Source organism: Bradyrhizobium sp. KZN70725 (assembly GCF_055264925.1).
The window spans coordinates 109490-166148 of record NZ_JBUYWT010000013.1 but is presented as its reverse complement, the minus strand read 5'-3'; the positions used below and the strand labels follow the sequence as shown (position 1 = coordinate 166148).

Here is a 56659-nt window from a genome sequence, read left to right as displayed (position 1 = left end):
CGCATCGCCTCGAAATTCGCGGTGCCCTCGCCATAGGGCGCGCCCATCTTGAAGCCACTGGTGTGCAGGAGGTTCGCGGTCGAGGCCAGCACGTCCGCGACCGAGTGGCGCAGGTCGACATGGCCGTCGCCGTCGAAATCGACGCCATACTTGATGTAGGACGACGGCAAGAATTGCGTCTGGCCGATCTCGCCGGCATAGGCGCCGATCATGTCGTTGAGACGGAGATCGCCGCGCTGCACGATCTTGAGCGCGGCGAGCAGCTCGCCCTGGAACAGGTCGGTGCGGCGGCAATCATGCGCCAGCGTCGCGAGCACGCGGAACACCGGCAGCTTGCCCATGTCGCCCTTGCCGAAATCGGTCTCGAGCCCCCAGATCGCGACCAGGATCTGGCGCGGCACGCCATACTGCTGCTCGATCTTCGAAAGCAGCGCGGCGTGCCGCTGCAGCATCGCGCGGCCGCCATTGATGCGCCCGGGCCCGACCCGGGTTGCGACATACTGCTCGAAGGTCTTGTTGAAGGTGTAGCGCTGCCGGCGGTCGAAGGCGAGCACCCCGCCATCCTGCTGCACGCCGCCGAGCGCCGCGGAGATCACGTCCTGCTGGATGCCGGCGCTCGCCGCCTCCTGCGAGAACGACTGGACGAAGGTCGGAAAACTGCCGCCGCAGCGCGCGGCGTAGGAGGGGGTGGCAAGCAGCAAGGCGCCGAACACAACCGCCAAACGACACCTGAGCATGCAAAAATCCCCCTGCTTCGATTGGCCGATCATGCCATGGAGCAAACGAGGCAGTCAAAGTGTCGGCACGACGCTCCATCCACCGCTGCCGCAGCTACGCGCCTCAATCCATGTTCGCACGGTGAATGACCACGCGCATCCATCAACCGATCGGCACGTAGCTGAAGCTCAATCCCTGAGCTGGCGCTCCAGGTCCACAAAATCGATCTCCGCCCAGCGCTCGGAAATCCTGCCGTCCTGAATCCGCCAGAACGTCATGCCGCGGAATTCGACGTGGCGGCCGGTTGGCTGAATGCCGCGCCACGGGCTGCGGTGCCGGCCACGCCAGACGAAGCGGCCGGCGACGATGTCGCGCTCGGCCACCAGGCATTCCGCCACCGCCGACAGGTCGGCGAAGGTCTCGTGCATCGCGGCCGAATGCGCGATCACGTCCTCGGCGCTCAGCCGCTTGCCCACCGCATGGTCGAAGAAGTCGGGCGCCAACTGCGCGCGGATCGCCTCGGGATCGTGGCGGTTGGTCACGGCGTCGTAATGCGCGAGCACGAGCGCCTTGTTGGCGTCGATTGTGGCGTGGGACATCGGCGTCGGTTCTCGAAGGAAAGGTTGTAGAAAGAGAGAGATGCGCCTCATACGCGAATCGGACGGGATGGCGCAAGTGACGATGGTCAGAACAAGCTCAACTTTCGGCCGTCGTTCGTTTGCGCGACGATACGAAAGACCGCTGCCGGAAAAGTGCGCTGGCGCGCGAGGCTCCACCGCCAGCCATTCCCTCACCTCTGCCCTCGCCTCTGCGCGAACGGCGGGCCGGCCGGCCGGCGGTAACATCGTCCGTTGGCTTGACTGCCGGTGGCATGCAAGCAGCGGTGCCCGGGCGAGCGACGCACCGCACGGCAGCATTTGAGGATGCGACGCATGAACGCCGAAGCCGCCGGCCGCGACCAAGAAGCACAGGCCGGACAAGCTGCTTCCGCCGGCAGGCGGCCGGTTGCGCTGTCTTGTTCATGCAAAGCCGCGCCGCTAAAGCCAGGCACGCCGGCTGCAACGCCGCCGTCATTTGGGGATGCCATCCGATGACGCGTTTGGGGATGAGGATGTGCTGCCGATGACGATCGCCTTGGGCTTCCCCTTGGGTTTCGCACGCGCGCGCAGGGCTGCCGCATCGATCGGTGTCGTGCTCGCGCTCGGCGCTGTTTTGAGCACAGCGATCGGCACCGCCGCCGCGCAGAACGCCCCCGCCAAGCGCGCGCCGGCGCAAGGCGCCGGCAGCACGCAGACGATCGCCGCGCAAATGAAGAACGCCATCGCGCTGACGCGCGGCGGCAAGTTCGACGCGGGCTATGCACAGCTGCTTGCAGCACTGGATGCCGCCGACAAGCTCGACGACGCCCAATTCGTCATGGAGCAGTATTTCGACGCGACCACGACGCTGCGCGCGGTCAAGCGCGACGATCTCGCCGAAAAACTGTTCGTGCGCGCGTTCCAGAGCAAGGCGGCGGCGCAACGGCCGCCCGGCAATGCCGACGTGCTGCTGATGTACGCGATCCTGCTGTCCGACCACGCCAGGATCGCCGAAGCCGTTCCGCTCTACATGAAGGCGATCGCGGCGTTCAACGCCTATTGGGGCGAAGGCTCCGAGGAATCGCTGATCGCGAGCGACAAGCTCGCGGTCGCGCTGTCCGCCAACGGCTCGGCGGCGTCGGCGACCAATTTGGGCCGGCACAATTTCGAGCGCGCGGAGAAGGCGCTGGGGCCCGACCATCGCACCACCTGGAAGCTCGCCAACAATTATGCCGACATGCTGCGCGAGATCGGCGCGCCGGCGAAGGCGCTCGAGCTCGATCTGTTCGCGATCGAGAAGCGCGCCAGACATTATGGCGAGAACCATCTCAACACGCTGGTGACGGTCAACAACGCCGGCCAGGATTTCCTCAATCTCGGCCGCTTCGACGACGCCCGCCGCTACTTCCGCCGCCACCGAGCGATCGCGGCCGCGATGGCGCCGAAGGATCCGAGCTTTGCCGGACAGGCCGACGGCTGGCTGTTCTACACCGACATGCTCGCCGCCGGCGATGCCGCGATCGCGCCGGCCGATCTGGGGCGGCTGGAGGCGATCGTCGCCAATGAGGCGAATTATGCGGATTTCCTGCGCATCAAATCCGCGGTGCTGGCTGCCGGCCAACGCGAGCAGCGCCGCGAGCGGGACAAGGGGATGCGGCTGCGCGAGACCGCGCTGGCGATCTCGACCCGCGCCTTCACCGCGCAGCATCCGATCAGCTTCGAGATCAAGCTCGGCATCGCGACCGCCCTGATCGCTGATGATCCGAGCCGCGCGGTGCAGGCCTTCGCCGCGCTTGACCGCGAGATGTTCGACTGGATGAAGCGCGAGGTCGGCACATCGGGCGATCGCGCCGTCGCCGAAGCGATCCGCGCCCATGCCGACCATCTCTTGTTCGCGTTCGGCCGCTTCGCCACCGGCGCCGGCTCCGCCGTGGCGCAGCCGGCCTTTGCCGCCGCCGTGCTGCGCTGGAAGACGCTCGGCGGCGCCGACGCCACGGCGCTGCGCCAGCTCGAGCCGGAGGTCGCCGGCAAGGACGAGGAGACCGCGACGCTGCTGCGGACGGCGCTCCGGCTCAACGGCGAGAAACAGGAGCTGTTCTCGTCGGGCAATATCGACGACTGGGCGAGGTCGGTGTGGGGGCGGCAGGACGCCGCCGAGAAGGCGCTGCAGAAGCGGCTCGATGCGATCGGTGCGAAGCGACCGCAAGACCCGATCCGTCCGTCACAGCTGCTCGCGGCGCAGGAAGCCGTCGTCAACTATTTCATCACCCGGCAATGGAAGGCGGATCGCCAGGCGAAAGACCCGTTGGCGGCGACCGTGCTCTACGCCATCGTCGAGACCGCAACGAGCGAGCCGCGCGTGGTCGATCTCGGCGATCCCGGCCGGATGGTCGACACCGGCGCGCGCACCGAGATCGCGCGGCTGCGCGCGACGCGGGCCGCTGCGCCGGATCCCGACACGCACGCGCCCGACGTCAAGGGCCGCTTCCAGAACCTCCGGGCGCGGCTGTTCGCGCCGCTGGAGCCGCTGCTGAAGGACAAGACCACGCTCTATGTCGTGCCGGACGGCTTCCTGTTCGCCGTGCCGTTCGCGCTGCTGCCCGGCAGTGGCGGCGGCCTGCTGGAGGACAAGTTCACGATCCGGATGCTGACCAGCCCCGATGCGCTGATCGCGATCCATGCGCGCGAGACGCTCGATCAGCGGGGCGCGATGCTGCTCGCCGGCGGCATCGAATACGGCGATCCGGGGCCGATGCCGCTGCCCGCGACCCGGACCGAGATCGAGGCGATCGCAAAACTCGCCCGCACCCGCGGCGCGCCGGTCGAGATGCTGACCGGACGCGGCGTCAGCGAAGGCACGCTGCGCGCGGCGATCGGCAAGGCGCGCATCGCGCATCTGGCGACGCACGGCTTCTATCGCGACGGCACGGCGTCGGGCCTCGATACGCTGTGGCAGAGCGGCATCGTGCTGTCCGGCGCCGGCGACAGCCGATTTCCGCTGCGCGACGAGAACGACGGCTATCTCTATGCCTTCGAATTGATGGACTGGGACCTGTCCGGGCTCGACTTGCTGGTGCTGTCGGCCTGCGAGACCGGCCGCGGCGACGAGAGCTTCGTCAGCGGCCTGCGCGGCCTGCCGACCGCGCTCGGCATCGCCGGCGCGCGGCGGGCACTGCTGACGTTGTGGCCGGTCGCCGACCAGGGCACCGCGAATTTCACCGTGCGGTTCTACGAGCACCTCGCGGAGGGCCTGACCTATTCCGATGCGCTGCGCCAGACGAGGCGCGATGCGCGCGACGGCAAGGTCGCGGGCGCGGGCGACGCCAGCGTGTGGGCGGCGTTCGTGCTGTTCGAGGGCTGAGCCGTATATGTCGTTGATGTGACCGGACGGGCACCGCGAGCGCATGCCGGGCCGAACTGCGCCCGGCGTTGCGCAAGGGCCGCACGCAACCCGATCGCGCAGGGCAGGTCGGCGCAGGGCAGACCGGCGGCGATTTGCTTTGACAGCGGCGCCCCGATCGAGGACAAGCCGCGCATGCCGAAAAAACCCGGGACCAATCCCAAAGGCGAATTCGCCTTCTTCAACGTCTTCTATGAAGACGGCTCGCAGCGCTCCAACCGCCGCGTGCCGTCGGAGCTCATTGGCGGGCTCGACGGCGACGAGCCGGTGCGTGCCTTCCTGCGCGAGCAGGACCGCGAGATCGCCGAAAAGGGCGGCCGCCCGCCGCTCGAGATCAAGTCCATCGAGCGCGTCGGCGCGAAGAAGAAGTAGCGGCGTCCACACAACTCTATCCACGTCATTGCGAGCGCAGCGAAGCAATCTCCTCGCAATGACGTCGGAGACGGATCAAAATGAAAACGGCGGGCCCAGGCCCGCCGTTGTTGTCTCGATGGATTGCCGGGTCGAGTCCGGCAATGACAATCGGAAATATTAGTTGTCCAGGAAGCTCCGCAGCTTCCGCGACCGCGACGGGTGCTTCAGCTTGCGCAGCGCCTTGGCTTCGATCTGGCGGATGCGCTCGCGGGTGACCGAGAACTGCTGGCCGACTTCTTCCAGCGTGTGGTCGGTGTTCATGCCGATGCCGAAGCGCATGCGCAGCACGCGCTCCTCGCGCGGGGTGAGCGAGGCCAGCACGCGCGTCGTGGTCTCGCGCAGGTTGGACTGGATCGCGGCGTCGATCGGCAGGATCGCGTTCTTGTCCTCGATGAAATCGCCGAGATGCGAATCCTCTTCATCGCCCACAGGCGTTTCGAGCGACAGCGGCTCCTTGGCGATCTTGAGGACCTTGCGCACCTTCTCGAGCGGCATGCCGAGCTTCTCGGCGAGTTCTTCCGGGGTCGGCTCGCGGCCGATCTCGTTCAGCATCTGGCGCGAGGTGCGGACGATCTTGTTGATCGTCTCGATCATGTGCACGGGAATGCGGATGGTGCGGGCCTGGTCGGCGATCGAGCGGGTGATCGCCTGCCGGATCCACCAGGTGGCGTAGGTCGAGAACTTGTAGCCGCGGCGATATTCGAACTTATCGACCGCCTTCATCAGGCCGATATTGCCTTCCTGGATCAGGTCGAGGAATTGCAGGCCGCGGTTGGTGTACTTCTTGGCGATCGAGATCACGAGCCGGAGGTTGGCTTCCACCATCTCCTTCTTGGCCTGACGGGCCTCGCGCTCGCCCTTCTGCACGCCGTGCACGATCTTGCGGAATTCGCCGATCTCGAGCCCGGTGAGCGCCGCCAGCGACTGGATCTCGTGGCGCAGGTCCTTGATGCGGTCCTTCTCGTGATGGACGAAGTTCTTCCAGCCCTTGGCCGACAGCTTGGAGACGCGGTTGAGCCAGCGGGGGTCGAGCTCGGAGCCCTGGTAGTTGCGCAGGAAGTCCTCGCGCGCGACGCCGTGGCTGTCGCCGAGGCGCAGCAGGCGGCCCTCGAACGAGACCAGCTTCTTGTTGATGTCGTAGAGCTGCTCGACCAGCGAATCGATGCGGGCCTGGTTGAGGCGCAGCGACTTCACCTCGACGATGATCTCGTCCTTCAGCTTCTTGTACTTGCGCTCCTGCGAGGGCGACAGCGACTCGCTCTGCAGCTGGTTGGCGATGTCCTGCTCCTGCAGGCGGCGCAGCTTCTTGTACTCGGACGCGATCTTGTCGAAGGTCTCGACCACCTTCGGCTTCAGCTCGGCCTCGATGGCGGCGAGCGACATCTGGTTCTCGAACTCGTCGTCGTCCATGTCGCCTTCGGCGGCGGCCTCGGCGGGATCCTTCTCCTCGGTGGCGGCTTCGCCACCGGCGGGCGCGGCGCGGAACGGGGTCGGCGACGGCGGCGCTGCCGGCGGCGCGACATGGGCCGGCGCACCGGCCTGCGCGTCGCCGCCATTGCCCTCAGCGGCGGCACCCTCGGCGCCGTTGTTGCCGATCAGGTTCGGATTGATGCCGCCCTTGGACTCGGGGCCGGCATAGGTGGCTTCGAGATCGATGATGTCGCGGAGGAAGATCTTCCCTTCGTTGAGCTCATCGCGCCAGATGATGATGGCCTGGAAGGTCAGCGGGCTTTCGCAGAGGCCCGCGATCATCGCCTCGCGGCCGGCCTCGATGCGTTTTGCAATCGCGATTTCGCCTTCGCGGGAGAGCAGCTCGACGGTGCCCATCTCGCGCAGATACATGCGCACGGGATCGTCGGTGCGCTCGCCGGGCTCCGACTTCTTGACCTCGGTGACGGCCTTCTGCGTGACCTCGACGAGTTCGTTATCGGTCTCGTCGTCGCCGTCGTCCTTCTCGTCCTCGCCCTCGCTGTCGTCGGCCTCGGTGACGTTGATGCCCATGTCTGACAGCATCGACATGATGTCTTCGATCTGTTCGGGCGACGTCGTATCGGAGGGCAGCACTTCGTTGAGCTGATCGAAGGTCACGAAGCCGCGCTTCTTGGCCTGCTTGATCATCTTCTTCACCGCGGCATCCGACAGGTCGAGCAACGGCGACGGCGCGTCAGCGGCATCCTTCTCAGGAGCATCCGCTGCCTTGTCGTCTTTTTCCTTGTCCTTAACCTGCAGCGTCTTTGCCTTGGTGGCCATTCACTAAGCTCCCGAAACGCGGTCATGCAAAATGGCGCCACGCACGCGCATCCGCACGAAATCTAGATTTACTCTCTCGACGCACAAAGGGCGGCGCAATATCTCGCCACCCCTGTCATCCGTCTCGACGGTTTCCAATCTGCAATAGCCCGTCGCGTCTTCCGTAAAAGTGGATACCGGTTTTACGATCGGAAGACGCGACAGATCTAGATCTGACGCATTTTCTGACGGCGAACCGGGAACCACTTCGCCTGAAAATGCTACGGTAGCTATTAAGTTTCGCTTAACCCTGTTTTTGCAGCCAAACCATGGATTTGGCGAGTCTTTTTGCGGGTGCGGCCAGCGCCGTCCGCAGCATTTTTGTTATCAGACATTACGCTGGAACCGGCCCGATAATTCGCCGAACCCTTCAATCAGGGCTTCGGTCCCGTCGGCTTCTGCCATCCGGGCCTGGATATCCTGCAACCATGCCAGATTGGCCTCGCTGGAGTCTTCAGCCAAAGCCGCTTCCGCATCTTTTCTTTCCCTAAGTAAGGCGTGGGTTTTCTGATGCAAGGCAACGAGTTGACGCCAGGTTGATAAAACATCCTCGCGCGCCGCGCCGATCTGCGCGCCCCACACCGCCTGGGTTGTGATCGCCCGCTCAACCCTTTGAAGAATCAAGGATAATCCGCCCGCTTCGAGGTCGGCCCGCATCTTCTCGGCCTGCTCCTCGGCGTCGGGGGAATGGTGATGGTCGTGGGCAAAGGCGGCGATGATGGCGGCCCTGAGCTTGTGGGCCTCGGGATGGGCGAGCTCCAGCGCCGCCACCTCCTCGAGATGGTCGTGCAGCAGCCAAGGGTGGTTGATCAGCGACTGCAGGATCAGGGCCTCGCGGCGCGAGATCGCGCTGCGCTGGCCGCGCATGATCGGGCTGTTGGCCAATTGGGGGCTGGCGGCCTGATAGGGACCCCGTGAAATCCCGGGGGTGGCACCGAACCGGCCGCCCTGCGGGCCTCCCTGTCGGCCGTTTTGGGCAGGTCCCCGGGGGACAAACTGGCGGGGTGATTCGCCGCCGCGGCCGCCGCCGAAATTGCCCCTTCCGTAGCCGCCGCGGCCATAACCGCCGCGTCCGCCCTCGGGCGCAAAATTGCGCTGCAGCCGCTCCTGCAGGTCCTGCCGGTAATAGCGGCGCACCACCTCGTCACGGATGCCATTGGTGAGCTCGCCGATCCGCGCCTCCAGCGCGGCGCGGCGCTCGGGCGTATCGAAATTGCCGCCCTCGATCTCGCGCGACCAGATCATTTCGGCGAGCGGACGCGCGGCCGAGATCACGTCCTCGATCGCGCCGCGGCCGCCGGAGCGGGCGAGATCGTCGGGGTCCTGCCCTTCCGGCAGCAGCGCAATCCGCAGGCTCTTGCCCGGCTTGAGCTGCGGCAATGCAAGGTCGGCAGCACGATAAGCCGCCTTCTGTCCGGCGCGGTCGCCGTCGAAGCAGAGGATCGGCTCGTCGACCATCTTCCAGAGCAGGCCGAGCTGGTTCTCGGTCAGCGCGGTGCCAAGCGGCGCGACGGCGCCGGGAAAGCCCGACGTGACCATGGCGATGACGTCGACATAGCCCTCGACGACGATCAGTTGCGCGCCGTCATGCGCGGCCTGCCGCGCGGTGAACAGATTGTAGAGATTGTCGCCCTTGTGAAACAGCGTGGTTTCCGGCGAGTTCAGGTACTTTGCCGGAACGTCCTTTTCGAGCGCACGCCCGCCGAATGCGATGACGCGGCCGCGGGCATCCGTGATCGGGAACATGACGCGGTCGCGGAAGCGATCGAACGGCACCGGCTTGTCCTCGCCGGACACCAGAAGCCCGGCCTCTACCATGTCGTCGCTGGAGATACCTAGTGCGCCGAGATGCTCCTTCAGCGCGAAGCGATCCGGCGGCGCATAGCCCATCCGGAACTGGAGCTGGGTCGCCGGCGAGATGGCGCGGTCGGCAAGATAGCCGCGCGCCTTGGCGCCGCCCCGCGAAGCCAGCGTGTCGGCGAAGAACTTGGTCGCCAGTTCCATCACGTCGTGCAGGGTGCGGCGGTGCTGCTCGTGTCGCGCGGCATCGGGCGTCACCGCCGGCAGCGGGACACCCGCCATCGCGGCGAGACGTTCCACCGCCTCGGGGAAAGTCACGCCCTCGGTCTTCATCAGGAAGTCGAAGATGTTGCCATTCAGCCCGGACGAGAAGTCGAACCAGGCCTGCTTCTGGTCGTTGACGAAGAACGACGGCGTCTTTTCCTGCTGGAACGGCGACAGCCCCTTCCACTCCCGGCCGGCCTTCTTGAGCTTGACGCGCCTGCCCACGACTTCCGAGACCGGAAGCCGGGCGCGCAGCTCATCGAGGAATTCGGGCGTGAAACGCATCAGTCAGGATTTTGGGCTCGGGCGGCGAATCGCGGACAACCGGTTAGCCATATAGCGGCACGGCCCGCCATGCCGAACAATGTGGGGCTTTTCCGGGCTATTCACAGGTCTGGCCCGTCGCGGCTCCGTCGAGCGGGTTACCCCCAAATCCACGGTGGAGAGCCTGTGCGGCAAGCTTGCCCCCTCCCCGCTTCCGGGATTGGATAGGCCATGTTCACGACATTCAGAGGCGGACAGAGCGGCGGCTGGCAGGTCACGTCCATCACGCGGGTGAAGGGCGAGACGCTGCCGAAGGTCGCGGCGTTGTCGATCGTTGCGAGCGAATCGATCGCGCTGCCGCTGCTGCCGGCGCAGACCTCCTGGCGGCTAGCCGGCGTCGCCAGCCATCTGCGCTACACCGAGAAGGAGGAGCGCGAGAAGCTCTTGGCCGTGCAGGCCGGGCTCGGCCGCAGCGAGGCAACGCACGCGGCGCTGATCCCGATCCGGAAATCCGCGGCGTGGTGGGAGCTCACGCAGGAGGAGCGCCGCAAGATCTTCGAGGACAAGTCGCACCACATCGAAGGCACCCTGAAATTCCTCCCCGCAATCGCCCGCCAGCTGTTTCATTCGCGCGACCTCGGCATGCCCTTCGACTTCCTGACCTGGTTCGAATTCGCCCCCGACCACGTCACCTTGTTCGACGAACTGGTCGGCATGCTGCGCGCGACCGAGGAATGGAGCTATGTCGAGCGCGAGGTCGACATCCGCGTGGTGCGGGAGGATTGACTTCTCTTTCGTGGTGGCCGGCACAGCCGTCAGAATGACGGCGTCGCTTCCGCTCGCCTATGACCCGGCAATCCATCAAGAGAATGACTATTGCGAAGTGAGATGGATGCCCGGGTCAAGCCCGCGCATGACGAAACATGCGGTACGTCCGAGCGCTAATGCTCGAGGAATTTTCCTGACGCGATCCGCGGCAGCTCGGTGACCGGCCAGTTGTAGAGATAGGTCCACGCCTCGCTCACATTGCCGTCGGCGAGCGTGACGGCAAGCATCTCGCGGACATATTCGGTCGGCGGCGGAAAGCCTTCGCCGCAGGCTTCGTACATGTCGAATTCACGCAGCATGGCCTCACGCTCCCGCAAGCGGAACAGCTCACCATGCACGATGTCCGCCGGATCGTCCGACACCACGAGGCCCGGATAATGCTTCACCAGATAGAGCCGGCCGCGGCACTGCGCCGGCCCGAGGAATTCGGCATTGCCCGCGAGCAGCTTCGCCATCGGATGGTCGAAGCCGCGCATCAGCGTGCCGTAGACGAAAAGAATATCGGAGGTCATAGGTTCAGTTGTCATTCCGGGATGGTCCGAAGGACCAGACCCGGAATCTCGAGATTCCGGGTCTGGTGCCAACGCACCATCCCGGAATGACAGAAAATCCCGGGGGACGCTAGGCCGCCGCCACCTCGTCCGTCACCACGACGAACTTCGTCAGCGTCATGCGGCCGAAGCTCGTGGTGAGGGCGACGTCGGCGGCGTCGCGGCCGGTCGCCATCAGGATGCGGCCGATCCGCGGCGTGTTGTGGCGGGCATCGAAGGTGTACCACTGGCCCGACAGATAGACCTCGAACCAGCCGGAGAAATCCATCGGCGCCGGGTCCGGCGGCACGCCGATGTCGCCGAGATAGCCGGTGCAGTAGCGTGCCGGAATGCCCATGCAGCGGCAGAAGGTGAGCGCCAGATGCGCGAAGTCGCGGCAGACGCCGGCGCGGCTTTCATAGACGTCGTGCGCCGACTTCATGTGATGGGCGTGCTGATAGCCGAACGTCACGTGGTGGTGCACGAAATCGGTGATCGCCTGCACCCGCGCCCAGCCCTGCGGTGTGTTGCCGAACAGCGACCAGGCGACATCGGTCAGCTTGTCGGTCTCGCAATAGCGGCTCGGCATCAGATAGAGCAGCATGTCGTCCGGCAATTGCTCGACCGGCAGCTGCTGTCCAGCCGGATTGACGATGTCAGGCAGTCCGGAATCGCGCACCAGCGCGCTGCCGCGGAAGGTGACGCCACCGCTGGGGGCAACGAGCCGCCCGCAGACATTGCCAAAGCCGTCGCGATAGAGGCCGATCGGCACGTCCGGTTCGGTCGAAAGGCGCTCCGTGCCGACGATGTCAGCGTAGCGCGACGGATGGATCGACAGCATGATCACCATCGGGGTCGGCTGCGCCGCCGTGTAGGTGATCTCGAAGCCGACCTTGATCTGCATCGTCAGGCCGTCTCCTGCTCCGCGTTCTCGCCGACCGAGACCACCTTGATGTCGACATCCATGCCGAGAAAGGCGTCCGCCGCGCCGAGATAGACGCCGTGCAGCGGGATCGCCTGGCGCGGGTCGCGCGCCACCGCGACGCGGATCAGATCGCGCGTGCCAACGATGCCGTTGGTCGGATCGAACTCGATCCAGCCCGCGCTCGGCAGATAGACCTGCACCCAGGCATGGGTCGAGCCGCCGCCGACATAGCCGTGCGCGCTGCCGGGCGGCATGGCGAGATAGCCGGAGACGAAGCGCGCGGCGACGCCGAGCCGGCGCAGCGCCTCGATCATGAACAGCGCATAGTCGCGGCAGGTGCCGGACTGCGTGCGCAGCGTGTCGAGCGGATGTTGGGTGCCCTGCTCATAGCGCTTGCGATAGCTGAACGCCTCGCGGATGCCGTGGGTCATGCCGCTCAGGATCTTGAAAGTCGGCGTCGGCGCCTCGACATCGAGGAAGCGCCGCGCCCAGGCCGACAGCTCACCGTTCGGGTCGCCATATTGCGGCGTAATGAACTGCTGCAGGTCGGGGAATTCCTCATCGTCGTAGAGGAACGGATAGAAATAGGCGGGATCGTCCGGCGTCAGCGCAAACGTATCGGCCGGATTGTGCTCCACCGTCGCGGTCGAGACGAAGGACAGCATGTCGGCGCGCTCGTCGAAGGCGGCGATCGCCATGCTGTTGCCGAACACGTCGTGGATCCAGCGCAGCGACATCGGCTGTGGATCGATCACAAGTGCGCTGTCGAGCACGCGCAGATCATGGCCGTCACGGGGGCGCAGCATGATGCGGTGCTCACCGAACGCCACCGGGCGCGCGTAGCGATAAACGGTCTTGTGATGAATAGTCAGCAGCGGCATCTTCAAACAATCATCGTGATTTCGGGCTGCATAATCTATAGAGAAAGCTGCCCGATTCCAGATCAGCATGCCGCCTGAATAGGCAAAGTTGAGGAAAAAAGCCCTTGAATTACGGAGGCGGTCCATCGTTCCTGCTCGCGAGCACCGACGCTTCACCGGTTCTTGAACACAATGCCGGCGGCCGCTCGCCGTTCCTGTTCACCTGCGACCACTACGGCAGGCTGATTCCCTCTCCGCTCGGCGATCTCGGCCTGCCCGAAGACGAACTCGTGCGGCACATCGCCTGGGACATCGGCATCGCCGGCGTCGCAACCCGCCTCTCGGACCGGCTCGGCGCGCATTTGATCGCGCAGCGCTATTCGCGGCTCGTGATCGACTGCAACCGTCCGCCGCATGTCGCAAGCTCGATCCCGCTGATCAGCGAGGCCACCACGGTGCCGGGCAATGAAGGCCTGTCGCGCGAGGCCGCCGAGATGCGCCACGCGCAGATCTTCGATCCCTATCACAAACGCATCGACGAGATCATCGACGCGCGCGCGCGTCGGGGCCTGCCGACGCTGCTGGTGTCGCTGCACAGCTTCACGCCGATCTACGCCGGCATCGCGCGACCCTGGCACATCGGCACGCTCTACCACCGCGACACGGTGCTGCCGCCGCTGCTGCTGAAGCATCTGCGCGCCGAGGGCGATCTCGTGGTCGGCGACAACGAGCCCTATGCGGTCAGCGACGAGACCGACTACACGATCCCCGTGCATGGCGAGGCACGCGGCCTGATGAACTCGGGCATCGAGATCCGCCAGGACCTGATCTCCGACCAGGCCGGCGAGACCGCGTGGGCCGAACGGCTGGCGCGCATCCTCGGCGAGATCGAGGCGACGCTGCGCACGGAAGCGCTGATCTAGTGTCCTGAACCAGAAGTTCGCAACATCGGGGCTTGTTTTGCCGGGGCATTGTAACGGCAGAAGCGCTCGATGGAAGCAAGGATATCATCGGCGGATTTGGTCCATCGGAACGGTTTTGGATCGGCGTTGTGTCGTTCGATGAACGAGGCGATGTCCGCCCTGAGGGCGGCTACGCTGCGATAGACGCCGCGCCTGATCTTCTTATCGGTGAGGAGCGCGAAGAAGCGCTCGACTTGGTTGAGCCATGACGAACTGGTCGGGGTCAGGTGCACGTGCCAACGCGGCCTTTTGGCGAGCCATCTCCGGATCATTGGGGTCTTGTGCGTGACGTAATTGTCCATGACGAGATGGACGTCGAGTTCGCGCGGTACGGCAGCCTCGATCTCGTCAAGGAACTTGCGGAACTCGGCGGTGCGGTGGCGCCCGTAGCATTTGCCGATGACCCGTCCCGTCGCAATATCGAGGGCGGCGAACAACGATGTGGTGCCATGCCTTTTGTAGTCATGGCTCCTTCGGGCCGCCTGGCCGGGACGCATCGGCAGCAACGGCTGGCTGCGGTCCAGCGCCTGGATTTGGGACTTCTCATCCACACACAGAACGATGGCGTGCTCGGGTGGTGAGACGTAGAGGCCCACGACATCGCGCACTTTGGCCACGAAGTTCGGATCGGTCGAGAGCTTGAACGTCTCCATCCGGTGCGGCTGGAGCCCGAAGGCCCGCCAGATGCGTTGGACCGTCGATACCGATAGGCCGCTGGTCTTGGCCATGTCGCGGGAGCTCCAATGAGTGGCGTTCTCAGGGCAACTCTCCAACGTCCTCACGATCACGGCTTCGATGCGGGCATCGTCAATCGTGCGCGGCGCGCCGGAACGCGGCTCGTCGTGCAGCCCGGCCACACGCTGTGCCATAAAGCGCCGCCGCCACTTGCCTACGGTCTGCCGGTCCAGCCCGAGCTTGACCGCCACTTCCGTGTTCTGACCACCTTCCGCACAGGTCAGCACGATCCGGGCTCTCAGAGCCAGCGCCTGAGCCGTCTTCCGCCGCATCGTCAGCGACGTCAGTTCAGCCCGCTCATCATCACTCAATATCAGGGGGGCAAGTTGCTGGACCGCCATTGGAGACTCCGCCGCTGTTTGCCTCCATCCTTGGCACAGCGACGCGAATCTACTGCGAATCTATGATTGCGAACTTGTGACTCGGGACACTAGCGACTGACGGTCAGCCAGGGCGTGGCCTCTAGCCCGAAGGCGGCTCGACGTGCTTTAATTGGCTGGGTTGAACTTCCAAGTTAGGGTAGTCCGTGGCGCCCGAGCGAGTGGAAAGGCGACTGGCAGCAGTGCTGGCGGCAGATGTCGCCGGCTACACTCGCCTGATGGGAACGGACGAGGAAGGCACGCTCGCGCGGCTCAAGGCGGCCAGAAAGAATCTCATTGATCCAACGATCGCCGCTCATCGCGGCCGCATCGTCAAAACGACCGGCGACGGCATGCTGGTCGAATTCGGCAGCGCCGTCGATGCAATGCGCAGCTCTGTAGAAGTCCAGAGCAGGATGGCGGAGCTTAACGCATCCGCACCGCAACAGCAGCGGATCGAATTTCGCATCGGCATTCACGTCGGCGACATCATCATCGACAACGACGACATCTTCGGCGACGGCGTCAACATCGCCGCGCGGCTGGAGAACATCGCGGACCCGGGCGGCATATGCCTGTCCGACGACGCCTACCGGCAGATCCGGGGCAAGGTCGATGCAGCCTTCGAAGACATGGGCCAACAGAATCTGAAAAACATCACTGAACCGATCCGCGCCTGGCGAATGAAGATTGGCGCCAGACCTTCGCCTGAGCGCCATCCAACTCCCGCCGAATCGCATCACATGCGCCCGCTTTCGGGAAAGCCCTCCATCGCGGTGCTGCCGTTTCAGAACATGAGCGGAGACAACGAGCAGGAGTATTTCGCGGATGGGATCGCGGAAGACGTCCTTACGACCCTGTCAAAGATTCAGGAATTGATGGTGATAGCTCGCAACTCGAGCTTCGCGTTCAAGGGGCAGAACCGGGACATTCGCGAAATCGGGCAGATCCTGGGTGCTCGTTATCTGCTGGAGGGGAGCGTTCGAAAGATCGGCAATCGCATCAGGTTGACGGCGCAGTTGATTGATGGTCGAGACGGCGGTCATCTCTGGGCGGATCGCTTTGACGGAGACCTGGACGACGTGTTCGATCTCCAGGACCGAATTACGCAAGAGATCGTCGAAGCGCTTGAGGTCCAGTTGACGGTCGGCGAACGCGCGAGGGTGTGGAGAAAGCGCTCGGGCAGTCCGCTGGCTTATGAGTATGTCTTAAAGGGACGCGCCCTGTACGTTCATTTCGCAAGGCAAACTCACGCACAGGCCCGGAAGCTCTTTGAACAGGCGCTCGAGATCAACGGCTCGTTTATGCCTGCGCTCTACTTGTTGGGTCTGACCCTGACTGACCAGGCGCGCTTCGGTTGGATCAAGGATGAAAATGAAGCGTATCAAGCCGCACTGGGCTGCGCTGATCGGGCTCTCGCCGCCGACCCCAGCTTCGGGGAAGCATACCTGGTGATCGGCTATGTTCGTACCTATCAACGCCGTCATGATGAGGCCGTGGCAGCAGGAGAAACCGCGATCAGCCTCGCTCCCAGCAGCTCTGACGCCCATCACATGGCGGGCATGTACCACGGCTACGCCGGCAATTTCCGAAAAGCCGTCCTCTACGAGGAACACGCCCAACGGCTCAGTCCGATTGAGCGCAACGAATCCATGGTGGACGAAGCGCGCGCAAGATTTCATCTCGGAGATTTCGCGGCGGCGCACGATATAGCCTCCCGCGTTCTGAGGCAGCGGCCGTTCTGGCTGACCGCGCAGTCGACACTCATAGCGGCGCTTTGGAATCTCGGCCGGCAAGATGAAGCGCGCATGATCTCAAGCGACTTGCTGGCGGGCCACCCCAATTTCAGCCTGGCCCGCTGGGCCAGGCTGCTTCCGTATCGCCGACAAGGCGACCTGGATGCATTGGTCAATCCGCTACGCATGGCGGGGCTCCCGGAGTGAAGACCTGTCATCTTACAATGCCGGCGCGACGCCACACGCCAGACACCTGCGCGGCCGCGACTGCTATTCGATTGCTCGTTCGGCTTCTTGCGCATCTCCGCGGATGAGACACCGCAGGGATCGGCATATTCCGATTGGACCGGCTTTGCTGATTGCCCGGCCGGTTCGAGGCGCGATCAGGCGAACCCGATCAATTCGGCTGGCGCCGCCAGATGAACACCAGATAGAGCAGCACAGGCAGGCCGAGCCCGGCCCACGAGACCGCATCCCACCAGCCGTCGCCGACCAGCGCGCTGATCAATCCGACCGTGCTCACGATCGCGATGACGAGCGGGACGGCGAAGATCTGGGTCAATGAACGATGCGAGACCATGCTGACGTCACGACGATAATGCGGGGTTGTCGAGGGAGGCGGCGTTGGCGATCGCGCGTTCCTGGCTCACGCCGGCCTTGCGGCGACGCATCCACAGATACACGCCGGTCACGAGGATGAGGATGGTCAGGATGTCGAGCAGCGCCCAGACGATCTTGAGCGGCATGCCGCCATAGTCGCCGAAATGCAGCGGCTGCGAGACGAACAGGGTCGTCACATACCAGGGCATGTCCCTTGTGTCGGTCAGCTTGCCGGTTTCTGCGTCGATCAGCGCCGGCTTGAGCAGCCGCGAGGTCAGCGGCGTATCGCCGTGCAGGAACACCGCATAATGACTCTTGCTGCTGAACAGGGTTCCCGGGTAGGCGACGAAGCTCGGCGTCATGCCGGGCACCGCATGGGTGGCCACTTCGACCGCCGCATTCAGCGAGGTCAGCTTCGACGGCACCGGCCGGTCCTTGTACTGGGCGGTCATTTCGGCGAGCTGGCCGAACTGCCACATCTTGAGCACGAGATCGGCCCAGGTGTTGATGACCCCGGTGAAGCCGACGACCAGCGTCCAGGCGACGAGCAGGATGCCCGCGAGATTATGGACGTCGAGCCAGCGCACGACGCGGGTCCGTTGCGCGCGATAGGCGCCGAAACGCAGTTTCCGCATCGACGGCGCATAGACCACGATGCCGGAGATGATCGCGACGCAGAACAGGATCCCCATCAATCCGAGGAACAGCTTGCCGGGCAGGCCCGCGAACATGTCGGTGTGCAGCTTCAACATGATGTAGGTGAAGCGGCCGGTCACGTCGGGCGCATCGAGATAGGCGCCGGTATGGGTGTCCATCCGGATCAGCAAATTATTGGTCGGATCGGCATCGATGGTCGGGCCGACGCTGACGAACATCGCGCTCGGATCGTCGCGATCCCAGATCAGGAAGTGAGGCACCTTCCCGGGCGCCTGCGCCAGCGCGTTGAAGAGCAGACGGTCCAGATTGGCCGGCGGCGTGCCTGGCGGCACGTCGGCCGGCTTGACCTGGCTGTGCAGGAGATCGTCGATCTGCTCGTGGAAGATCAGCGGCAGGCCGGTGATGCAGAGCAGCAGCATGAACAGCGTGCAGATGAGGCTGGTCCATTTATGAACAGCGCCCCATCGCCGCAAGGATCTGGTCGTCGCAGTCAATTTCGTTACCTAAAGCGCGATGGGATCAGGTTGGATCGTCATCGAGCTTTAGCCTCTTGTTGAAGCATGATCTTTTCGGAAAACCGCTTAGCACTTTTCCGGATCATGCTTTAGTTCCAGGTGTACTTCATCGTGCCCAGCACCGTGCGGCCATTACTGAGGCCGCAATAGGGAAGCCCGGTCAGGCAGGATGCAACGTAGAAGTGGTCGGTCAGGTTGGTGACGTTGACCTGCGCCTTCCATCCCCTCAGGTCCGGCCGCAGATAGGCGAAGTCGTAGCTGACCGACGCATCGAGCAAGGCATAGGAGGGAATGACAAAGGTATTGAAGTTGTCGCCGTAGGTCTCGCCGACATAGCGCACGCCGAGGCCGAGCCCAAGGCCCGCGAGCGCGCCGTCATACCAGCTATACTTGCCCCAGACCGCGACCTGGTCCTGCGCCGTGTTCATCATGTACTTGCCGGCATAGCCGGCAATGCTCGTCGTCACCCGCGGGTCGAGATGGGTGTATCCCGCCGTGATCTCGAGCTCGCGCGTGAGATTGCCCTTCAGCTCGAGCTCGAGGCCGCGGACGCGCACGGCATCGGTCTGCACGTTGAACAGCGGGTTTAACGGATCGGCCGTCAATACGTCCTGCTGACGGATATCGAACGCCGCGGCCGTCACCATGAAGTTCGAGCCGTTCGGCTTGAACTTGACGCCGACTTCCGCGCCCTCGCCCGTCGTCGGCCTGAACGACCGGCCGGCGCTGTCGGCGCCGAGGTTGGGCGTGAACGAGGTCCCGTAGCTGACATAGGGCGCGAGGCCGATATCGAACAGGTAGCTCAGGCCGATGCGCCCGGTTTGCGCCGAGTCATCGCGCGAATAATGGCCGGCCGGCGGATAGAACGCCATGCTGGTGAAGCCGGAGCTGACCCAGTCCTGGCGGCCGCTCATGGTCAGCGTCCAGCGATCGAGCTTGATCTGATCCTGCAGATAGGCGCCGAGCTGCGACTGCCTGTCGTCGCGCAGAATGAAAGGCGCCAGCGAGCTGGCTAACGGAACGGCGGTGCCGTAGACCGGGCTATAGGCATCGATCGGCGCAATCGGCGTCGTGCGATAGTCCGTGTTCGCCCACAGATCGAAGTAGTCGACGCCGGCCAGCACCTTGTGGACCAGCGGCCCGGTGGCGAAATCCGCCTGCAGCTGATTGTCGAGCGCGACATTGGCGGCGTTGGCCTTGACGTAGTTGTAGGTGCGCGCGACCAGACGATCCGTCACCATGCCCTCGGTCCGCACCGATGCGAGGTCGTTGCTGACCTGGGTGTAGCGGAGGTTTTGCCGGAACTGGAAGATGTTGTCGAAGCGATGCTCGAACGCGTAGCCGACCGCGAACTGCTCGAGATGATAGCCATCCAGCCCGGGCTCGCCGAGGTAACGACTGTAGGGAATATGTCCGTTGGGGTTGGGCAGGAAGGACACCTGTCCCGGGACGTATTGCTGGTAACCCTTGTTGTCGACCTTCTGGTACTGCGAGAGCACGGTGAAGCTGGTGTCGTAGGTCGGGCGCCAGGTGAAGCTCGGCGCGAGGAACAGCTTGTTGTCCTGAACGAAGTCGGTCTGGCTGTTGCTGTCGCGGCCAAGGCCGACGATGCGGTAAAGGAACCGGCCGTCCTTGTCGGCCGGGCCACCGATATCGAAGGCGCCCTGGAAGCGATCGAACGAGCCGAAGCTGCCCTCGATCTCGTAATGCGGCGTCTCGGTGGGCCGCTTGCTGACCAGGTTCAACAGGCCGCCCGGATCGGACTGTCCGTACAGGCCGGATGATGGCCCCTTCAGGACCTCGATGCGCTCGAGACCATAGGTCTCGATGCGCGGGACCGCGAAGGTCGTGGTGTCGGTCGGCAGCCGCAGCCCGTCGAGATAGCGCGGCGCGGTGAACCCCCGCAGCTTGAACTCGTCGAAGAACGCGTTGGCGCCAAAACTCTCGATCGTCACGCCGGGCGTGTAGCGCAGCGCTTCGGTGATGTTCTGCGCACCCTGCGCCTGGATCTGATCCTGGGTGACGATCGAGATCGACTGCGGCGTCGTCAGCACCGGGCTGTCGGTCTTGGTTGCGGTGACGCTCTGGCTGGCGAGATAGCCGGTGACCGGCCCGTTGCCGCGCTCTCCGCCGCCACCTGCCCCCGGTGCTGGAACGTTCTGCGCGGGCGCCCGGTTCGCGATCGATCGCGGCGTCGTACGTGCAGGACGCGCCGCGCGTCGCGCCGGCAGCGTTCGCCGCGCCTGCTGCTGTTGTTTCGGCGCCTCGACCGTCACCGGCGGCAGCGCCGATTGCGCAACGCTTTCTCGCGGCATCACCACACTCAGCACGAACAAACCGCTGCCGGCCATGTACCCGGCCGCCAGCGCAGTGCGACGAAACATCCGACCCCCGTCAACTCACATCGCCTTCATCCTCGCCGTCACTAACACGATGAAAGACGTACGCAGCTGATCGGTGATTAGAACACATCCAGTGTTGGGCTTATCGCCGATGGTGTTGCGAGCTCGCAACGTGAACGCAGCGAAACTGCGTCAATGCGCCTCAGATTTTTCGAGCGCTTCTAAGGACGATTCTAAACTGCGTTTCGCTCCGCGATACTTCGAGTCAGTTCCGCGCACAGCGATCGAACGACGCCGTGCGCGGAAGCGATGATCGCAGTTGCGGTGCTCTCGCCGAGCTCAGCGTCAGACTTCGGTGACGTGCTCCGGATCGGCCGATGCCAGCGCCGCGGCACGCTCGGCGCGCGGCGGATAGATCCAGACGGTGTTGATCTCCCGCTTGGTCTTCTTGGCCACATCGCCGACCATCTCGACCTTGCGCTCCCAGCCGCGGGTGAACAGCGCACCGGCCTCGCCGAGGTCGAGGCAGGTGACATAGGCCTTCTGGTGATACGGCCTGGTCGGGACACCGAGCAGCTCGGCCGCGGCGTTGCCGGCAAAGGCGCCCATCCGCGTCGCGTGCTGGCACGACATCAGCGCGTAATTGCCGACATCGTCGCATGCGGCACGCGCCGCATCGCCGGTGGCGAACACACCCGCGACCGACGGTACGCGCAGATCGCGATCGACCAGCAGCCGGCCGAAATTGTCGCGCTCCGCCGGGATCTGCGTGGTCAGCGGCGCGGCGCGAATGCCCGCCGCCCAGACCACGGTCGCGGCCTCGATATGCTCGCCGCTGGAGAGCGTGACGCCGGACTTGCTGACCTCGACGACGCCGGCGCCGAAGCGGCCTTCGACGCCGAGCTTGCGCATCGCGTCCTCGATGATCGGGCGCGGGCCCTCGCCCATGTCGGGCGCGATCGCCACGTTGCGATCGACGATCACGACGCGCGGCTTGGCGTCGCTGCCGAGAATGTCCCGGAGCCGCGCCGGCATCTCGGTCGCCGCCTCGATGCCGGTGAAGCCGCCGCCGGCAACGACCACGGTGTCGCGTGCCACTGATGCCGGCTGCCTGGCGAGGTCGTGCAGATGGCGATCGAGCGCGATCGCATCCGCAAGATTGTCGACGCTGAAGCCATGCTCGGCGAGACCGGGTACGTTCGGACGGAACAGCCGGCTGCCGGTCGCCACCACAAGGCGATCATAAGGCAGCGTCTTGCGCGCGTCCTTGGCGGTGACGATCTGCACGGTGCGGGCCTTGGTGTCGACGGCTTCGGCGCTGCCCTGCACATAGACGACGTCGATCGCGTTGAAGACGTCGAGCAGCGGCGCGGTCAGTGTCTCCGGCTTCGGCTCGTAGAGCCGCGGGCGCACCACCAGGGTCGGCTCCGGCGCGACCAGCGCGATCTCGAGCTCCTCGGGCGAAACGCCCTTGATGTCGCGCAGGCGGGCTGCGGAGAGCGCGGCGTACATGCCGGCAAAGCCGGCGCCGATGATGACAATTCGCATGGGTATCTCCTCTGGGTTGGCAGTCTCTGATGTCCGCGCGTTGCCGCCGCTGCCTGCCGCTTGCGGCGAAGCCTCGCGATCGGCGACGCGAAGAGGTGAAACGAAAAGCGAGCGCCTATTGCCGGGCGGCGCAGCTCGACAGGAACGGCGTACGCGCCCCGGGCATGCAGGCTGCGCGGCAGCCTCTCGCGCCCGACAGCGCTCCATGCTGAAGGCCGATCGGCAGCGCGGCCCCCGGGAGCCAGTCCCGGTAGAGCGCCTGGGCGGCGTCGCTGATCATCACCGACGTCATGGCATCGGCGCCCTGAGCGGCCTGCGCCGGCGCATCGGCATCCTCGCCGGTTGCCGACGTGAAGCGGACGGTGAGCGTAAGCCCGTACATCAGTGCAGTCGCGAGGACCCGGCGTCGCCGCGTGACTGCAAGGGAGCTACCGAAATCCTTCCAGGCCATCGCTTGTCTCCGTTGTTGGCGTGGGCGCCACGGTGATCTAGCGAATTGGCCTTATGAGTGCCCCAGAGCGATTGCCCGACCTGAAGAGCGATTGCGGCTAGAGCATTTTCGGTTCTTTGCTCGAAAACGCTCTACCGCAGGCGCCGCCGCCAATCGCTCGGGGTTTCGCCGGTCAGCTTCCTGAACGCGGCCGCGAACGCGGTCTGCGAACTGTAGCCGAGCGCCGCCGCGATCGAGACCACGGATGCGTCGGTGTCGCGCAGCATGTTCATGGCCTGCTCGAGCCGGTGCTGGCGCAACCAGGCATGCGGCGAGAGCCCGGTGCTTTCCTTGAAGGCGCGGCAGAAGTGAAAGCGCGACAGGCCGGCGTCCGTCGCCAGCGCCGCGAAGCGCAACCGCTCGATGGCGCGGCGCAGCGCGGTCGGCGCCAGACCGCCCACGGTCGCCTGCACCGTAGCAGGCACGCCGGCATGCGCCGACAGCAGGCGCGTGGCCAAGAGATCCGTCAGTTGCTGCCGGAACAGCGCATCCAGCGCCGCGCTGCCATCGAGCGCATCAGCGGCGCTCAGCAGCAACCGCGATGTAATTGGATCGGGATGCCCGGTGCGCTCCAGCAGATCGCCGGGAGCGGCGGTGTCGGCCTCGCCGGCGACGCGCGCCAGCGTCGCATGCGGAAGATAGAGCTGAACGACGTGTACCGACTGGTGGATATCCCAGCGCGAGCTCGAGCCGGCCGGAATGATCGTCACGACCCCGGACCGCGCCGTTCCGATCGAAGCCACCCTGCCGGTCCGCCGCTCCAGCCGCTGCGAGCCGGCGGGATAGCTCATGACGACATGGTCGACCATCGGCCTGACCACGTCGTGCAGGGCGTCATGCTTCCAATAGGCGATCGCGCCGCTCGACGGGTCGGCCGCCATGCGAAGCGGCTGCGTCTTGAGCACGCGGGCCATCTCCTGGCCGGCCGGGCAGCGCGGACCGGCCGGTGCCTCGGCCGGCCGCGCTTCGGATGCGGCGGGCGAATCCCGCAAAGGATCGTGCAGGATCGGCTTACTCATCACCTGTGCTCGCGTTTGAAGGCTCATGCGCTCCCTCCTTGCGGGCCGGTCTGTCGGACCCATGAGGCGCGGAACTGCCCGCCGGACCTAAGCGCCGCGCAGTTCGAATGTCTTTCCTGAAACGGCCATGCTTTGCCCAATTCTGCGCCAAGCGCGCGGCTGCGACATTTCTGCGTCCGGCACGGTCGATTGGACCAAAGCAGTTGAATTCATTCCGGAATCGCATTGCGCTGAACGACCGGCAGCATCGTTCATGATCGCCTGAGACAATTGGACTGCGCCGCAGCAATCCCGGATAATGAGTGACGGCTTCGCAGGTTGACTGACAAGTCCCTGCCCGGCCGCACATCAATGATGGACTCAACACGCATGGCACAGGCGGGCGCCTACGGGCAGCGGCTCGGGCAATTCCTACGCCTGAGGGATACGCCGCCGGCGCTGATCACGCGCACGCTGCGCAGCGCCGAACTCGCGGTCACCGAAACCCGGGACGACAACCCGGTGCCCGGGCTGTCCGGATCGCTCACCGCCGAGGATGCCTTTCTGGTCAGCCTGAAGCTGCACGATTATCCGGACTGCGAATTGTGGGAGGGCGGCAAGTGCCTCATGAAGCGGGACATCCCGGCGGGCGCGACCTATCTCTACGATCTCAAACGCGATCCGCGCTACGTGATCGACAAGCCGTTCCACTCGCTGTTCTTCTATCTGCCGCGCTCGGCGCTCACTGACTTCGCCGAACAGACCGGCTCGCCGCGCATCGGCGAACTGGCCTGCGAAATCGGCACCGGTCACGACGACGGCGTCATTCGTCATGTCGGGGCGCTGCTGCGCGAGGGATTGCACCGGCCGGACGAAACCAACCAGCTGTTCATCGATCACATGATGCTGGCGCTGACCGCGCACGTCACCCGGACCTATGACGGAATACAACATCCGACCGGACCGACCCGTGGCGGCCTCGCCGCCTGGCAGATCAACCGCGCCTGCGAAAAGCTCGAATCCGACCTCAGCGGGAAGATTTCGCTGAAGCAGATTGCGGCCGAGCTCGATCTGTCGGTCGGCCATTTTTCGCGCGCCTTCCACATCTCCACCGGCCTGCCACCGCACCAATGGCTGCTTCAGCAGCGCCTGAAGGTGGCCAAGCAGCTGATGGCCGCGCGCGACCTGTCGCTGTCCGAGATCGCGATTTCGGCCGGCTTTGCCAATCAAAGCCACTTCACGCGGGTGTTTTCCGCCGTGGTCGGCGTCAGCCCGGCGGCGTGGCGGCGCGAGATGTACCGCCCGGCGAGAAGCGAGAGCTGAACAGCGCCGCGCTCAACCGGCGGGCGCAGCTTGAACGGCGTGCTTCGCATGCCATTTGGGACCCGGTCCGCGCATGTAGTGCAGCTCGGGCCGGTAGGGATCGCGAATTCGCGCGATCAGATCCTGCAAGCCCGCCGTAATCGCGTTCCAGCTGTCGTGCAGAGAGAGCAATGATGCGTGCGGTGACAGCATGGCACCCTCTCAGTGCGGCTTGCCGAGCACGGATGCGAAGGACAGGATCACGATCTCCTCGCCGGACTCGTCGCTGACATGCACGACCCAGTCGCGCCAGTCTTCCAGGCTGACCGTTGCGACCAGCGATCGCATCATGCACGTCGCCGCCTCGCAGGCCTCCGAGAGGCTTGTCACCGAGGTGCCGCGGCGATCCATCAGCACCCCGTACGTGGTCGAGCAATGGAAAAAGACCTGGGTCATGTGCGTATCCTCGCAAGCTCCGGACCAGAAGGTCATCTTTGGAGCTCCACGTTTCTTCGACGCGACCATTCGCAAGGCGGTTCACATGGGCGCCGGCCGCGCGGCGGCCTCGCGGAATGGTGATCAAGCCCCAGCACCGCCTCCTCACCAAATCGCGATTTGACAGTTTTTCTATATTTGTCAAAATCGTCAAATGGGACCGAAAACCCGCATTCTCGATGCCACCATGCTGGTGTTCCGCCGGCACGGCTTTCGGCGCTCCTCGATCGAGCAGGTCGCCGAGGCGGCCGGCCTGACGCGGCAGGCGCTCTATCACCACTTCGAATCCAAGGAAACGCTGTTCCGCGCCGTGATCGAGCGCGTGCATGAGAGCGCGATCGCAGCCGAGGACACCGCCATTGCCGAGGCGGAGGCGGCGGGCAGCGATCTCGGCGACATCCTCGCTACGGGCATGACCGCGCGGATGTCGACCATGATCGGGTCGCTGGACGGCTCGCCGCATCTCGAGGAACTGTATTCCGAGCACCTCGTGCATGCGCGCGACCTCTTCCAGACGTACGCTGCGCGCTATGCTGAGCGCATGGTCGCGACGGTCGCGCGGGTCGTGCGCAAGCAGCAGCTTGCGCTGCCGCAGGACCTGACGCCGGCCGAGTTCGCGCGGCTGGTCGAAATGTCGATTCACGCAGCGAAGTCGCAGTATCCGGCGATGCAGCCGGCGGAAGCGTTCCTGAAGGACATGGCGATCATCGTGCGGACGCTCTGCGCCGGCGCCAAGCCGAAATTCAAGTCCAAATCCTTGCCGAAACCGCAGAAGCCGTCCGTCGAGAGGGCGGCAATCCCCAAGAGGCCGACACGCAGGACAACTGGAGGACATCCATGAGCACGACGACCGTCAATGGCCGCGTCGAATCCCTGCCCGATGATCCCGATGCGCTCTTGATCGACATCGTGCGCGACCAGCTCAAGCTCACCGGCACCAAGCTGGTGTGCGGCGCCGGCGTCTGCGGCGCCTGCACCGTGCTGGTCGACGGCGCGCCGGTCGCAAGCTGCCTGATGCCGGCACACGCCGCCGCCGGCAAATCGGTGACGACGGTGGAAGCTATCGGCGCGTCCGGGCTGCATCCGGTGCAAAAGGCGTTCATGGCGCATGACGCCCTGCAATGCGGCTTCTGCACGCCCGGCTTCATCGTGGAAGCGACCGCGTTCTGCGACCATTGGCGCGCGACCAGGGGAACGGCGGTGCCGTCGCGCGAGGAGATCGGCGCGGCTCTGTCGGGCCATCTCTGCCGCTGCGGCGCCTATGACGGGATCTTCCGCGCGGTGGCGGATGCCTGTGCCGGCCGCTTCGACGGCGATCACGTCACGGCGCCCCGCATCGAGGCGCGCGACAAGGTGACGGGCGCGGCGAAATACACCGTCGACATCCATCATGACGGCCAGCTCGAAGGCCTGATCCTGCGCTCGCGCGAGGCGCATGCGCGCATCACCACACTCGATCTCGCGCCGGCGCGCGCGCTCCCGGGCGTCGCCGCGGTGTCGCTGCTCGGCGATGACCGGATCGTGCGCTATGTCGGCGAGCCGATTGCGGCGGTCGCAGCTCCGGACCGCAAGACGGCGCTGGCCGCGCTCGCCGCAATCAAGCTGGCCAGCAAGCGGCTGCCCGCGGTGGTCGGGCTCGACGCCGGACGCAAGGATGATGCGCCCGTCGTGTTCGACAAGGCGAGCCGCAAGCGGGCCGGCAACGTCTCGGAAGCGGCCGGCGGGCCGGCGCCGTGGAAGCAGAATATCCGCGGTCCGACCGCGGTGTTCTCGACCCGCGCCAAGAAGGCCCGCAACTGGGTGGACGAGGCGCGCCAGGCCAACAACAAGCTGCTCGTCGAAGCCACCTTCCGCACCGCCACGCAACAGCATGCGTGTCTCGAGCCCCACGCCGCGGTGGCGCGCTTCGACGGCGACCGGCTAACCCTGCACGTTTCGACCCAGCAAGTGTTTCACCTGAAGGAGCAGATCGCAAAGCGCTACAAGCTCGATCATGACAAGGTCCGCGTGATCGCCGAGCACGTCGGCGGCGGCTTCGGCTCGAAGGCGAGCCTCGGCACCGAGACGATTGCCGCGATCGAGCTGGCGCGCGCGGCGAAAGCGCCGGTGCGGGTCGCCTATGATCGCCAGGAAGAACTCTCGGTCGCCGGTTATCGGCCGGCCGCGGAGTTGAAGGTCGCGCTGCTGCCTTCCGAGCAAGGTGCCCTGAAAGCGCTCTCCGTCACCGCGCATGCCGACACGGGCGCAGCGACCAACTCGACCATCGCGGGACTGGCGCGGCTGATCTATCCGGCCGAGGCGAAGGACCTTTCGGATTTTGACGTCATCAGCAATCTGCCGCCCGGCGCCGCCTTCCGCGGCCCCGGCGGTCCGCCGATGGCATTCGCCGTGGAGCAATCGATCGACGAGGCCGCGCTGCGGCTCAAGGTCGATCCGATCGCCTTGCGCAAGCGCTGGGATCCCGATCCCAACCGGCAGCGGCTCTACGATTGGGCATCAGGGCTCGAGATCTGGCGCAACCACAAGCCGGCGCAGAACGGGCGCTATCGCCGCGGCATCGGGGTCGCGACGGGCTACTGGCTCTATCTGTGGCAGCCGAAGGTGAAGGTCGAGGTCGCGGTCAGGGGCGGCCGCATCGTTGCTAGCACGGCGACGCAGGACATCGGCACCGGCACCCGCAGCGTGCTTGCCGACGCGATCGCGCGCGAGTTCGATCTCGAACCCGGTGAGATCGATGTGCGGATCGGCGATTCCTCGCTGCCCGAAGGCCCCGGCTCCGGCGGCAGCCGCGTCACCGCCTCGGTGATGCCGCCGACGCTGCAGGCAGTGCGGAAGCTGAAGGCCGCGATGCTCGAACAGGCCACGCGAAAGCCGGCGCCCGGCTCGAACGCGCCCTGGCGCGAGCTGATCGCGCGCTCGCCCGACATCGCGGTGGTGGAGACGCGCGGCGAGGACGGCAAGAACACTGCGCCCGGCATCCGCTCGCCGCTGCGCGAAGTCGGCCTGATGGGCATGGTGTTCGGCTGGATGATGCGCCGCTTCTCGAACATCGCCGTCGGCGCCGGCGTGCCGAGCTCGGTGCAGGTGATCGAGGTGGAGGTCGACACCTGGCTCGGCCATGTCCGCGTGCTCAACGTGCACACCGGCATCGCGGTCGGCAAGATCGCAGCGCCCGCGCTGGCGCGCAGCCAGGCCTGCGGCGCGGTGATCCAGGGCCTCGGCTACGCGCTCTACGAGGCGCGCGAGCTTGATCCGACCAGCGGCGACGTCCTGACCGCGGGAATGGAGGATTATCGTATCCCTGGGATCGCCGACACGCCGGAGATCGAGGTCCATTTCGACGAAGCCGGCTTCGACCATGTGCTCGGCAACAGCGTCGGCATCGGCGAGGCGTCGACGGTGCCGACCTCGGCCGCCGTCGCCAACGCGATCCACAACGCGATCGGCGTCCGCCTCACCGAGATTCCGATCCGGCCCGACCGCATCGTCGCCGCGCTGAAGGGGAGGGACGCCGCATGAGTGTCGCGACTGCAGACGTCATCTCCGCGCCCGAATTCCGCGCCGCCGGCACCGATCTGTCGGAGCGCCGCCGCAGCGGCCTGTCGTGCGGCTCGATCATCGATCTCGCCGCCAGTCCCGATACTATCGGCGTGGCGTGGAATGCGGACGGCTCGGCCCGCATCGGCGCCCTGACCACGATCGCTGCGATCGCATCCGATCCGCGGCTCGCCGAGGCTTACCCCGGCATCGCCGCAGCCGCGCAGGGCCTCGCCACGCCGCAGATCCGGCACATGGCGACGCTCGGCGGCAACCTCGCCCAGCGCTCGCGCTGCTGGTATTTCCGCAATCCGCAGATCGCCTGTCTCAAGAAGGGCGGCCCCGACTGCCCGGCGCGATCCGGCAACCACCTCTATCACGTCGCGTTCGATCTCGGCCCATGCGTCGCGCCGCATCCGTCGACGATGGCGATGGCGCTGCTCGCCTATGATGCGAAGGTCACCACCGATCGGCGCAGCGGCTTGTCGATCTCCGAGCTGCTCGGCGACGGCAGCAACGGCGCGGCCGACAATCTGCTTGCACCGGGCGAACGCATCGAGCGGATCGAGCTCCCCGTTCCGCTGGCCGGCGAGCGCGCGCTGTACAAGCGCGCCATCAGCCGGACGCATGCGGAATGGCCGCTGGTCGAGATCTGCGTGCGTGCGGTGATCTCCGGCGGCGCGTTCCAGCAGGTCCACATCGCCGCCGGCGGCATCGCCCCGGTCCCGCTGCGTCTTGCCGCGTCCGCGGCGGCGCTGCAGGGTAAGCAGATTAACGCGGCGACCATCGCGCAAGCCACCGAGCTGGCGATCTCGGGAGCCAGGCCGCTGCCGATGACCGGATACAAGCTCGAGCTGCTGACGGGCCTGGTGCGCGACGTGGTCGAGCGGATCGTGGCGTAGGATCAAGCGCCCATTCGCGGCCTCGAGGCAACGTCGCGTCTAGAATGCATAGATCCAGGAATTCCTACGCCGGAATGCCGGCCTCACACAGCACGGCGACCATGCGTTCGCCCCATTCGACGGTCCTGGTCGGAAAATTCTGCCGCGCGTAGGACGCGCGGAAATCGGGTCGCAGCTTGAGCAGGCGGCCGGCGATGAAGCGCGCCTCGTCGAGGCGCCCCGAGCCGACTTCGTTCATGATCAACGCGCTGAGCGTGTGTGCGTCTTCGCCGATCACCAGCGCCTTGGCGGCGGCCGCGCGGCCCTGCTCATACTGACCGAGCATGAAATGCGCGAAACTGATTCCGTTCCACATCGACGCACGCCCGGGATCGATCGGGCTGAGCCGGAGTCTGTGCTCAAAACTTTCGATCGCGCGTGCCGGCTGGACGCACATGAGCGAAATCCAGCCACGATATCCCATGCCGCAGCATCGTTCGAATTGAGCGAGATCGCCTCTTCGATCATGGTCTCGGCGCGATCGTAGTCGTGGCCGAGATAGGCAAACATGTGAGCCGCGCGCGCCAGCACGAACGGATCGTCGCTGGACAGCACGCAGGCGAATTCGGCGATCCGCAGCGCCTCCGCCAACTCCTCCGCGCCGGGGGGCGTGCCGCGCGTGGTCTGTTTCAGCAGCGACGAATAGGCCAGCATGACCTGAGCGGCTGCATAGTTCGGATCAAGCCCGCAGGCCTTGTTGAACCACTCGCCGAGTTCAGCGTCGCCCCACTTGGAGCGATCTGCGTAGGCCGCAATGCCTCTCAGAAAGAGATCGTAGCTATCGAGACGGTCGGTCGGCTTGGTTCGGGTTCGTTCGATTTCGCTCTGCTGGATCTTCGGAGCTATGATGCTGACGACATTCGCGGTGACCTGGTCCTGCAGGTCGAACACATCCCTCAGTTCGCCGTCGAACCTGTCCGCCCAGAGATGCGTACCGCTGCCGGCCTCGATCAGTTGCGCGGTGATCCGAACGCGCCCACTCGACTTGCGCACTGATCCCTCCAGCACGTATCGCACACCGAGCTCGTGCCCGACCTGCTTGATGTCGACGGACTTCCCCTTGTAGGTGAAGCTTGAATTGCGCGCGATCACAAACAGCGATCTGAAGCGCGACAGCGCCGTAATGATGTCCTCGACGACGCCGTCGGCAAAGTATTCCTGCTCCGGATCACCGCTCATATTCTGGAACGGCAGCACCGCGATGGAGGCCTTCTCGGCAATCGCGGCTGGGGAAGCCGGTGCAGTGAACGCGTGCTTCGCGATCGCGGCCGCTGCGGAGGCGCCGCCGACGCGAACTCTCCATGTCCGAATAGGCTCGGCAATATTCTTCAGGACCTGCGGCCCCATGTCCTCGAAGGTTGCATCGACCTTGCCGCGAATGTGCCGTTGCACGTCATCGGAAATGCAGACGCCACCCGGCTCGGCAATCCCCTCCAGGCGCGCTGCGATGTTGACGCCGTCGCCAAAGATATCGTTGTCGTCAAAGATGATGTCGCCGACGTGGATTCCGATTCGGAATTCGAGCCGCTGCTCCGCTGGCACGGCAGCATTCTGATCAGCCATGCGGCGCTGCACTTCGACGGCACTGCGCACCGCGTCGACGGCGCTGGCGAATTCAACGAGGATTCCGTCGCCGGTCGTCTTGACGACGCGGCCGCGATGTGCCGCCAGCGCTGGATCCAGCAACGCTCGCCTGACCGACTTCAGCTTGGCCAGAGTGCCTTCCTCGTCGATTCCCATCAGCCGGCTGTAGCCGGCGATATCGGCCGCCAGAACCGCTGCCAGACGCCGATCCACGCTATCGGTGGTCAAAGACATGCCCCCGGACGAGGGGTTAATTTTCGTCGCCGATCAAAGCACGGCTGACGGCCTCCGGGCTAGAGCAAACGTCTACGCTGCTTGCCCAGGCTGGAAATCGGCGGCATTGTCAACGACGACCTTGAGGCTATCGCCCAGCGGGTCTATCGCGCCCGGGTCAGCGCCAGCCAGATGCCGCCGCCGATCATGAAGCCGCCCGAGATGCGCGACATCAGCCGGGTCCGCTCCTTGGAGAAGAATTTGCGGGCGCGGCCGGCCGCCAAGGCGTAGGCGGCGTCGGTCAGCACGGCGGTCGCCATGAAGGTGAGGCCGAGCAGCGCCACCTGCGGAACGTGCGGCTTGTCCATATCCATGAACTGCGGGATGAAGGCGCCGAAGAACACCAGCACCTTCGGGTTCGAGAGCAGCACCAGAAAGCCTTGCAGGAAGAAGCCGCCGCGCGGCGGCGGCGGCGTGTCGTCGGTGCTGACGCCCTGGACCGGAGAGCGGATCAGCTTGAAGCCGAGCCAGACCAGATAGGCGGCGCCGGCAAAGCGCACCCAGTCGAACCAGTAGCCCATCGTCGCCATCAGCGAGGTCAGCCCGACCGCGACGGTGCCGATCACGATCGCAAGCCCCACCTGCGCGCCCAGCACGTTGGTGAGCGCGGCGCGCGTGCCGTAGCGCAGCCCGTTGGCGATCACCATCGTGACGATCGGACCGGGCAGCAGCGCCAGCGCGATGCAGGCGGCGACGAAGGCGAAATAGGCTTGCAGGGACATGGGAGAGCTCGTTTGTTTCTTATCGTCATTATGCACGAGAGTGGCAGACATGGAAGCGCGTCTGCCCCCTCGCCCCGCTCTTCACCGGGTCGAGACGAGCGAAGCTCGCTCTTAGAGGGTGGCGTGAGAGGCTTTCTCCGCCAGGCGGTGCGAGTCGTTAGACCTGTACCCCTCACCCGGATCGCATCTGGCGATGCGATCCGACCTCTCCCCGCAAGCGGGGCGAGGTGAAGAGAGATCACGCTCAACGGCCCTCCATTGCCGCGATCATCCATGACCTGATCTCTCGCCCCTCCAGAAATTTCAACGTCGCGCCTTGCACGCGCCCAACATCGCCGCTCCCCTGCGCCACGACCGCCATCAGGTCGCAGCGATGCGACACCGCGATGCCGATCGCAGTGCGCTTCCCGTTGGGCATCTCGAGATCATAGACCCTGATCCGCCCCGGCATATCGGCGACAGCAACGACATCGCCGGCCTTCAGCGGCACAAAGCGCGGGCCGATCATGTCGACGTCGGAAACGCGGTCGACCTCGTCGTCATCGGCGACGCCGCCGTCGCAATTGCAGAAGCCGAGCTTTGGCCTGAGATAAACCTCGACGTCGCCGCCGCACTCGTCCGCACCACACCGGAACGCGCGGCCGGCGGGCCAGCCGTCGCGCGGGAACGGCCAGCCGATCTCGTACCACGCGGCTGCGCGCGGCGGCGCCATCTCGTAGCCGGCGACGGCGGAGAGCCCGCCGAGCGCCAGGACCATCGCCGCGATGACCGGCCATGAGCGCATCATCGCGCGCTCACGGCAGACCGGCTATGGCGCGCGCCGCGCCGGTCAGTTCGAGGATGTGCAGGCCGGTGTTGGCGCGGTCGACCGCGTAGATGTAGCCGCGCTCGTCGGTCTCGACATTATTGGTCTGGATCGCGACCTTGCAGCGGTCCTTGCCGTCGATGGTGACGCATCGCTTGTCGGTCGCCGCCGTGATGGAGGGAATGAAGTAGCCGACTTCCCTGGGATGATAGGGATCGCGGATGTCGAGCGCGCGGACGCCGGCGTTGAAGAAGGCGATGAAGGCCAGCTTCTTGTAGTAGACCGGCGCCATGCTCTCGTTCGACGAATGCGAGCCGAACCGGCCGCCGCGCTCGCAGAACGCTCCGGAGGCCTCGGGCACCGTATAGCTCGAGATCAGCATCGGCCGCGCCTCGGTGGTGACGTCGGCGAACCACACCATCTGCCGGGCCTCGCCGCATTCGTTCTGGATCGCCTCGTCGACGATCATCACGATGTCGCGGCTCTTGCCATCCTTGTCGCGGGCGAACTCGGCGATCGGCATGCCGGGCATCGGAAACACCGTATGCGCGCCGTTCATGGCGGACAGCGGCATCCGCGCGATCTCCGGCAATTTCAGATTGTCCGGCGTCGGCTCCTTCGGTCCGTTCAACAGCTTGTCGCGGTCGACGATCTGCAGGAAGCCGCCCTTGTTGGTGCCGTAGCCGAAATAGACGCGATTGCCCGTTGGCCCGGTCGAGATCGGCCCGTGCAGTTCGGTCGGCACCGCGCCGGTCGCGCCCGGCTCCTGCCCGGGCAGGCCGAAATCCCGGATCTTCTTTGGCTGCGCGGGATCGGAGAGATCATAGACCTGCGTCATGCGCCGCGTGCGCCAGTCCGGCGCGCCCGACACCAGAAAGGCGATGCCGGTGCCGCATTCCCAAAAACTCTTGTGCGTGTCCTTCAGGCCGCCGATCCGGGTGACGAGCGCCGGATTGGCGGGATCGGCGACGTTCCAGATCTCGTGCGCCTCGCTGCCGAAGGTGCGCAGCATGTAGACCGCGTTGCGATCGCCCTTCGGCAAATCCTTGCCGTCGCAGATCCGCACCATCTGCGCGCCGCCGGATTCATACTTGCCTTCCTGTCCGGGAATGTGCCGCAGATATGTCGGGTGCGCGGGATCGGTGACGTCGACGATCGAGGTGCCGTTCGGCTCGGCCTTGCCGGTCATCGGGTTGACGGGATCGGGAATGTCGTCGGTGCCGCCGTGATGACCGATATAGGCGATCCATTTGTCGCCCTGATGATGAATGGTCGGCTGATAGGCGCTGCGGGCCTGCAAATCGTTGGTTCCAACCAGCCTCATGTTGGAGGCTTCAGGCGGATCGCCGATCTTCTGCTGGGCGCTCGCACCATTCGCGAGCAGGACAAGAACCAACGTGCAGCAAACTGCCGTAACGCGACCGCCCATGCGCACCACCCAATGTTCCACACCAATCTGCGTTGGCTGCCGGCAAGGCTAGCACGGCGCTGCCGATGCCAAAACACACGCTCTTGACATGCAACCATTCGGTTGCCTATTATCCGACCCATGGATGAAGTCTTCAAAGCCCTCGCGGATGCCTCACGGCGAACGCTGCTTGACCGGCTTCACGATCAGAACGGGCAGACGCTCGGTGAGCTCTGCGACGGCCTCGACATGACGCGTCAGGCCGTCACCAAGCACCTTGTGATTCTCGAGGAGGCCAACCTCGTCACCACGATCAAGCATGGCCGCGAGAAGCTGCACTATCTCAACCCGGTTCCGATCCATCAGATCGGCGAGCGGTGGATCAGGAAGTTCGAGCGCGGGAAACTCGCCGCGCTGAGCGAGTTGAAAAGACAATTGGAGAAGCGTGATGAGTAAACCGGACTACGTCTACGTCACCTATATCGAGACCACCGCCGACAAACTGTGGCACGCGTTGACCTCGAGCGAATTCACCGAACGCTTCTGGTTCGGCTATCGCGTCAGCTCCGACTGGAAGGTCGGCTCCCCCTACCACCTCACCAAGGACGGGCGACGCAGCGTGCAGGGCGAGGTGCTGATCGCCGATCCACCGAACAAGCTCGCCTACAGCTGGGACGTCGTGAAGGAAGGCGTCGAGCGCGAGCAGCTCTCGCGCGTGACCTTCGACATCGAACCGCACGGCACGGTCGTCAAGCTGACCGTGACGCACGACAATCTCGGCCCGAAGACGCTGCGCGACATCTCCGGCGGCTGGCCGATGGTGATCGCAAGCCTGAAGAGTTTCCTGGAGACCGGGCGCGAACTGCCGGCCGACCTGCTCACCAGCGGCGCCAGGGAGGCCTACCATGCCTAAGCCCGAATTCGCCTACGTCACCTACATCGAGACCACGCCGGACAAACTGTGGGACGCGCTGACCAAGAGCGCGTTCACGCGGCAATACTGGTTCGACACCGAGCTACAATCGGACTGGAAGGTCGGCTCGCCGCTCGCGCTGGTGATGGGCGGCAAGACCACCGACACCGGTGAGATCCTCGAGGCCGACCGGCCGCGACGCCTCGCCTACACCTTCAAGCACGTGCTCGACGAGGACATGCGCAAGGAGCCGGCAACCAAGGTGGTCTTCACGCTCGAAGCCCATGGCAAGATCGTGAAGCTGACCGTGACCCATGAGGGCTTCGGCGCGGGCAGCAAGCTGCTCGACGGCATTTCCAAGGGCTGGCCGGCGATCCTGTCGGGACTCAAGAGCCTGCTCGAGACCGGCAAGGCGGTCACGATCCCGCCGGCCGCGCTCGGGATCGACGGCTTCGAATGACAATGAAAATCTATCGACGGGTGCGAACGGACATGAACATCGAGAAATTCAAACCGGCAATCGTCTACGCAATCTACATCGCCGCCACGCCCGAGAAGGTGTGGCAGGCTTTGACGACTGCCGAATTCAGCCGGCAGTATTTCTCCGGCAACGCGGTCGAGGTCGACCTGCGGATCGGCGGCGCCTACGTCGTGCGGACGCCCGACGGCGCGCTGCACATCTCCGGCGAGGTGATCGAGTGCGATCCCCTGAAGCGGCTGACCGTCACCTTCAACGTCAACTGGCCGCAGCTGGTCGAAAAGCTCGGGCCGACGCTCGTCACCTGGGAGATCGAACCGGCAGGCGACGGCGTGAAGCTGACGCTCCTGCAATCGCATGACCGTCCGATCAGCGACGACATTCTCTCAGGCGGCCGGACCGGCTGGCCGGCGATCCTCTCCAGCCTGAAGAGCCTCGTGGAGACCGGCAAGGCCATGGTGATCCCCATGCAGCCGCCAGCGCGCATGATGGCCGCGCTGAAGGAATTGGGAATTGCGATGCCGACGTGAGGTTGGCGATACAGCCGCTCCATACTCCGCTGTCGTCCCTGCGAAAGCAGGGACCCATAACCACCGCTCCAAACGTTTAGAGTTCGCTGGGGCCATAGCGTCGCACAACAACTTTACCTTGTGTTATGGGTCCCGGGCCGCGCTGCGCTTGCCCGGGACGACGACGGAGAAAACTACCCCAGCGCCCTCAGCTCCCGGCGCAGCACCTTGCCCGTCGCCGTCATCGGCAGGCTGTCGGCGAACTGCACGAAGCGCGGATATTCGTGGGCGGCGAGCTGGACCTTGACGAACTCCTGGATTTCGCGCGCCAAGGCATCGCCCGGCGCGTAGCCCGGCCGCAGCACGATCCAGGCCTTGATCGATTCGGTGCGGATCGGGTCGGGGATGCCGACCACCGCCGACATCGCGACCGCCGGATGCTTCATCAGCGTGTGCTCGATCTCGGACGGGCCGACCCGATAGCCGGCCGTGGTGATGACGTCATCCTCGCGGCTGACGTACCAGAAATAGCCGTCCTCATCCTGCACGCCGAGATCGCCGGTCAGCAGGAACTCGCCGGCATATTTCTTCGCGGTCGCTTCCGGATTGCGCCAGTACTCGATCATGGTGCAGGGGCACGGTTGGCGCACGCCGATGATGCCGCGCTGGCCCCGCGGCAGCTCCTCGCCCTTCTCGTCGACGATGCGGACGTCGAAGCCCGGCGTAGCGCGGCCCATCGAGCCCGGACGGATCGGAAACAGATTGGAATTGCTGCCGATCACGAGGTTGCATTCGGTCTGACCGAACACCTCATGGGCGTCGATGCCGAAGGTGTCGCGCACCCAATCCAGCAATTGGCCGCCGAGCGACTCGCCGCCGGTGAAGATGCTGCGCAGCCTGACGCCGGAATTCTTTACATTGGCCTGCCGCATCAGCTTCAGCGCGGTCGGCGGCAGGAACACGTTGCGGATGCCGAGCTCGGCCATCATCCGCATCGCCGCCTGCGGCTCGAACTTGCGGGCGCGGTGTCCAACCATCGGGATGCCGTGGTACCAGAATGCGAACAGGCCGTTGATCAGGCCGCCGATCCAGGCCCAGTCGGCCGGCGTCCACATCAGGTCGCCGGGCCTCGGCAGGAAGTTGTGGCACATCTCGACATTGGGCAGATGGCCGAGCACGACGCGATGCGCATGTAGCGCGCCCTTCGGGTTACCCGTGGTGCCCGACGTGTAGATGATCAGCGCGGGATCGTCGGCCGAGGTGTCGACGGTCGCGAACTCGGGCGATGCCGACTTGACCGCGCTCCAGAACGGTTTCGTCCCCGCCGGCGTCTTATCGCCGACGATATAGACGCTCTTCAACTCGGGCAGACGATCGCGGACTTTCGCGATCTTCTCCCAGCCTGCTTCATCGGTGATCACGGCCTTGGCAACAGAATTCGACAGGCGGAATTCGAGCGCATCCTCGCCGAACAGCGCGAACAGCGGGATTGAGATCATCGCTGCGCGAAACGCCGCGAGATGCGCGACCGGCAGTTCGAGCGATTGCGACAGGAACACGGCGACGCGGTCGCCGCGCACCAGCCCGTCGTTGGTCAGCACATTGGCGAAACGGCGCGAGGCGTCCGCGACCTCGTCGAACGAGGTGCGCGTGGTGCCGCCATCCTCGTCGACATAGACCAGCGCGAGCCGCCCGGTGCCGTCGGCATGGCGGTCGCAGCACGCGGTCGCCATGTTGAAGCGCGCGGGAACGTCCCAGCGGAAGTTGCGATAGAGTTCGTCGTAAGTAGCGGCTTCCTTGAGCATGGTGTGTTTTGCTTCCGTCCCTCGTCATGGCCGGGCTTTCCCCTGCCATCCGCATTTGCTGCGGCAGATTGTAGAGACGTCGATGCCCGGGACAAGCCCGGGCTGACGAAGAATGTGATGCCCGGATAAAGAACCCCGGATGGAGCGGTCGCGCGAACGCGCGCCCGATGACAGGCTCCGCGCAATCCGGGGTTCTCATCGAGTGGACAGACTCCCCCGGATTTCGCTTCACTGCATCCGGGCTACGAACATCCTTGAGGAGAAAGCCGTCAGGCTGACGCCCGCTCCATTGCGACCTCGGCCTTGAGGCTATCGAGGTCGCGATAGATCGACGCGACCGCGAGCACGCGCCCGCCGCGCTTGTAGCGCAGCACGCAATCCCTGCCGGCGATGCTGCCGTCCACCGCGATCTCGTCCCACTGCTCGGCATGGCCGACATAGTTGATCGGCACGTCGTAATGCTGGCTCCAGAAGAACGGCACCGCGTCGAACACCTCGCGCTGCCCAAGCATATTCCGCGCGGCGGTCTGGCCCTGGCGCTCCGCCACCACCCAATGCTCGACCCGGATCGTCTCGCCGCTGTGCGGATCGGGCCAGCGCGCGATATCGCCGGCCGCGTAGATGCCGGGAACGCTGGTCTCGAGATAGGCGTCGACTGTCACGCCGCGGTCGATGGCGAGCCCGGCCGCTTCCGCCAGCGCCAGCCGCGGCTTCACGCCGACACCGACCACGACGAGATCGGCATCGAGCACAGGCCCGCTCTTCAGGCGGGCTCGCTTGCCCTCGATCGCGGTCACCGTGTCGCCGAGGTGGAATACGACACCATGCTCTTCGTGCAGCGCACGGACGAAATCGCCCATCTCCGGCCCGAGTACGCGCTCCATCGGCCGCTGTTCCAGCCCGACCACGTGAACCTCGATCTGGCGCGCGCGGAGCGAGGCCGCCACCTCGAGACCGATGAAGCTTGCACCGATCACCACCGCGCGGCGCGCTCCGCTGGCCGCGGCGATGATGGCCCGGCAATCGTCGACGGTGCGTAGCACATGAACGTGGGGCTGGTCCGCGCCCGGGATCGGCAGCCGCACCGGCTCCGCGCCGGTCGCCAGCAGCAGCCGGTCATAGGCGAGCGTTTCGCCGCCGGCGAGCACGACATTGCGGCGGCCGGTATCGATCGACTTGACCTCGGTCCTGAGTTTCAGATCGATCGCCGCGTCACGATAAAAATCGTCCGGCTTCAGCGGCAGCCAGTCTTCCGGCGCGCTGCCGGCGAGGAAGTCCTTTGACAGGTTCGGACGATCCACCGGCGGCGCGGCCTCGCCGCTCAGCATGACGATGCTGCCGCGATAGTCCTGCCGTCGCAGCATCTCGGCGGCGGCAAACCCCGCCCCGCCGCCGCCGATAATCACGATGCTGCCGGGCGTATCTACCGGGCCCTTGACGCGGAGTTTCGGCTGCGCGCGCTTCTCGCGCACGATGATGCGATCGCCCTCCCGCTCGACCTTCCAGACAGCGAGCGCGTTGAAGGCGGGCGCGGCGGTCGCTTCACCGGTGCGAATATCGAAGCAGGCGTGATGCCAGGGGCAATGGACGGTCTCGCCCTCAAGGAGGCCTTCGGCGAGCGGGCCGTGGTAATGGCTGCAATGCGCGTCGATGGCGAAGATATCCGCCCCCGAGCGCACCAGCAGCACGTCCTCGTCGCCGACATGGCCGAGCAACATCGCGCCCGTGAAGTCGGAGAGGGCAACGCCTTGTGTCAGATCCGGACCGGAAGGAGCTTGCTGATCGGCCATACCATTCCTCCATCGCCCTGTGACGCTCTAAACCGCTATGCCGAGGAATTCCTGGCGGGTTAGCGCATTGTCGCGAAAGCAACCCAGCATGCGGCTGGTCACGAGATCGGTATCCGGCTTGTGCACGCCGCGGGTCGTCATGCAGTGATGCGACGCCTTGATGATGACGCCTACGCCCTGAGGCTTCAAGACGTCGTTGATGGTGTTGGCGATCTGCGCCGTCATCTTCTCCTGGATCTGCAAACGCCTGGCATAGATGTCGACCACCCGCGCCAGCTTGCTGATGCCGACCACGCGGCCGTTCGGGATGTAGGCAACCCAGGCCTGACCGATGATCGGCGCCATATGATGCTCGCAATGGCTCTCGAAGCGGATGCCCCGCAGGGCAATCATTTCGTCGTAGCCTTCGATCTCCTCGAAGGTCTTTTCCAGGATCTCCGCGGGACGTTGGTCGTAACCCGCAAAGAATTCCTCGAACGAACGCGTCACACGCGCCGGAGTTTCAAGCAAACCATCCCGCTCGGGATCGTCACCAGTCCAGCGGATGATGGTGCGGACTGCTGCCTCGACTTCGGCCCGGGTCGGCTTGTCGGATTCGGTTTGAGCGGCTCTTGCACGATCCAGCGCATGCACAATCGGGTTCATCGGGGCCTTTCCTTTGCGGAGTCATCGCGAGGTCATGCCCGTCAGATGCTCCGTCAGCAGAAAGGTTCCCGCAATTCGGCCGCGGCACTTTGCGCCGCAAGCCAGCCGGGACGAACGGCTAGCCCGTCAGCGCCGCCTTCACCAGGCCGCTGGCCTTGCCGAAATCCATCTGGCCGGCGTATTTCGCCTTCAACGCGCCGATCACCTTGCCCATGTCCTTGATGCCGGCGGCACCCGTCTCGGCGATGATCGCCGAGATCGCGGCCTTCACGTCGTCGTCGGACATCTGCTTCGGCAGGTACGCCGAGATCACGGCGATCTCCTCGCGCTCCTGGGCCGCGAGCTCGGCGCGGCCGCCCTTGTCATAGAGCTCGACCGACTCCTGGCGCTGCTTGATCATCTTCTGCAGCAGGCCGAGCAGGTCGGCATCGGAGAGGGGCGGCTTGCCCTGCCCGCGCGCGTCGATGTCGGCGTTCTTGATGGTCGAATTGACCATGCGCAGCGTGGACAGCTTGCGCTCGTCCTTCGCCTTCATCGCTTCCTTGACCGCAGTATTGATGTCGTCGCGCAGCATTTCGTTGTCCTTGAGCCAGCAATCCCCTCATCTAGGCAGTTTGCACCGGCAGAACAACCTAGTTCCTCAGCCATTCGACCAGCGCATCGGCGCAGGCCTGCGGCAGTTCCAGCTGCGGCAGGTGACCGCAATTGGCGAGCACTACAAGTTTTGCGCCGGGAATGCCGTTGGCCATCTCGTCCGACAGCGAATTTGGCACGGTGTTGTCGGTATCCGACGTCAGCACCAAGGTCGGGCACTTGATCCAGGCCATGCTCGGCCGCGAATCCGGCCGGCTGAGCACCGCGTTCTGCTGGCGGATGAAAGCCTCGGCGCCGATGTCCTCGCTCATGTCGTCGACGATCCGGCGCAGGCTTGCATCGCCCTGCCGCGACGGATGCACGAAGCCCGGAAACAGCTCATCGACCACGCTGCGATATTGGCCGCTTCTGGCACGCTCGACCATGCCGCGGCGACGCGCGGTCGCTTCCGGCGTATCAGCCCGCGCCTGGGTGCTCATCAGCGCCAGCTTCGCAACCCGGTCCGGCGCCTGCCGCATGATCTCGAAGGCGATGTAGCCGCCCATCGAGTGCCCGGCGAGCGCAAAGCGCGGCGGCGCCTCGGCCAGGATCCGGCGGGCGATGGCCCCCATATTGTCGTCCCTGATATGGTTGGCGACCGTCACCGGCCCGCATCGCCACAGCGCCGGAATGACGGGGGCGAAAATCCGCGGCGAGCAGATGAGGCCCGGGACGAGCAGGATCGGCATCGTATTATCCATGCGGGAGCTCCGGACGGGTCATTTTCGGCAAGCAAACGGCCGCTTCAGGGAACTTTAGATTAAAAGGCCGTTCGGGCCTGTCAAATCGGCCGGTATTGCCGTGTGAATCCGTGCCCTTTCGCTTTGACGCCGCAGGGTGCGGCGTCTATTTAAAGGGCTCATGACAACATCCGAAAACGCTCCCGCCTGGCCGGACCATAAACCGACCGCGCTCCTTGTGCTCGCCGATGGTACCGTGCTGGAAGGCTTCGGTCTCGGCGCGGAAGGCCACGCCGTCGGCGAGGTCTGCTTCAACACCGCGATGACCGGCTATGAGGAGATCCTCACCGATCCGTCCTATGCCGGCCAGATCATCACCTTCACCTTCCCGCATATCGGCAATGTCGGTACCAACGAGGAAGACATCGAGACGGTGAACATGGCGGCGACGCCCGGCGCGCGCGGCGTGATCCTGCGCTCGGCGATATCAGATCCCTCGAATTACCGCGCCACCCGCCATCTCGACCTGTGGTTGAAGGCGCGCGGCATCATCGGCCTCTCCGGTATCGACACCCGCGCGCTGACCGCGCTGATCCGCTCCAAGGGCATGCCCAATGCGGTGATCGTGCACGCCAGAAACGGCGAGTTCGACCTGCACGGCCTGAAGGAAGAAGCCCGCGAATGGCCCGGCCTCGAGGGCATGGACCTGGTGCCGATGGTCACCTCCGGCCAGCGCTTCACCTGGGACGAGACGCCCTGGGTGTGGGGCAACGGTTTCGGCCAGCAAACCGCGCCGGAATTCAACGTGGTCGCGATCGATTACGGCATCAAGCGCAACATCCTGCGCCTGCTCGCCGGCGTCGGCGCCAAGGTGACCGTGGTGCCGGCGACGACCGCCGCCGAAGACATCCTGGCGATGAAGCCGGACGGCGTGTTCCTGTCGAACGGCCCCGGCGATCCCGCCGCCACCGGCAAATATGCCGTGCCCGTGATCCAGAAGGTGATCGCGTCGGGGACGCCGACCTTCGGCATCTGCCTCGGCCATCAGATGCTTGGCCTTGCCGTCGGGGCCAAGACCATGAAGATGCATCAGGGCCATCACGGCGCCAACCATCCGGTCAAGGACGAGACCACCGGCAAGGTCGAGATCACCTCGATGAACCACGGCTTTGCCGTGGACCAGGCGACGCTGCCGAAAGGCGCGACCCAGACCCATATCTCGCTGTTCGACGGCTCCAATTGCGGCATCGCGCTTGAGGGCAAGCCGGTGTTCTCGGTGCAGTACCACCCGGAAGCCTCGCCCGGCCCGCGCGACTCGCACTATCTGTTCCAGCGCTTCGCCGATCTGATGCGGAAGAACAAGCGCGCGGCTTAGAGCCCGATCGTCATTGCCGGGCTTGACCCGGCAATCCATCCCTTGAAGAAGATGGATGCCCGGATCAAGTCCGGGCATGACGGCTATTGCGCGCGGCTGGCACCGACAGCAGCAATGCGTCTTCGCATCACATCACGGGAAATCTCGACATGACCGCCCCCGCCACCCCGAAGCCCGTCTACGGCGTCTCCTCGATGGCGGTGATGGCATCGATGTCCGGGCTCGACTTCGTGCGCGGCATCTTCGCCCGGACCCTGCCGGAGCCGCCGATCATGGAGAATGTCGAACCGTTCGACTGCACCGCCGAGACCGGCCATGTGGTGATCCACAGCGTCCCGGGCCTGCGCCACTACAACCCGATCGGCTCGGTGCATGGCGGCTACGCCGCGATCCTCTTGGATTCCGCGATGGGGCTTGCGGTGCAGACCACGCTGCCGCAAGGCTTTGGCTACACCACGCTGGAGTTCAAGATCTCCTTCGTCCGCGGCATGAGCCAGGACACCGGCAAAATCCGCACCGAGGGCCATGTGCTCAACGCCGGCCGCCGGGTTGCGACGGCGGAAGCGCGGATTACCGACGACAATGGCAAGCTGCTCGCCCATGCCACCACGACCTGCCTGGTGTTCGAGTTGCCCAAGACGACCTGAAGGCAATCGCGTCTTGGCGCCAGATCTTGGCGCATTGGAGCCATGACGAAGCGCGCTGGATCGCGGCCTGCGCTCTGTGATTGAGTTTCCCTGTCCGAGATCAGGCAAACATGATCCGGCCTGGAAAGGAAACGCCGATGATTTCAGCCCATTCAGACATGACCATCCGCGACATCCGCGTGACGATGCTGCGGCTGCCCTGGGCCGACGATCCCTGGCTGAAAGGCGCGGCGCTCGGCGCGACGCGCGACATTCTGATCTGCGACGTCGAAACGTCCGGCGGCGTTACCGGCATGGGCTATCTGTTCGTGTTCAAGCCGGCGATGAAGTCGATCGCGGCCTGTCTCGAGGAATGCATCATCCCGCGCGTCATCGGCAAGGACGCCACCGCGATCGAGGCGATCTGGCGCGATCTGTGGACGGCGACGATGACCTATGGCCGCGGCGGCATCGCCACGATGGCCATGTCGGCGCTCGACATCGCGCTGTGGGACGCGGTCGGGAAACGGGCCGGCCTGCCGCTGCACCGGCTGTGGGGGCACTATCGCTCGGAAATCCCGATCTATGGTTCCGGCTGCTTCCGGGGCGCCGGCGGCGACGGGATGATCGAGAAGGCGCTGCATTTCGTGAAGCAGGGCTACAAGGCGATCAAGATGCAGGTCGCGCACGTCCACACGCCGGCGCAGGACCTCGACAATGTGCGCCGCATGCGCGAGGCGCTCGGGCCCGACATTGACATCATGATCGACGTCAACATGGGCTGGAGCGCCGATGTCGCGATCGAGATGGGACGCAAGTTCGAGAAGTACGATATCTACTGGCTTGAGGAGCCGGTGCCGGCCGATGATTTCGCCGGCTTTCAGCGGATCGCGGCGGCGCTGGACATGCGCGTCGTCGGCGGCGAGACGCATTTCACGCGCTACGATCTGCGGCCGTTCTTTCTCAATCCCTGCCTGCCGATCCTGCAACCCGACCCGATGCGCGGCGGCATGACCGACCTGCGCAAGATCGCGGCGCTTGCGGACACGTTCGGCATCACTATCGCGCCGCATCTGTTTCCCGAACTCAATGTGCACCTCTTGGCTTCGATTCCGAACGGGATCTGGTGCGAGAACATGGCGCTGATCGACGATCTCTGGGTCGACCCGCCCGAAATCGCCAACGGCATGATCACCGCGCCGGAGCGGCCCGGGCACGGGCTCAGGTTCAGGGAAGACGTGTTGAAGTTCAAAATCTAGCTGGAACGGTTTGCGGACCGACGGTTTGATGGTCTGGAGACCACCTCGCAGCGCTGGAGAGCCACCATGTCGGTCGTCCGTACCGATATCGAACCCCAGACCATCGTCTTCCGGGACGACGGCCTCGTGCCGAACAATCCGATGCCGTTCCTAGTCTACAAGGCCGCCGTCGACGTCAGCAAGAATCCTGAGGCCACCATCGAGCAGCTGTTCGGCGAGAACGGCTGGGGCGCGATGTGGCGCAACGGCGTCTACGACTTCGCGCATTACCACGCCACCGTGCACGAGGTGCTGGGCGTCGCGCGCGGCCGCGCGCGCGTGCAGTTTGGCGGCGAGCGCGGGCAAGCACTCGAGATCGCGGCCGGCGACGTCGCGATCCTGCCCGCCGGCACCGGGCATCAATGCCTGTCGGCGAGCGACGATTTCTGCGTGGTCGGCGCCTATCCGCCGGGCCCCCCGATGGATCTGCAGCGGCCGACGCCGGAGAACCACGCCAGGGCGCTGAAGACGATCCCACAGGTTGCGCCCCCCGCTACCGATCCGGTGATGGGCAAGGACGGGCCGCTGGTGCGGCTGTGGAAGCGATAAGATCTAGGATGGTCGAACGGGTTGCTCTTGCCCTGCCCCCTCGCGAGAGGTGACCGGATACAGGCAACCTGAATCGATCATCGGAATTGCAGGCCATTTCAATCAAGCCTGCCGGCTTCACATTTCCAAGCTCCTTGATTTAAGTCAGCATCGCTGCGGCGATTTATGCCGCCAATGACACCTTAAAGCGCGCGATTCATCTGCGGGAGTGACAGAGCTTCCGCGTCCGCTGCTGCTCTTTTTGCAGGAGCAATGGAGGTCATATACATCACCTGACGGCATCAGATGCTCCGCGCTTCCCACAAGCAACCGCAACAGAGATCAGGAGAGGAGAATTCGACATGTTTCGAGGAATTCTGACGCTGACATTGTCGCTCTGCATTGGCGCGGCTACCGCGCCTGCAGCGCTGGCCCAGACGGCGCCGGCAATCAACGAGCAGGAGGCACACGCGATCGCGGTGGACGCCTATATTTACTTCTACCCGCTCCTGACGATGGACATCACGCGAAAGCAGTTCACCAACGTCGAGCCCGGCAAGGATAACTTCAAGGGCCCGATGAATACCTTCGTCAACGTGCCCGAATACCCACCGGCGAATTTCAAGGGCGTGGTGCGGTCCAACTTCGATACGCTCTATTCCGTTTCATGGCTGGACATGACCAAGGAGCCGGTTGTCGTCTCCGTTCCCGATACCGATGGACGCTTCTATTTGCTGCCGATGCTGGACATGTGGTCGGATGTGTTCGCCTCGCCCGGCTGGCGCACCACGGGCACCAAAGCGGGGACCTTTCTGGTGACGGCTCCGGGATGGCGGCCTGATCTGCGCGACAGGTTTGCGGAGGAGTTCAAGCTTCCGAAGGATACCCAGCGCATCGACGCGCCGACGCCTTACGTCTGGGTCATTGGCCGCACCAAGACGGACGGCCCGCCGGACTACGATGCGGTCCACAAGATACAGGCCGGCTACAAGGTCACGCCTCTTTCCGAGTTCGGCAAGACTCAGAAGCCGACCGAGGTCAGGATCGATCCCAGCGTCGACATGAAGACGGCGCCCAAGGTGCAGGTCGATACCATGTCGGCCGGCGTCTACTACGCGCAGGCCGCCGAGCTGCTCAAGCTTCACCCGCCGCACATCACCGATGAACCAATCATCGCGCAGATGAAGAGGATCGGCATCGAGCCCGGCAAGAGCTTCGAAATCAGCAAGGTGGACCCGGTGCTGCAACGGGCGCTGGAGACGGCGCCGCAGGACGGGCAGAAGCTGATGGCATGGAAGGTGCCGACGCTGGCGCGCGTTGCGAACGGCTGGTCGATGAACACCGACACGATGGGCGTTTACGGCAACTACTATTTGAAGCGTGCGATCGTCGCGCAGCTCGGGCTTGGCGCCAACCTGCCGGAGGACGCGATTTATCCGCTCAATCTCGCCGACAATACCGGCAAACCGCTCGACGGCGCCAACAAGTATACGATCACCTTTGAGAAGGGCGCGGCCCCGCCGGTCAATGCCTTCTGGTCGATCACGCTTTACGACCAGGAAGGATTCCAGGTCGGCAACGTGCTGAACCGCTTCGCTGTGTCCAGCTGGATGCCGTTCAAATACAACCCGGACGGCTCGCTCGATCTCTACTTCCAGAACGAAAGTCCGGGCGCGGACAAACAAGCCAACTGGCTCCCGGCGCCGAAGGGCGCTTTCAACCTGACCATGCGCCTTTACGGTCCGAAATCGGAGGCGCTGACCGGAAAGTGGAATCCTCCGCCGATCGTGCGATTGGAGACAGCGGTGGGTCTGTCAGCTCAGTAGGCTTCAACCGCACTGACCGCAGCCGGGCGGCCAGACCGCAAGCTTCGCGAAGCAGTCCGGAGCAAAGCAGCTCTGGATTGCTTCCTCGCGGGTGCGGCAACGCAGCTTACGCCGCGTTGCTGCCTTCCTGGCGGCTGGCCTCGAACAGGAACCAGGTGCGGCGCTCGGTTTCGTCGATGAAGGTTTCGAGCAGGCCTGCGGTGCCGGAGTCCTCCTGGTCGTCAGCCAGCTTGTGCGCCTTGCGCATCGCAGCCGCCATGTGCTTGTTGTCTTCCATCAACTCGCGCAGCATTTCGCGCGGCGGCACATAATCGTCGTCATTGTCCTTGATGGTCTGATGCTTGGCGATATCGCCGATCGACTTTAGCGTCGCGCCGCCAAGCTTGCGCACCCGCTCGGCGAGCTGGTCGGTGGTCGCGAAGATCGCCTCCGACTGCTCGTCCAGCAACAAATGGTAATCATGGAAATGCCGGCCGCTGACGTGCCAATGGAAATTCTTGGTTTTCAAATAGAGCGCGAAGGCGTCGGCCAGAAGCGTGTTGAGCGAGGCCGAGATCGTGTCCACCGCAGCCTGCGGCAGGTCGCTCGGCGTGTCGAGATCGGGCGAGATCTTGTCAGTCTTGGCTTTGCTCACGTTGGACCTTCCTGTTAGGAACGCGTATTTCGGCGTATTGAACATTGGCCGCCGGACCGCTAACGCATCATCAGCCCACCCGTTCCTGAGGCCAGGAACCCGTTCTGCCGGATACCAAACGCGATGGATGAATGGATCGATTATTACGATTCCACGCATACGATCTATGCGAGCCGACTGCACCGTGACCTGCATTTCCAGATCATCGCAAACGACATCATCGGCTACATCGCTTCGCCGGATGCCGTGGTGCTCGACTATGCCTGCGGCGAGGCGCTGTCGGCGGCGAAGGTCGCCAATGCCTGCGCCCAGCTCTATCTGGCGGAGCCGGCGCCCGGCGTACGCGGCCGTCTGGTCGCGCGCTTTGCGCCCGACACCCGCATCCGTGTCCGCTCGCTCGATGACCTGAAGCACATGGACGCGGACTCGATCGACCTCGTGGTGATGAACTCGGTGGCGCAATACATGACGCCGCAGGAGCTCGATTCCGCGTTCGACGTGATCCACCGCCTGCTGAAGCCCTCGGGCCGGTTCGTGCTCGGCGATATCCTGCGGCCTGAAGTCGGGATGGCGAGGGACGTCGCGGCCCTGCTGCGCTTTGCGGCGACCCACGGTTTCCTGCGCGATGCGCTGGTCGGGCTGGCTTCAACCGCGCTGTCCGACTACCGCCAGCTGCGCACCCGGATCGGACTGCAGCGCTACCGCGAGGACGAGATGATCGCCAAGCTCGGCGCCGCGGGGTTCAGCGCCCGACGCGCGCCGCGCAACATCGGGCACAATCCGTGGCGGATGACGTTCGTGGCGCACCACTGATCCTGGGTTGCGCCGGCTATTAACGTTACCCATCAGTAAACGTGGCGGCCGCTGAAATAATCAGCAATGATCCACTCGGCCCGGTGGCGGAAGCTTCGACGCGGCAGTGGTGCAACACTGTTTATCCTGGTTCAAATCCAGGCCGGGCCTCCAGCCTTCGCTGCTGACGCAGCTTCGGCTCGGCAGGCCTTCTCGTAGCTAAGGCTGCCGCGGCGTAGCCCGCAGGGCGAAGCCGGGCCGGTAGTCCCTCCCAATCCCTCACCCCCCAACCGGGCATACGCCGAATGCGGATTTTCCCCCAGAATCGCGGTTGATTGCGCGTTTTTGGGGGTTTCGCGGGTGCGGAAACTGGTCTAAAGACCACCCGCGCGCGAGGGATCGCGCTTCCGGCGCTACAACATGTAGCGCATGGCTCGAGGGACGCGCGGGAAGCGCGCCCTTTTTTTGTGCCTAAATTCCAGTCCGCGAGAGCTGATGCCCAAAAGAACCGACATCTCCACCATCCTGATCATCGGCGCCGGTCCCATCGTGATCGGCCAAGCCTGCGAGTTCGACTATTCCGGCACGCAGGCCTGCAAGACGCTCAAGGAAGAGGGCTATCGGATCGTCCTGGTCAATTCCAACCCGGCGACGATCATGACCGACCCGGAGCTGGCGGATGCGACCTATATCGAGCCGATCACGCCCGAAATCGTCGCCAAGATCATCGAAAAGGAACGCCACGTCGTGCCCGGCGGCTTCGCGCTGCTGCCGACCATGGGCGGCCAGACCGCGCTGAACTGCGCGCTGTCGCTGCGCAAGCAGGGTACGCTGGAGAAGTTCGACGTCGAGATGATCGGCGCCACCGCCGACGCCATCGACAAGGCCGAAGACCGCCAGCTGTTCCGCGACGCCATGGAGAAGATCGGGCTGCAGACGCCGAGGTCGCGGCTCGCCAATGCGTCGGCGCTGAAGAAGTCCGACCGCGACAAGTACCTCGCCGATCAGGCCAAGCTGTCCGGCCCCGAGCTCGAAGCCTTCGAACGGCAGTGGGAAGGCGGCGAGAACGAGCGGCGCAAGCGCTACCAGCAGCAGGCCTTGGCCGAAGCGCTGATGGCGCTGTCCGACATCGGCCTGCCCGCGATCATCCGCCCCTCCTTCACGCTCGGCGGCACCGGCGGCGGCATCGCCTACAACAAGGAAGAATATCTCGACATCATCGAGCGCGGCCTCGATGCCTCGCCGACCAACGAGGTGCTGATCGAGGAATCCGTCCTCGGCTGGAAAGAGTTCGAGATGGAGGTGGTGCGCGACAAGAAGGACAATTGCATCATCATCTGCTCGATCGAGAACGTCGATCCGATGGGCGTGCACACCGGCGATTCCATCACGGTGGCGCCGGCGCTGACGCTCACCGACAAGGAATACCAGATCATGCGCGACGCATCGATTGCGGTGCTGCGCGAGATCGGGGTCGAGACCGGCGGCTCCAACGTGCAGTTCGGCATCAATCCGGACGACGGCCGCATGGTCGTGATCGAGATGAATCCGCGAGTTTCTCGTTCTTCTGCATTGGCTTCGAAGGCCACCGGCTTCCCGATCGCCAAGGTCGCCGCCAAGCTTGCGATCGGCTACACGCTCGACGAGATCGCCAACGACATCACCGGCGGCGCGACGCCGGCCTCGTTCGAGCCGACGATCGACTACGTCGTCACCAAGATTCCGCGCTTTGCGTTCGAGAAATTCCCCGGCGCCTCCTCCACGCTGACCACCTCGATGAAGTCGGTCGGCGAGGTGATGGCGATCGGTCGCACTTTCCAGGAGAGCCTGCAGAAAGCCCTGCGCGGGCTCGAGACCGGGCTGACCGGCCTCGACGAGATCGACATCGAGGGCCTCGGCCGCAGCGACGACAAGAACGCGATCCGCGCGGCGCTCGGCACGCCGACGCCGAACCGCCTGCTGCAGGTCGCGCAGGCGATGCGGCTCGGCTGGTCCAACGAGGATATCTTCAATTCCTGCAAGATCGATCCCTGGTTCCTCGCGGAGCTGCGCGCCATCGTCGAGATGGAAGGCAAGATCCGCAGCAGCGGCCTGCCGACCAATGCGTTCGCCATGCGGATGCTGAAGGCGATGGGCTTCTCCGACGCACGGCTCGCCGTGCTCACGGAGACCACCGAGGCCGACGTCACCGCCAAGCGCCACGCGCTCGGGGTGCGCCCGGTATTCAAGCGCATCGACACCTGCGCGGCGGAGTTCGCTTCACCGACCGCCTACATGTATTCGACCTATGAGCGGCCGTTCGCCGGCGAATTTGCCGACGAGAGCGCGCCGTCGGACCGCAAGAAGGTGATCATCCTCGGCGGCGGCCCGAACCGCATCGGCCAGGGCATCGAGTTCGACTATTGCTGCTGCCACGCCTGCTTCGCGCTCGAGGACGCCGGTTACGAGACCATCATGGTCAACTGCAACCCGGAAACGGTGTCGACCGACTACGACACCGCCGACCGGCTGTATTTCGAGCCGCTGACCGCCGAGGACGTGCTCGAGATCATCGCGACCGAGCGCAAGAACGGCACGCTGCACGGCGTGATCGTGCAGTTCGGCGGCCAGACCCCGCTGAAGCTTGCCCGCGCGCTCGAAGCCGCCGAAGTGCCGATCCTCGGCACCTCGCCCGACGCGATCGACCTCGCCGAGGACCGCGACCGCTTCAAGCGCGTGCTCGACAAGCTGCGTCTCAAGCAGCCGAAGAACGGCATCGCCTATTCGGTCGAGCAGGCCCGCCTCGTCGCCGCCGATCTCGACCTGCCGCTGGTGGTGCGTCCGTCCTACGTGCTCGGCGGCCGCGCGATGCAGATCATCCGCGAGGAGAACCAGCTCAACGACTACCTGCTGGGAACGCTGCCCGAGCTGGTGCCCGCCGACATCAAGGCGCGCTACCCGAACGACAAGACCGGGCAAATCAACACCGTGCTCGGCAAGAACCCGCTGCTGTTCGACCGCTATCTGTCCGACGCAACCGAAGTCGACGTCGACTGCCTCTGCGACGGCAAGGACACCTTCATCGTCGGCATCATGGAGCACATCGAGGAAGCCGGCATCCATTCCGGCGACTCCGCCTGCTCGCTGCCGCCGCATTCGCTCGACGCCAAGACCATCGAGGAGCTGGAGCGGCAGACCCGCGAGCTCGCGCTCGGGCTCGACGTGGTCGGCCTGATGAACGTGCAATACGCCATCAAGGACGGCGAGATCTACGTGCTCGAGGTCAACCCGCGCGCATCCCGCACCGTGCCGTTCGTCGCCAAGGTGATCGGCACGCCGGTCGCCAAGATCGCGGCGCGGATCATGGCCGGCGAAAAGCTCGCCGACTTCAAGCTGAAGAAGAAGAAGCTCGGCCATGTCGGCGTGAAGGAATCGGTATTCCCGTTCGCGCGTTTCCCCGGCGTCGACACCGTGCTCGGACCGGAGATGCGTTCGACCGGCGAAGTGATGGGCATCGACCGCTCCTTCGAGGTCGCGTTCGCGAAGAGCCAGCTCGGCGGCGGCACGCGCGTGCCGCGGCAGGGCACGGTGTTCGTCTCGGTGCGCGGCGACGACAAGATGCGCATCGCGGATGCGGTGCGGCTGTTGCACTCGCTCGGCTTCAAGGTGATGGCAACCTCGGGCACGCAGCGCTACCTCAGCGACAACGGCGTGCCGACGGAAAAGGTGAACAAGGTGCTCGAAGGCCGTCCGCACATCGTCGACGCCATCACCAATGGCGACGTCCAGCTGGTCTTCAATACCACCGAAGGTCCGCAGGCGCTGGCCGACAGCCGCTCGCTGCGGCGGGCTGCCCTCTTGCATAAAGTGCCATATTACACCACTCTTTCGGGCGCGGTGGCGGCCGCACGGGGAATCCGGGCCTATCGGGACGGGGACCTTGAGGTCCGCACGCTTCAGAGTTACTTTTCCGAAAGCTGACCGCTGCCCGGGCTGAAGGCCCGAAGCGGTCAATTAGCCGAATGGCTGGAACTCACCGCGCGATTGGATGTTGTCACGGCCCTTAGCGGGGCCGAGTATCACTGGGCTTCCGGGCGCGTTGGCGCCCTGATTCCTGCGTTAGCTGAACTGGATATTCGTGCACGGCCGCCGGGCGCGCGCGATGAAGGACGAAGATGATGGATAAGGTTCCGATGACTGCGGGCGGATACGCCGCGCTGACGGACGAGTTGAAGCATCGCCAATCGGTGGATCGTCCGCGCATCATCGAACACATCGCGGAAGCGCGCTCGCACGGCGATCTCTCGGAGAACGCCGAGTATCACGCCGCCAAGGAAGAGCAGTCGCACAACGAGGGCCGCATCGCCGAGCTCGAGGACAAGCTCGCGCGCGCCGACATCATCGACATTTCGAAACTGTCAGGCGACACCATCAAGTTCGGCGCGACCGTGACGCTGATCGATGAGGACACCGAGAAGAAGGCGGTGTGGCAGATCGTCGGCGAAGTCGAGGCCGACGCCAAGAAGGGCCGCATCTCCATCACCTCGCCGCTCGCGCGCGCGCTGATCGGCAAGAAGAAGGGGACCACCGTCGAGGTGATGGCGCCGGGCGGCGCCAAGGCCTACGAGATCACCAAGGTCGAGTGGCGGTAGTTACCTTCACGTGACTGGTGCAGAAAAGCCGCGTCCCGCACGCGGCTTTTTTTATGCCCCGCGTTTCTCCCCGGTCTGACAGCAATGTGAATGGAGAGCCGCTGCACGCCATGCCAGTGAGGCCGTGACATGTTTATGCAGTATAATCATGTCGGGGGACGGAGTTCGGGCTGACGATTGCGTCGCAACACGCATCGCTGCGCGTCACCGTGTCACTGCCGCGTTCTCTCGCAACTGCCATCGCGCGAGGAATGATTCCAGGCGCAAGGTGTTGACATCACACTCCGGTGGCGGACACCGTGTGTTTCTGCATCTTGCAACGTTCCAGTGTGTCAAACAGGGGGTAAATGACAATGGACGAGATGTTCTCCAAGCTCCAGCCGGTGGCGCTCAGCCTGTTCCGGTTCATCACCGGACTGCTGCTGTTTCAGTTCGGCGTTGCCAAAATTTTCAAATTCCCACCCGGGACAATGTTCGAGAAGGTCGAGCTGTTCTCATTGATCGGCGCGGCCGGCGCCCTCGAATTGGTGCTCGGCGGGCTCCTGATGATTGGCCTGTTCTCGCGGATCGTAGCCTTTATCTTGGCGGGTGAAATGGCCTTCGCTTACTTCATCGGCCATTTTCCAAAAGGGTTCTACCCGCTGCTCAATAACGGCAGTCTGGCGATCGCGTTCTGCTTCGCCTGCCTCTACCTCGCGACCTCGGGCCCGGGTCCGATCAGCGTCGACGCTGCGATGGGGAAGAGGTAGCAGCGCTAGGCGCTTCCCACTCATTGACGACGTCATTCCGGGATAGCGCGTTAGCGTCAGACCCAGAATCTCGAGATTCCGGGCTCGATGCTAACGCATCGCCCCGGAATGACGCGCACGGCGCTCTAGCCGACCGCCTTCAATCCCAGCGGCACCGCGGCCTCATATTTCGAATTGTGCAGCACCAGTGACGTCCTGACGTTGCGCACATGCGGCGCCGCCGTCAGGTGGGTGACGAAATCCTGGAACGTCGCCATGTCGGGCGCGACGCATTTGAGGATGAAGTCGACTTCGCCCGACAGCATCCAGCATTCCCGCACCAGCGGCTCGGCGCGCACGAAATTCTCGAAGGCGCGGAGATCGGCATCAGCCTGGCTCGACAGATGCACCGAGGCGAACACCGTGACGTCGTAGCCGAGGCGGCGCGGATCGAGCAGGCCGCGGTATCCCTGGATGTAGCCTTCCTCCTCCAGCGCCCGGACCCTGCGCAGGCAGGGCGGCGGCGAGATACCGACGCGCTTGGCCAGTTCCACATTGGTGATTCGGCCATCGGCCTGGATCTCGGCGAGGATTTTGAGGTCGATCTCGTCAAGGTTCTTCGACACGCGACTACAGTTCCCTAGGGGTTTGGAAGGCTTGGCGGGTTCGCCGGCAACTCTCATAGCGCAGCCCGCTGGCATTGCGCAATTTTATTGCGCGTGCAGCGCACGATTTCGCGAATGTGACTTCAGTTCCGGGGAAAAATCGCTGACATGGATTGCAAATCTTGCATAGCTTCCCAGATATCCTAGACTTGGATTTGACACTTTTAGCACCGCCGTGACCTGCTTCCGGGGTGCTTCCCACACAAGTCCCCGTCAAAGTCCCCAGAAGAGAGGGATCAGCTAATGCCCGCGCCTGTCCATGCCAAGGTCGTCATCATCGGGTCCGGCCCCGCCGGCTACACCGCAGCGATCTACGCGGCACGCGCGATGCTCGAGCCGGTGCTGATCCAGGGCATCCAGCCGGGCGGGCAGCTCACCATCACCACCGACGTCGAGAACTATCCCGGCTTCGCCGATGTGATCCAGGGCCCCTGGCTGATGGAGCAGATGGAGAAGCAGGCGGCCCATGTCGGCACCAAGATCGTCACCGATCTTGTCAACAAGCTGGAACTCGGCCAGCGCCCGTTTCGCCTGACTTGCGATTCCGGCGACGTCTATCTCGCCGAGACCGTGATCCTCGCCACCGGCGCCCAGGCGCGCTGGCTCGGACTGCCCTCGGAAGCAAAGTTCCAGGGCGGCGGGGTGTCGGCCTGCGCGACCTGCGACGGCTTCTTCTACCGCGGCAAGGACGTCGTGGTGGTCGGCGGCGGCAACACCGCGGTCGAGGAAGCGCTGTACCTGACCAATCACGCCTCCCAGGTCACCATCGTGCATCGCCGCGATCATTTCCGCGCCGAGCGCATCCTGCAGGAGCGGCTGTTCAAGAATCCCAAGATCAAGGTGGTGTGGGATTCGGCGATCGACGAGATCTGCGGATCGGAGAACCCGAACAAGGTCACCCATGTGCGGCTGAAGAACGTCAAGACCGGCGCGCTCACGAACCTCAAAACCGACGGCGTCTTCATCGCGATCGGCCATGCGCCGGCGACGGAGCTCGTCAAAGGCCAGATCAAGCTGAAACCGTCGGGCTACGTCGAGGTTGCGCCGAACTCCACCGCGACCTCGATGCCCGGCCTGTTCGCCGCGGGCGACGTGGCGGATGAAACCTTCCGGCAGGCGGTCACCGCCGCCGGCCTCGGCTGCATGGCTGCGCTCGAGGCGGAACGCTTCCTGGCTCTTCGCGCGAGCGATCGCGCAGCGGCGGAATAATCATGGCACGATCTCG

52 protein-coding genes and 1 tRNA gene (2 of these 53 cut by a window edge) are annotated in these 56659 nt (G+C 64.8%); 25 read left to right on the top strand and 28 right to left on the bottom strand.

Features of this window, described 5'->3' with window-relative positions:
* Together ACZBJS_RS15500 and ACZBJS_RS15495 are read right to left on the bottom strand one after the other, a co-directional pair.
* A protein-coding gene (locus ACZBJS_RS15500) for a lytic murein transglycosylase (RefSeq protein WP_076827939.1) crosses the window boundary here: on the bottom strand, positions 1–737 show its 5' portion. It extends 70 nt beyond the left edge of the window; 737 of the gene's 807 nt are visible here — the first part of the coding sequence; its start codon is at positions 735–737; its stop codon lies off the left edge, out of view.
* 168 nt (positions 738–905) lie between these two features.
* Complete coding sequence (locus ACZBJS_RS15495; protein WP_156436298.1) at positions 906–1511, bottom strand: ester cyclase; 606 nt, start codon at positions 1509–1511, stop codon at positions 906–908.
* Between the two features lie 328 nt (positions 1512–1839).
* Between ACZBJS_RS15495 and ACZBJS_RS15490 the strand changes: the two genes are divergently transcribed.
* Both ACZBJS_RS15490 and ACZBJS_RS15485 read left to right on the top strand, forming a co-directional pair.
* Complete coding sequence (locus ACZBJS_RS15490; protein WP_316395573.1) at positions 1840–4656, top strand: CHAT domain-containing protein; 2817 nt, start codon at positions 1840–1842, stop codon at positions 4654–4656.
* 174 nt (positions 4657–4830) lie between these two features.
* Positions 4831–5067: a hypothetical protein gene (locus ACZBJS_RS15485; protein ID WP_026192271.1), complete on the top strand. Its 237-nt coding sequence runs from the start codon at positions 4831–4833 to the stop codon at positions 5065–5067.
* A 159-nt stretch (positions 5068–5226) separates the two neighbouring features.
* On the opposite strand, the gene rpoD is transcribed toward ACZBJS_RS15485, so the two are convergent.
* Entirely contained in the window at positions 5227–7359 is a 2133-nt protein-coding gene (gene rpoD / locus ACZBJS_RS15480; protein WP_057018061.1) for an RNA polymerase sigma factor RpoD, read from the bottom strand.
* Between the two features lie 366 nt (positions 7360–7725).
* A complete protein-coding gene (gene dnaG / locus ACZBJS_RS15475; RefSeq protein ID WP_316395570.1) occupies positions 7726–9747 on the bottom strand; it encodes a DNA primase in 2022 nt (673 codons plus the stop codon).
* Between the two features lie 210 nt (positions 9748–9957).
* On the opposite strand from dnaG, the gene ACZBJS_RS15470 reads away from it, so the two are divergent.
* Positions 9958–10512 (top strand): chlorite dismutase family protein, encoded by a 555-nt coding sequence (locus ACZBJS_RS15470; RefSeq protein ID WP_076827947.1) that lies wholly within the window; start codon positions 9958–9960, stop codon positions 10510–10512.
* Between the two features lie 155 nt (positions 10513–10667).
* On the opposite strand, the gene ACZBJS_RS15465 is transcribed toward ACZBJS_RS15470, so the two are convergent.
* The 3 genes from ACZBJS_RS15465 to ACZBJS_RS15455 form a co-directional block, all read right to left on the bottom strand.
* Complete coding sequence (locus tag ACZBJS_RS15465) at positions 10668–11066, bottom strand: gamma-glutamylcyclotransferase family protein (protein WP_316395585.1); 399 nt, start codon at positions 11064–11066, stop codon at positions 10668–10670.
* A 109-nt stretch (positions 11067–11175) separates the two neighbouring features.
* Positions 11176–11988 (bottom strand): transglutaminase-like domain-containing protein, encoded by an 813-nt coding sequence (locus tag ACZBJS_RS15460; RefSeq protein ID WP_229193082.1) that lies wholly within the window; start codon positions 11986–11988, stop codon positions 11176–11178.
* A gap of 2 nt (positions 11989–11990) precedes the next feature.
* On the bottom strand, positions 11991–12890 hold the full coding sequence (locus ACZBJS_RS15455) for a transglutaminase family protein (RefSeq protein WP_168855223.1): 900 nt from the start codon (positions 12888–12890) through the stop codon (positions 11991–11993).
* A gap of 104 nt (positions 12891–12994) precedes the next feature.
* Here ACZBJS_RS15455 and ACZBJS_RS15450 point away from each other — a divergent pair, with 104 nt between their 5' ends.
* Positions 12995–13792, top strand: a complete 798-nt coding sequence (locus ACZBJS_RS15450; protein ID WP_316395568.1) for an N-formylglutamate amidohydrolase — start codon at positions 12995–12997, stop codon at positions 13790–13792.
* On the opposite strand, the gene ACZBJS_RS15445 is transcribed toward ACZBJS_RS15450, so the two are convergent.
* Positions 13789–14907, bottom strand: a complete 1119-nt coding sequence (locus ACZBJS_RS15445) for an IS630 family transposase (RefSeq protein ID WP_141343495.1) — start codon at positions 14905–14907, stop codon at positions 13789–13791. The genes ACZBJS_RS15450 and ACZBJS_RS15445 overlap by 4 nt on opposite strands.
* Positions 14908–15128: 221 nt before the next feature.
* Here ACZBJS_RS15445 and ACZBJS_RS15440 point away from each other — a divergent pair, with 221 nt between their 5' ends.
* Positions 15129–16868 (top strand): adenylate/guanylate cyclase domain-containing protein, encoded by a 1740-nt coding sequence (locus ACZBJS_RS15440; protein WP_463438857.1) that lies wholly within the window; start codon positions 15129–15131, stop codon positions 16866–16868.
* Positions 16869–17058: 190 nt separating this feature from the next.
* Here the strand turns inward: ACZBJS_RS15440 and ACZBJS_RS15435 are convergent, their stop codons facing one another.
* From ACZBJS_RS15435 to ACZBJS_RS15410, 6 genes are all read right to left on the bottom strand, one after another.
* Positions 17059–17241, bottom strand: a complete 183-nt coding sequence (locus tag ACZBJS_RS15435; RefSeq protein ID WP_316395565.1) for a hypothetical protein — start codon at positions 17239–17241, stop codon at positions 17059–17061.
* A gap of 7 nt (positions 17242–17248) precedes the next feature.
* Positions 17249–18391: a PepSY-associated TM helix domain-containing protein gene (locus tag ACZBJS_RS15430; protein ID WP_463438856.1), complete on the bottom strand. Its 1143-nt coding sequence runs from the start codon at positions 18389–18391 to the stop codon at positions 17249–17251.
* Positions 18392–18522: 131 nt separating this feature from the next.
* Positions 18523–20784 (bottom strand): TonB-dependent siderophore receptor, encoded by a 2262-nt coding sequence (locus ACZBJS_RS15425; RefSeq protein WP_410469712.1) that lies wholly within the window; start codon positions 20782–20784, stop codon positions 18523–18525.
* 336 nt (positions 20785–21120) lie between these two features.
* On the bottom strand, positions 21121–22323 hold the full coding sequence (locus tag ACZBJS_RS15420; protein WP_316395562.1) for an NAD(P)/FAD-dependent oxidoreductase: 1203 nt from the start codon (positions 22321–22323) through the stop codon (positions 21121–21123).
* A 115-nt stretch (positions 22324–22438) separates the two neighbouring features.
* Positions 22439–22774, bottom strand: a complete 336-nt coding sequence (locus ACZBJS_RS15415; protein WP_316395561.1) for a hypothetical protein — start codon at positions 22772–22774, stop codon at positions 22439–22441.
* Positions 22775–22905: 131 nt separating this feature from the next.
* Positions 22906–23832 (bottom strand): helix-turn-helix domain-containing protein, encoded by a 927-nt coding sequence (locus tag ACZBJS_RS15410; protein ID WP_316395584.1) that lies wholly within the window; start codon positions 23830–23832, stop codon positions 22906–22908.
* Positions 23833–24201: 369 nt separating this feature from the next.
* Between ACZBJS_RS15410 and ACZBJS_RS15405 the strand changes: the two genes are divergently transcribed.
* Entirely contained in the window at positions 24202–25134 is a 933-nt protein-coding gene (locus ACZBJS_RS15405; RefSeq protein WP_316395560.1) for an AraC family transcriptional regulator, read from the top strand.
* Positions 25135–25146: 12 nt separating this feature from the next.
* Here the strand turns inward: ACZBJS_RS15405 and ACZBJS_RS15400 are convergent, their stop codons facing one another.
* Positions 25147–25326, bottom strand: a complete 180-nt coding sequence (locus tag ACZBJS_RS15400) for a hypothetical protein (protein ID WP_316395559.1) — start codon at positions 25324–25326, stop codon at positions 25147–25149.
* Positions 25327–25335: 9 nt separating this feature from the next.
* Positions 25336–25569, bottom strand: a complete 234-nt coding sequence (locus tag ACZBJS_RS15395) for a DUF6894 family protein (RefSeq protein WP_316395558.1) — start codon at positions 25567–25569, stop codon at positions 25336–25338.
* Between the two features lie 193 nt (positions 25570–25762).
* Here ACZBJS_RS15395 and ACZBJS_RS15390 point away from each other — a divergent pair, with 193 nt between their 5' ends.
* From ACZBJS_RS15390 to ACZBJS_RS15380, 3 genes are read left to right on the top strand one after another with little or no spacing between them, the layout of a single operon-like run.
* Complete coding sequence (locus tag ACZBJS_RS15390; RefSeq protein ID WP_316395557.1) at positions 25763–26449, top strand: TetR/AcrR family transcriptional regulator; 687 nt, start codon at positions 25763–25765, stop codon at positions 26447–26449.
* The gene (locus ACZBJS_RS15385; RefSeq protein WP_316395556.1) at positions 26446–29127 is read left to right on the top strand and encodes a molybdopterin-dependent oxidoreductase; all 2682 of its coding nucleotides are present in this window, start codon (positions 26446–26448) and stop codon (positions 29125–29127) included. The genes ACZBJS_RS15390 and ACZBJS_RS15385 overlap by 4 nt, the downstream gene beginning before the upstream one ends.
* Complete coding sequence (locus ACZBJS_RS15380; RefSeq protein ID WP_057018074.1) at positions 29124–30047, top strand: FAD binding domain-containing protein; 924 nt, start codon at positions 29124–29126, stop codon at positions 30045–30047. Before ACZBJS_RS15385 ends, ACZBJS_RS15380 begins: the two co-directional genes overlap by 4 nt.
* 64 nt (positions 30048–30111) lie before the next feature.
* Here the strand turns inward: ACZBJS_RS15380 and ACZBJS_RS15375 are convergent, their stop codons facing one another.
* The 5 genes from ACZBJS_RS15375 to ACZBJS_RS15355 form a co-directional block, all read right to left on the bottom strand.
* Entirely contained in the window at positions 30112–30372 is a 261-nt protein-coding gene (locus ACZBJS_RS15375; RefSeq protein ID WP_316395555.1) for a hypothetical protein, read from the bottom strand.
* On the bottom strand, positions 30321–31898 hold the full coding sequence (locus ACZBJS_RS15370; RefSeq protein WP_316395554.1) for an adenylate/guanylate cyclase domain-containing protein: 1578 nt from the start codon (positions 31896–31898) through the stop codon (positions 30321–30323). Before ACZBJS_RS15370 ends, ACZBJS_RS15375 begins: the two co-directional genes overlap by 52 nt.
* A gap of 149 nt (positions 31899–32047) precedes the next feature.
* Entirely contained in the window at positions 32048–32665 is a 618-nt protein-coding gene (locus ACZBJS_RS15365; protein ID WP_316395553.1) for a LysE family translocator, read from the bottom strand.
* Between the two features lie 244 nt (positions 32666–32909).
* Positions 32910–33452 (bottom strand): hypothetical protein, encoded by a 543-nt coding sequence (locus tag ACZBJS_RS15360; RefSeq protein WP_316395552.1) that lies wholly within the window; start codon positions 33450–33452, stop codon positions 32910–32912.
* Positions 33453–33459: 7 nt separating this feature from the next.
* Positions 33460–34899, bottom strand: coding sequence for an LVIVD repeat-containing protein (locus ACZBJS_RS15355; protein WP_410469711.1), 1440 nt, complete (start codon positions 34897–34899; stop codon positions 33460–33462).
* Positions 34900–35019: 120 nt separating this feature from the next.
* Between ACZBJS_RS15355 and ACZBJS_RS15350 the strand changes: the two genes are divergently transcribed.
* Genes ACZBJS_RS15350 through ACZBJS_RS15335 form a run of 4 tightly spaced genes read left to right on the top strand, consistent with a single transcriptional unit; the run spans position 35020 to position 36799 of the window.
* The gene (locus ACZBJS_RS15350; protein WP_028343393.1) at positions 35020–35334 is read left to right on the top strand and encodes an ArsR/SmtB family transcription factor; all 315 of its coding nucleotides are present in this window, start codon (positions 35020–35022) and stop codon (positions 35332–35334) included.
* Positions 35327–35791, top strand: coding sequence for an SRPBCC family protein (locus tag ACZBJS_RS15345; protein ID WP_057018076.1), 465 nt, complete (start codon positions 35327–35329; stop codon positions 35789–35791). The genes ACZBJS_RS15350 and ACZBJS_RS15345 overlap by 8 nt, the downstream gene beginning before the upstream one ends.
* Complete coding sequence (locus ACZBJS_RS15340; protein WP_057018077.1) at positions 35784–36251, top strand: SRPBCC family protein; 468 nt, start codon at positions 35784–35786, stop codon at positions 36249–36251. The genes ACZBJS_RS15345 and ACZBJS_RS15340 overlap by 8 nt, the downstream gene beginning before the upstream one ends.
* 32 nt (positions 36252–36283) lie before the next feature.
* On the top strand, positions 36284–36799 hold the full coding sequence (locus ACZBJS_RS15335) for an SRPBCC family protein (RefSeq protein ID WP_283064433.1): 516 nt from the start codon (positions 36284–36286) through the stop codon (positions 36797–36799).
* A gap of 173 nt (positions 36800–36972) precedes the next feature.
* On the opposite strand, the gene ACZBJS_RS15330 is transcribed toward ACZBJS_RS15335, so the two are convergent.
* The 5 genes from ACZBJS_RS15330 to ACZBJS_RS15310 form a co-directional block, all read right to left on the bottom strand.
* A complete protein-coding gene (locus ACZBJS_RS15330) occupies positions 36973–38583 on the bottom strand; it encodes an acyl-CoA synthetase (protein WP_316395550.1) in 1611 nt (536 codons plus the stop codon).
* A 269-nt stretch (positions 38584–38852) separates the two neighbouring features.
* Positions 38853–40373 (bottom strand): FAD-dependent oxidoreductase, encoded by a 1521-nt coding sequence (locus ACZBJS_RS15325; protein ID WP_316395549.1) that lies wholly within the window; start codon positions 40371–40373, stop codon positions 38853–38855.
* 27 nt (positions 40374–40400) lie between these two features.
* A complete protein-coding gene (gene folE, locus ACZBJS_RS15320) occupies positions 40401–41018 on the bottom strand; it encodes a GTP cyclohydrolase I FolE (protein WP_028333118.1) in 618 nt (205 codons plus the stop codon).
* Between the two features lie 118 nt (positions 41019–41136).
* Positions 41137–41592, bottom strand: coding sequence for a GatB/YqeY domain-containing protein (locus tag ACZBJS_RS15315; RefSeq protein WP_028333117.1), 456 nt, complete (start codon positions 41590–41592; stop codon positions 41137–41139).
* 58 nt (positions 41593–41650) lie between these two features.
* Entirely contained in the window at positions 41651–42352 is a 702-nt protein-coding gene (locus ACZBJS_RS15310; protein WP_316395548.1) for an alpha/beta fold hydrolase, read from the bottom strand.
* Positions 42353–42512: 160 nt separating this feature from the next.
* Here ACZBJS_RS15310 and carA point away from each other — a divergent pair, with 160 nt between their 5' ends.
* From carA to ACZBJS_RS15285, 5 genes are all read left to right on the top strand, one after another.
* The gene (gene carA, locus ACZBJS_RS15305) at positions 42513–43706 is read left to right on the top strand and encodes a glutamine-hydrolyzing carbamoyl-phosphate synthase small subunit (RefSeq protein WP_057017029.1); all 1194 of its coding nucleotides are present in this window, start codon (positions 42513–42515) and stop codon (positions 43704–43706) included.
* A gap of 149 nt (positions 43707–43855) precedes the next feature.
* On the top strand, positions 43856–44353 hold the full coding sequence (locus tag ACZBJS_RS15300; RefSeq protein WP_057017039.1) for a PaaI family thioesterase: 498 nt from the start codon (positions 43856–43858) through the stop codon (positions 44351–44353).
* 137 nt (positions 44354–44490) lie between these two features.
* Positions 44491–45591 (top strand): mandelate racemase/muconate lactonizing enzyme family protein, encoded by a 1101-nt coding sequence (locus ACZBJS_RS15295; protein WP_316395546.1) that lies wholly within the window; start codon positions 44491–44493, stop codon positions 45589–45591.
* 66 nt (positions 45592–45657) lie between these two features.
* Positions 45658–46179, top strand: coding sequence for a cupin domain-containing protein (locus ACZBJS_RS15290; protein WP_316395545.1), 522 nt, complete (start codon positions 45658–45660; stop codon positions 46177–46179).
* A gap of 341 nt (positions 46180–46520) precedes the next feature.
* The gene (locus tag ACZBJS_RS15285) at positions 46521–47984 is read left to right on the top strand and encodes a DUF1254 domain-containing protein (protein ID WP_316395542.1); all 1464 of its coding nucleotides are present in this window, start codon (positions 46521–46523) and stop codon (positions 47982–47984) included.
* 106 nt (positions 47985–48090) lie between these two features.
* Here ACZBJS_RS15285 and ACZBJS_RS15280 read toward each other — a convergent pair whose 3' ends face one another.
* On the bottom strand, positions 48091–48618 hold the full coding sequence (locus tag ACZBJS_RS15280; RefSeq protein ID WP_057017033.1) for a Dps family protein: 528 nt from the start codon (positions 48616–48618) through the stop codon (positions 48091–48093).
* Between the two features lie 123 nt (positions 48619–48741).
* Here ACZBJS_RS15280 and ACZBJS_RS15275 point away from each other — a divergent pair, with 123 nt between their 5' ends.
* The 5 genes from ACZBJS_RS15275 to ACZBJS_RS15255 all read left to right on the top strand — a co-directional run bounded on the left by ACZBJS_RS15275 (position 48742) and on the right by ACZBJS_RS15255 (position 54790).
* A complete protein-coding gene (locus tag ACZBJS_RS15275) occupies positions 48742–49431 on the top strand; it encodes a class I SAM-dependent methyltransferase (RefSeq protein ID WP_057017034.1) in 690 nt (229 codons plus the stop codon).
* A gap of 77 nt (positions 49432–49508) precedes the next feature.
* A tRNA-OTHER gene (locus tag ACZBJS_RS15270) sits at positions 49509–49584 on the top strand.
* A gap of 321 nt (positions 49585–49905) precedes the next feature.
* Positions 49906–53370: a carbamoyl-phosphate synthase large subunit gene (carB, locus tag ACZBJS_RS15265; protein ID WP_229191361.1), complete on the top strand. Its 3465-nt coding sequence runs from the start codon at positions 49906–49908 to the stop codon at positions 53368–53370.
* Positions 53371–53567: 197 nt separating this feature from the next.
* A complete protein-coding gene (greA, locus tag ACZBJS_RS15260; RefSeq protein WP_018269816.1) occupies positions 53568–54041 on the top strand; it encodes a transcription elongation factor GreA in 474 nt (157 codons plus the stop codon).
* A 353-nt stretch (positions 54042–54394) separates the two neighbouring features.
* Positions 54395–54790, top strand: a complete 396-nt coding sequence (locus ACZBJS_RS15255; protein WP_463438855.1) for a DoxX family protein — start codon at positions 54395–54397, stop codon at positions 54788–54790.
* A 125-nt stretch (positions 54791–54915) separates the two neighbouring features.
* Here the strand turns inward: ACZBJS_RS15255 and ACZBJS_RS15250 are convergent, their stop codons facing one another.
* The gene (locus ACZBJS_RS15250; protein ID WP_016845095.1) at positions 54916–55395 is read right to left on the bottom strand and encodes an Lrp/AsnC family transcriptional regulator; all 480 of its coding nucleotides are present in this window, start codon (positions 55393–55395) and stop codon (positions 54916–54918) included.
* A 282-nt stretch (positions 55396–55677) separates the two neighbouring features.
* On the opposite strand from ACZBJS_RS15250, the gene trxB reads away from it, so the two are divergent.
* Positions 55678–56643 (top strand): thioredoxin-disulfide reductase, encoded by a 966-nt coding sequence (gene trxB / locus ACZBJS_RS15245; RefSeq protein WP_057017037.1) that lies wholly within the window; start codon positions 55678–55680, stop codon positions 56641–56643.
* 2 nt (positions 56644–56645) lie between these two features.
* Positions 56646–56659 carry the 5' end (the start) of a LysR family transcriptional regulator gene (locus ACZBJS_RS15240; RefSeq protein ID WP_026192264.1) on the top strand. Its footprint extends 907 nt past the window's final position, so the window shows 14 of its 921 coding nt (coding positions 1–14); the start codon lies at positions 56646–56648; its stop codon lies beyond the right edge, outside the window.

What these genes read in the sequence shown, in the direction of transcription:
- folE (WP_028333118.1), bottom strand. Translation starts at nt 41,018, where the DNA reads ATGAACCCGATTGTGCATGCGCTGGATCGTGCAAGAGCCGCTCAAACC.
- ACZBJS_RS15345 (WP_057018076.1), top strand. Translation starts at nt 35,327, where the DNA reads ATGAGTAAACCGGACTACGTCTACGTCACCTATATCGAGACCACCGCC.
- ACZBJS_RS15340 (WP_057018077.1), top strand. Translation starts at nt 35,784, where the DNA reads ATGCCTAAGCCCGAATTCGCCTACGTCACCTACATCGAGACCACGCCG.
- ACZBJS_RS15420 (WP_316395562.1), bottom strand. Translation starts at nt 22,323, where the DNA reads ATGCGAATTGTCATCATCGGCGCCGGCTTTGCCGGCATGTACGCCGCG.
- ACZBJS_RS15455 (WP_168855223.1), bottom strand. Translation starts at nt 12,890, where the DNA reads ATGCCGCTGCTGACTATTCATCACAAGACCGTTTATCGCTACGCGCGC.
- ACZBJS_RS15335 (WP_283064433.1), top strand. Translation starts at nt 36,284, where the DNA reads ATGAACATCGAGAAATTCAAACCGGCAATCGTCTACGCAATCTACATC.
- ACZBJS_RS15360 (WP_316395552.1), bottom strand. Translation starts at nt 33,452, where the DNA reads ATGATGCGCTCATGGCCGGTCATCGCGGCGATGGTCCTGGCGCTCGGC.
- ACZBJS_RS15395 (WP_316395558.1), bottom strand. Translation starts at nt 25,569, where the DNA reads ATGACCCAGGTCTTTTTCCATTGCTCGACCACGTACGGGGTGCTGATG.
- greA (WP_018269816.1), top strand. Translation starts at nt 53,568, where the DNA reads ATGGATAAGGTTCCGATGACTGCGGGCGGATACGCCGCGCTGACGGAC.
- ACZBJS_RS15425 (WP_410469712.1), bottom strand. Translation starts at nt 20,784, where the DNA reads ATGGCCGGCAGCGGTTTGTTCGTGCTGAGTGTGGTGATGCCGCGAGAA.
- ACZBJS_RS15330 (WP_316395550.1), bottom strand. Translation starts at nt 38,583, where the DNA reads ATGCTCAAGGAAGCCGCTACTTACGACGAACTCTATCGCAACTTCCGC.
- ACZBJS_RS15295 (WP_316395546.1), top strand. Translation starts at nt 44,491, where the DNA reads ATGATTTCAGCCCATTCAGACATGACCATCCGCGACATCCGCGTGACG.
- ACZBJS_RS15460 (WP_229193082.1), bottom strand. Translation starts at nt 11,988, where the DNA reads ATGCAGATCAAGGTCGGCTTCGAGATCACCTACACGGCGGCGCAGCCG.
- ACZBJS_RS15490 (WP_316395573.1), top strand. Translation starts at nt 1,840, where the DNA reads ATGACGATCGCCTTGGGCTTCCCCTTGGGTTTCGCACGCGCGCGCAGG.
- ACZBJS_RS15255 (WP_463438855.1), top strand. Translation starts at nt 54,395, where the DNA reads ATGGACGAGATGTTCTCCAAGCTCCAGCCGGTGGCGCTCAGCCTGTTC.
- ACZBJS_RS15405 (WP_316395560.1), top strand. Translation starts at nt 24,202, where the DNA reads ATGGCACAGGCGGGCGCCTACGGGCAGCGGCTCGGGCAATTCCTACGC.
- ACZBJS_RS15445 (WP_141343495.1), bottom strand. Translation starts at nt 14,907, where the DNA reads ATGGCGGTCCAGCAACTTGCCCCCCTGATATTGAGTGATGATGAGCGG.
- ACZBJS_RS15310 (WP_316395548.1), bottom strand. Translation starts at nt 42,352, where the DNA reads ATGGATAATACGATGCCGATCCTGCTCGTCCCGGGCCTCATCTGCTCG.
- ACZBJS_RS15390 (WP_316395557.1), top strand. Translation starts at nt 25,763, where the DNA reads ATGGGACCGAAAACCCGCATTCTCGATGCCACCATGCTGGTGTTCCGC.
- ACZBJS_RS15410 (WP_316395584.1), bottom strand. Translation starts at nt 23,832, where the DNA reads ATGAGTAAGCCGATCCTGCACGATCCTTTGCGGGATTCGCCCGCCGCA.
- ACZBJS_RS15465 (WP_316395585.1), bottom strand. Translation starts at nt 11,066, where the DNA reads ATGACCTCCGATATTCTTTTCGTCTACGGCACGCTGATGCGCGGCTTC.
- ACZBJS_RS15385 (WP_316395556.1), top strand. Translation starts at nt 26,446, where the DNA reads ATGAGCACGACGACCGTCAATGGCCGCGTCGAATCCCTGCCCGATGAT.
- ACZBJS_RS15315 (WP_028333117.1), bottom strand. Translation starts at nt 41,592, where the DNA reads ATGCTGCGCGACGACATCAATACTGCGGTCAAGGAAGCGATGAAGGCG.
- ACZBJS_RS15290 (WP_316395545.1), top strand. Translation starts at nt 45,658, where the DNA reads ATGTCGGTCGTCCGTACCGATATCGAACCCCAGACCATCGTCTTCCGG.
- ACZBJS_RS15365 (WP_316395553.1), bottom strand. Translation starts at nt 32,665, where the DNA reads ATGTCCCTGCAAGCCTATTTCGCCTTCGTCGCCGCCTGCATCGCGCTG.
- ACZBJS_RS15325 (WP_316395549.1), bottom strand. Translation starts at nt 40,373, where the DNA reads ATGGCCGATCAGCAAGCTCCTTCCGGTCCGGATCTGACACAAGGCGTT.
- ACZBJS_RS15375 (WP_316395555.1), bottom strand. Translation starts at nt 30,372, where the DNA reads ATGCTCGGTCAGTATGAGCAGGGCCGCGCGGCCGCCGCCAAGGCGCTG.
- ACZBJS_RS15285 (WP_316395542.1), top strand. Translation starts at nt 46,521, where the DNA reads ATGTTTCGAGGAATTCTGACGCTGACATTGTCGCTCTGCATTGGCGCG.
- trxB (WP_057017037.1), top strand. Translation starts at nt 55,678, where the DNA reads ATGCCCGCGCCTGTCCATGCCAAGGTCGTCATCATCGGGTCCGGCCCC.
- ACZBJS_RS15400 (WP_316395559.1), bottom strand. Translation starts at nt 25,326, where the DNA reads ATGCTGTCACCGCACGCATCATTGCTCTCTCTGCACGACAGCTGGAAC.
- ACZBJS_RS15300 (WP_057017039.1), top strand. Translation starts at nt 43,856, where the DNA reads ATGACCGCCCCCGCCACCCCGAAGCCCGTCTACGGCGTCTCCTCGATG.
- ACZBJS_RS15470 (WP_076827947.1), top strand. Translation starts at nt 9,958, where the DNA reads ATGTTCACGACATTCAGAGGCGGACAGAGCGGCGGCTGGCAGGTCACG.
- ACZBJS_RS15350 (WP_028343393.1), top strand. Translation starts at nt 35,020, where the DNA reads ATGGATGAAGTCTTCAAAGCCCTCGCGGATGCCTCACGGCGAACGCTG.
- ACZBJS_RS15485 (WP_026192271.1), top strand. Translation starts at nt 4,831, where the DNA reads ATGCCGAAAAAACCCGGGACCAATCCCAAAGGCGAATTCGCCTTCTTC.
- ACZBJS_RS15380 (WP_057018074.1), top strand. Translation starts at nt 29,124, where the DNA reads ATGAGTGTCGCGACTGCAGACGTCATCTCCGCGCCCGAATTCCGCGCC.
- ACZBJS_RS15355 (WP_410469711.1), bottom strand. Translation starts at nt 34,899, where the DNA reads ATGGGCGGTCGCGTTACGGCAGTTTGCTGCACGTTGGTTCTTGTCCTG.
- ACZBJS_RS15275 (WP_057017034.1), top strand. Translation starts at nt 48,742, where the DNA reads ATGGATGAATGGATCGATTATTACGATTCCACGCATACGATCTATGCG.
- dnaG (WP_316395570.1), bottom strand. Translation starts at nt 9,747, where the DNA reads ATGCGTTTCACGCCCGAATTCCTCGATGAGCTGCGCGCCCGGCTTCCG.
- ACZBJS_RS15415 (WP_316395561.1), bottom strand. Translation starts at nt 22,774, where the DNA reads ATGGCCTGGAAGGATTTCGGTAGCTCCCTTGCAGTCACGCGGCGACGC.
- rpoD (WP_057018061.1), bottom strand. Translation starts at nt 7,359, where the DNA reads ATGGCCACCAAGGCAAAGACGCTGCAGGTTAAGGACAAGGAAAAAGAC.
- carA (WP_057017029.1), top strand. Translation starts at nt 42,513, where the DNA reads ATGACAACATCCGAAAACGCTCCCGCCTGGCCGGACCATAAACCGACC.
- carB (WP_229191361.1), top strand. Translation starts at nt 49,906, where the DNA reads ATGCCCAAAAGAACCGACATCTCCACCATCCTGATCATCGGCGCCGGT.
- ACZBJS_RS15435 (WP_316395565.1), bottom strand. Translation starts at nt 17,241, where the DNA reads ATGGTCTCGCATCGTTCATTGACCCAGATCTTCGCCGTCCCGCTCGTC.